The organism is Arthrobacter sp. CAN_C5, assembly GCF_017875735.1.
In the GTDB taxonomy this organism is placed as follows: domain Bacteria; phylum Actinomycetota; class Actinomycetes; order Actinomycetales; family Micrococcaceae; genus Arthrobacter_D.
In genome coordinates this window covers 1089069-1146739 of the sequence record NZ_JAGGMZ010000001.1, presented here as the reverse complement: position 1 = coordinate 1146739, position 57671 = coordinate 1089069, and the positions used below count along the sequence as shown (strand labels likewise).

The window sequence follows — 57671 nt, the reverse complement described above, 5'->3', positions numbered from 1 at the left end:
ATCACCCGGAAGGCGAAGGTGATCCCTCCCATGTTGATCATGTCGTTGGCGATCACCGTCGAGATGATCTCCCGACGCAGCGGATGGGTGTCCAGCTGGCTACCGAAACGCTCCGCCAGCTGCTTCGGGAAGTACTCGCGCAGGGTCCTGCCGAACCAGGGATCGTCGGTCAGATCGCTGCTGGTCAGGGCCTTGGTCAACTCGATCTTGACGTACGCCGCAAGAACCGACAGCTCAGGCGAGGTGAGGCCCTGACCCGATTCCACCCGGGCCCTGAGCACCTCGGTGGTGGGCAATGCCTCCAGTTCGCGGTTCAGATCGGCGTTCGTCTCAAGCCAATCCATCAACCTCTCGAAGCTCGGGCTCCATTCCACGACCCGCTGCCGGTCGTTGAGGAGCAGAACGTTCTGGTCGACGTTGTCCTTCAGGACGAGTCGACCCACCTCATCGGTCATCGAGTGCAGGAATTCGGCGCGCTCCCCTGCCGGGAGGGCTCCGGTTCTCACCAGGCGGTCGACGAAGATCTTGATGTTGACCTCATGGTCAGAGCAGTCGACACCGGCCGAATTGTCGATCGCGTCAGTGTTCAGGACGACGCCGTGCAGCGCCGCCTCGATCCGGCCCAGTTGGGTCATCCCCAGGTTCCCACCCTCGCCCACCACGCGGGCGCGCAGCTGGTCGCCGTTCACCCGGATGGCATCGTTGGCCTTATCCCCCACCACGGCGTGGGTTTCACTCGATGCCTTCACATAGGTTCCGATGCCGCCGTTGTACAGCAGATCCACCGGAGCCGAGAGGATGGCACGGAGGAGTTCGGGCGGACTCAGGGTGGTGATCGACTCGTCGAGACCCAGGACTGAACGCACCTGGTCCGAGATGGGGACCGTCTTCGAATGGCGTGGGTAGATGCCGCCACCGGCGCTGATCAGCGATTCGTCGTAGTCTTCCCAGCTGGATCGCGGCAGGTCGAACAGCCTCGACCTCTCGGCGAAGGAAACCGCAGCATCGGGGGCCGGATCGAGGAAGATGTGGCGGTGGTCAAAAGCGGCCACGAGCCTGATGTGCTCGGAAAGGAGCATGCCGTTGCCGAACACGTCGCCACTCATGTCGCCGACGCCCACGACCGTGAACTCTTCGGACTGCGTGTCGATACCGAACTCGCTGAAGTGCCGTTTCACGGATTCCCAGGCCCCACGGGCGGTAATGCCCATCGCCTTGTGGTCGTATCCCACCGAGCCGCCGGAGGCGAACGCGTCGCCCAGCCAGAAGCCATACTCGGCCGACAGTTCGTTGGCGATGTCAGAGAACGCGGCGGTGCCCTTGTCAGCTGCGACCACCAGGTAGCTGTCGTCATTGTCGTGCCGGACCACACGGGGCGGGGGAACCACCGTCTCGCCGTCCTCGCCGGTCACCAGATTGTCGGTGATGTCCAACAGCGCCCTGATGAAGGTGCGATAGCTGGACTTGCCTTCTTCCATCCACGCTGCACGGTCGACAGCAGGGTTGGGGAGTTGCTTTGCGAAGAAACCACCCTTCGCGCCGGTTGGAACAATCACCGCGTTCTTCACCGTCTGGGCTTTGACCAGTCCGAGTACTTCGGTCCGGAAATCCTCCCTGCGGTCCGACCAGCGCAGGCCGCCGCGGGCAACCTTGCCGAAGCGCAGGTGGACACCTTCCACCTGCGGCGAGTAGACCCAGATCTCGAACTTCGGCCGCGGGTAGGGTGCTCCGTCGATGGCGGACGTGTCGAGCTTGAAGCTCACGTGGCGCTTGTCCTGGAAATAGTTTGTTCGCAGGGTTGCGTCGATCAGGTTGTCGAAGGTGCGCAGTACCTTGTCGGCGTCAAGGGTAGGGACCTGCTCGAGTCCCGCCTCGACGGCTTCGCGTGCGCTCTCAGTGGTGGCGGTCCGGTCCTCGGCGTCAAGGTCAGGGTCGAACCTCGCCTCGAACAGGGTCACCAGGGCGCGGGCTACTGCCCCGTTGGCGAGAAGCGTATCGGCGACGAAACCGTACGAATTGGTGTTGCCCATCTGCCGCATGTACTTCGCGTAGCTGCGCAGGATCACGACTTGGCGCCAGCGCAGGTTCTCCTTCAGCACCAACCGGTCAAAGGGATCGGATTCCGAGGACCCAGCCACAGCCGCGGCGAAGGATTGCTCAAGCAGACGCCCCGTGCTCAGCGGATCGATGCCGGCCGGGTATTTCAGGCCAAGGTCGTACAGGAAAAACTCTCGACCGTCGGAGCGCTCGATCTCGAACGGCCGTTCGTCGAGCACTTCCAATCCGAGGTTGTGCAGGAACGGGAGGATCTGGCTCAGGCTTTTCGGCTCAGTGAGGTAGAGCTTCAGCCGTGCGTCCTCCTCCAGGTTGTCCCCGGCACCCTCAGGGACGTAGACGTGCATGACCGGCGCGGCGGGCGAGTTCGCGTCGCAGCGTTCAAACCGTTCGATGTCCTTGAGCGCGTCCTCGACCTCGTAGTCCACGCGGTAGCTCGCTGGGAAGGCTTCGGCCCACAGCCCTGACACTTCCTCGGCGGTCCGCCGGTCAAACCGGCCGCGCACCACTTCATCGATTCCCTCGGACCATGACCGGGCCGCTCCGACCAGGCGCTGTTCCAGCTCAGCTGGTTCGACCTGGGCCACCTCGGCACCTCGTGGGAGCCTGATCCGGAAGAACAGGCGCGCGAGGGCGGACTCGCTGATCCGCGCCTCGTAGTCGATGGACTCCGCCTTGAACGTCTGACGCAGCTCCTGTTCGATCCTCAGCCGCACACCCGTGGTGTAGCGGTCGCGGGGCAAAAACACGAGTGCGGACATGAAACGCCCGTATATGTCGGGGCGCAGGAACAGACGCGTCCGGCGCCGCTCCTGCAGTCGCAATATCCCCATTGCCGTGCTGATGAGGCCCTGCACCTCGATCTGGAACAGCTCATCGCGGGGGTAGGTTTCGAGAATGGAGAGCAGGTCCTTGCCGGAATGGGAGTCCCGCGGGAATCCGCACTGCCGCAGGACGGCGTCCACCTTGTCGCGCACGATGGGAACCCCGCGCACCGAACCGGTGTACGCGCTGGTCGCGAACAGGCCGATGAAGCGGCGTTCGCCGTTCACGTTGCCCTGCGCATCGAAGCGCTTCACGCCGATGTAGTCGAGGTAGGCGGCACGGTGCACCGTGGACCGCGAGTTCGCCTTGGTGATCACCAGGGCGCGCTTCTCGCGGGCCTTTGCTTTTCCTGCGCTGGTCAGCTGTTGGATCCGTCGCCCACCCACGGGGTGCCGCAACAACCCCAGCCCGTCTCCCTCAGCGATCCGGAGGACGTCCTGACCGTCGTCGTCGGTGACCAGATCATATTCCTTGAAGCCCAGGAAGGTGAAGTTTCCACCATCAAGCCAGGTGAGCAGCTCCTTCGCCTGGTCAAGGTCGGGAATGTCCTCCCCGCCCGGCACGGTGTCCAGAGAGGCGGCGATCTCGCGGACCTTGCCCCGCATGGCTGGCCAGTCCTCGACGGCGGCGCGCACATCCCTGAGGACACTGAGCAGGCCTGAGATGATTTGCTTGCGACGATCATCATCGAGGATGCGCCCCACTTCGACGGCGATCCACGACTCGATGTGCGCGGCGACGTCGCCGTCGGCAATCAGGTGGGAGACATTTGGCAGCGCGGCGGTGTCACCGCTGGAGACGCCGGCCGTGGATGGCACACGCTGCAGCCGGCGCAGCGTGGCGTCCTGGCGGTCGCGGGTGGCGATGAAGGTGGGGTGCATGACGAGCCGGATCGCTACCTGATGGCGGACCAGTTCGGCGGTGACCGAGTCGACCAGGAAGGGCATATCGTCCGTGACGATCATGACGACGCTGGCGTCCGACTGGTCGAAAATGTCTACAGCGGCTTCACCCGACGTGCGGTTCTCGGCCAATCCGCGGTGCCGGAGGGCGCGCTCCTTGAGCGCTTCAGCTGTCAGTGCCTTGGCGTCCTCCTCGGCGAGATGTTCATAGTAGTGATCGATGAACTCTCCGGTAGAAGTGTCAGAACTTGACTGGTCCGTGATGCTGGATCCAGACGACATGAAAACGCCTCCATAAACGAAATTAAAGGCCGCTCCTTTGCGGCCCCTTACCCAAGAGCCTAACGCCGTTGAGGGAAAACTTCACTTCGTTGTGGCCTGCTCCAACGCGGCTGCGCCGCAGTTGTTCAATCGGTACACCGGCCAGCCCGGCGATCGCGGTACGAAGGGGTGAACGGGGCGCTGATTCGAGCAGCACCGACCCTCCCAACAGCGCGGAATCGACGGCGGGGAAGTCCGCCGGCAGGAACGCATCCACCGACTGCGACGGACCGAATCGGTCCCACGCCTCCCGGAGTTGCCGTTCAGGGCCACGGCCGACCGCTGCAGCCCGCACCTTGTTCAGGACCACCCGTGGTTTCGCGGTGGGCACCGAAGCTTCGAGGTCAGCCAGCGCACGAATTAACCTCGGTAGGCCGACGGCGTCCGCCGCGCCCACCGCAAGAACGGTGTCCGCTTCGCTGAGGCAGCACAGCGTGGCCGCGTTCCGGCGCGGTGCGACCGTGTCGAAGCTCAGTTCCTCATCGGTTTCCAGACAGAATCCGCAGTCGATTATTGTCACATCGGCGATCGACCGCGCCAGTTCGAGCACTCTGGTCAGCGCCGCCGGCCGCAACTCGGTCCAGCGGTCGGCGCGGGTGATTCCGGTCAGGACGCCGAGGTGTGCCCCTCTCACAGCTAGGCGGGTGATAGCCCGGTTGAGTCCCGTCAGGTCCAATGATCCCTGGTCGGCCAACCGGCAGGCCTGCGCGAGACCTGCCGATTCGTCGAGCAATCCCAAGGACGCCGCGACGCTCGCTCCATAGGTATCGGCATCGATGAGCAGTACCGCCCGCCCACCCGCCGCGAGCTCGGCTGCCAGATTAACGGCGACGGTGGTCCGCCCCGGGGACCCGGCGGGACCCCAAACCGCCATCACCTCCCCCACCTCGGCAGGTGCCGACTCGTTGCCACCGGGCCCTGGTCCGGGCGCTGCCCGCTCCAGGGCAACGGCGGGATCAGCATAGGAAACACTCCCGGCGCCGGGAGCGGGCCCCTCCGCTGCCAGCTGGACTGCGGCTTCCACCATCGTGGCGAGGGCCGCCGCGCCAACGTTGGCCCTCGTGTGGGCGACCCCGAGCGCGTCGAGACGGTGCCGATCGCCCTCATCCGTCGCCAGGACCACCACCGCCACCTCGGCGTTCCGGAGCCGTTCGATCAGTGAAGCTGTCAGCTCACCGGCGTCGGTGGACAGGATCACGGCGCGGGCCAGGCCCGTCTGGCATACCGCGATCACTTCGGGCAGATCCGCGCACCACCGCACGACGGTGACAGGACCCCGAAGCTGCTCCAAACCGGTGACACACTCGCGGGCGGTCCGCCCGCAGGTCACCACCGGGATGCTCATGGTGCGCCGGACGGGTTGAGGACCAGTGCGATCCGCGCCTCATTGAGGAGAGCATTCAGGAGATCCGGGAGAGCATCTTCGGCGACCAATATATGGACCAGAGTCGATCCGTTGCCCCCGCCGAGCGCCGACTCGGACACGGTGAGCTCCGATATTTCGGCTGCCTCGAGCAGCTGCGTTGGAGGCTCGACGGTACCGCCCGCGCCTTCGAACGCAACCCACACATCGACCCGGGAACCCGTCACCGTGCCGGCCGGCAGCGGGTCGTCGATGGTGAGCCCAATGGGTTTGCGGTCCAGATCATCGGCACGACCCAAGGATGCACGGGCCACCAACTCCCCCTCCCGCAGCACGCCCATCGCGACCGCTGCCTCCGGGATCCGCTCGTCCACGCGGAGATAGGCAGGTTCGAGTTCGCCCAGCCGGACGGCGACCACCGACAGGTCCTTGGCGGTGACTGGCCCACCGACGGGTATCTCGGTTCGGACGACATAAACATCGGTAGTGCGGTCAGCATTTCCGACCAATGCTGTCACCGCTGCAACCGAGGCAAGGACCAGCAGCAATCCGACGAGAAGGCGTGGGTCCCGCCACGACGGTTTCCTGAGCCGGACCGGGGACTCATCGCGATCCGGGGTAGTTGTCACCATGCTCAACACGGCCTCCTACAGTTTCCGGCCGCCCCATTCTCCAGCCGCGACTAGTTTTGACGTGCCCTGCAATTCTCGTGCACTGCCGAGTCAAAATACATCCTCCCGAGCCAACTGATTCCAAACTGTGGATAATCCCCGTAAACCGTTCCGCGTGATGGCAAGATTGGAGTCAAATGGTTCGTCAGGCGTAACGGTTCCCTGACAGATGGAACGAAAGGCGGTCAATCGTGGCTGAGAAGCGATTCCTGACGCTCGCCGATGTGGGCGAGGTGCTGAATATCTCGTCGTCGCAAACCTATGCGCTGGTCCGCTCCGGCGACCTACCGGCCATTCAGATTGGCGGAAGGGGGCAGTGGCGGGTGGAGTCCCAGGTCCTGGAAGAATTCATTGCCCGGGCGTACGAGAGGTCGGCGGCCGCTGTCAGGGACGGCGCGGCGGGACCTGTGCGCGACAGTAGCCCCCGGTAGCCCACCCGAATCGGTGATGCCCGGTCATGAGCGCGACAATACCGCCTCGACGCTGCTGAAGGGGATCAGCACCACTGACGCAACGCTATCTGGACGCCGCAGCTCCCCTGACGGCACCGACGCGAGTTCAAAGAAATCCCGTCCCACCCGGTCAATGGTCCCATTGATGCGGGTGCCGTCCGCCGCCAGTTGAATGGTGAGCGACGTCCGGTCCCTCGCAAATGCCCTGAAAACGGAACCCAGCCCCAGCCGGGCCGTCACGGCTGAGCGCTCGGGAGCCGTGTGCCGTCCCAGCCCTTCCACCGATCCGATGGCTGCCGCGGGGATCATTGCTGGGCCGGATCCTGTCCCGAGGACCACCCACTCCGCTCCGACATGATGCACTTCACCGCCAAAGACGGTGCCGCACCGGGTGCGTATCCGCACCACTGATCCTGTTTGTCCGCGGAGTCGCCCCATCAGGGGGACGGACACCTGCTCCCGGCGTGTCCGCTCGGCGATCTCGTTTTCGACGGCGATCAGGTCGGCCGCGGCGAACTGCGATTCCAGGTCCAGAAACAGCGCATCCCATCGCACCGGGTCAGCCTAGGGGACAACAAAAGCACGGTCAAGGATAGACAGGCTAGACGACCAGGGTGTACAAATTACTTATATCTCATTAAAACGACACAAACTGCATCAAACTTCTACGTTCTTCTGAGATCAGATCAGAAGAATGGATCAGTCGAACGCGAGAAACGCCTGAACCTTCATGGACTGGACACCCTTTGAGGAGTCGAGATGGACACAGTGAAGACGTACCGACGGGACATCATCCCGGTAATCATGATCGCTTTCCTCGCCCTGGGGCTTTACCTGTCAGGGGAGGCAATCCGCGGCAACGCCAGCCGGTTCACTAGCTACCAGCGGTTGGAAGGATTGCTGGGGGTAGCGGCGTCGACGGCAGGCATGGTTCTGGTCGGGTGGTGGGCGGCGGCCCTCGCGCTTGCCCTGCTCAGTGAAGGCCTCCGCCGCGGCGGGCTCGAGCGGGCTGCCCTCGTGACAGGAGCCCTCTCGCCGCAGTTTATGAAGCGACTCGCGTCAGCTGTGCTGGGGTTACAGCTGGTGATAGGCGGTTCCGCACCAGCCTTCGCCCTTCCCCTCACCGCTGGCCCCGACGCCTCCAGCCCGATGGTGCTGGCCGGGGACCAGGTGGCCACCTCCGCGGCCGACCTCCCGGCAATCGAACCTCAGTGGAAACCACGTCCCGGACCGGTGGAAAACGGGCCCCTGCTGCGTGGGGAGCTGCGCCGATCCCTCCCATCAAGCCGTCCGGTGCCGGTTGTCATCGAGGTGGGACCCGGGGACTCGCTGTGGACGATCGCGGCCCGCCAGCTCGGGCCCTTCGCCACCGACGTCGAGATAGCACAGGCGTGGCCGCGATGGCATCACGAGAACCGTCAGGTGATCGGCGACAACCCTGATCTGCTCCTGCCAGGGCAGCTCCTACGGGTGCCACAGGAGCCCCGGTAGCAACCGAAGGATTATGATGACCGTCCAGGCCCAACTCTCCCGCCCTCGCAGCGCCGGATCCATCGCGACCGCCGCTGATCGAGGCAGCCCGCTACCCGCGGGTTCCGCACCCCAGGCAACACCCGAGGAGGTTGCTGCGGCAGCGCAGGTGCAGCGGATTGCCCGCTCGGTGGTGCAGGCAGCGCTCGAGGTCCTGGGTGGTTCCCGCCCCCTGCAGCAGCTTGCCGACTGGCTGGATCCGCCCAGCTACGAGCGTCTCCAGCTCCGCGCCAACCTGGTGCGGACCCTCAACCGGGCCGCAGCGGCCAGCGGTCAGCCCGATCAACTCCTGCACCGCAACGTGTCGGTTCGCACGGTTCGCACCTGTCGCGTCAATGCCTACGTCTACGAGGCTGCCGCCGTAACCTACGAGAACCACAGAGCCCGCGCCGTCGCCCTTCGGTTGGAGCGTCGACGCGGGCACTGGAAGGTGACTGCGCTGGAAATCGGGTGAGCTACTTCTTCCTACGCTTGGCTGCCGCCCTGATTTCAGCCCGAGTCGTTCCGTTGGACTCGGCCTTGGCTGAAGAGTTCCGCTCCACGCGGGTTTCCACCTCGCCCTGCGCATTCGGGGCGGAGAAGTTCAGGGTTGCCGGCTTCTCGGGAGCATCGAGGCCCGCGGCCTTGATGGTCGGTGCCTGGACGAGGCCACGCCCATCGGTCACCCCGGGGAGACCGGTGGGCGCAGGAGCGCCCACTTCGACCTCAAGGTTGAAGAGGAAACCGATGCTTTCCTCGCGGATGGCTTCCATCATCGCCTGGAACAGGATGAACCCTTCACGCTGGTACTCGACCAGCGGGTCGCGCTGGGCCATGGCCCGCAGCCCGATCCCTTCCTTGAGGTAGTCCATCTCGTACAGGTGTTCCTGCCATTTGCGGCCGATCACTGAGAGCACCACCCGACGCTCAAGTTCGCGCATGGTCTGCTCGCCGAGCGCTTCCTCACGGGTCTGGTAGGCGAGCTTCGCGTCGGAGAGAATTTCGGCGTGCAGGAAGTCGCGGGTCACCTTCGACGGGCCGCCGGCCTCGTCCAGGACCTCGTCGATCGTGAGACTGATCGGGTACAGGGTTCGAAGGTTGGTCCAGAGCTGCTCGTAGTCCCAATCATCGCCGTGGCCCTGGGCGGTGGCTTCGTCAACCATTGCCGTCACCACGTCTTCGAGGAAGAAGGCCACCTTTTCGTGCAGGTCACCACCCTCGAGGATACGACGCCGGTCTCCGTAGATCGCCTCGCGCTGACGGTTCAGCACATCGTCGTACTTCAGGACGTTCTTGCGCTGTTCGGCGTTGCGGCCCTCCACCTGGCCCTGTGCGCTTTCAATCGCCTTGGACACGAGCTTCGATTCCAGTGCCACGTCGTCGGGCATGGTGGAGCTGTTCATGATGCGTTCAGCTGCCCCGGAGTTGAACAGGCGCATCAGGTCATCCGTCAGGGAAAGGTAGAAGCGCGACCGTCCCGGATCCCCCTGGCGGCCGGAACGCCCGCGGAGCTGGTTATCAATTCGTCGTGACTCGTGCCGTTCGGTGCCCAGCACATAGAGGCCGCCAAGATCGCGGACCTCGTTGTGTTCGGACTCAACCGCGTTCCTTGCGGCATCCAGCGCTGAAGGCCACTGGTCTTCATAGTCCTCGGGGCTGTCGACAGGGCTCAGGCCCCGCTTTTCCAGTTCCGCGATCGCGTTGAACTCGGCGTTGCCGCCGAGCATAATGTCGGTGCCACGACCGGCCATGTTGGTGGCGACGGTGACGGCGCCCTTCCTCCCCGCCTGGGCGACGATGGCTGCTTCGCGGGAGTGGTTCTTGGCATTCAGCACCTCGTGGCGGATGCCGGCCTTCGCCAGCTGCTTCGAGAGGTACTCGCTCTTCTCCACGCTGGTGGTACCAACCAAAACCGGCTGCCCGCTCTCGTGCCGTTCAACAATGTCCTTCACGACGGCGTCGAACTTGGCAATTTCATTCTTGTAGATGAGATCGGACAGGTCGGCGCGCACCATGGGGCGGTTGGTGGGGATGGGAACCACGCCGAGCTTGTAGGTGGCCATGAACTCGGCGGCCTCGGTTTCGGCCGTACCGGTCATGCCGGAGAGCTTTTCGTAGAGGCGGAAGTAGTTCTGCAGGGTCACGGTCGCGAGGGTCTGGTTCTCGGCCTTGATCTCCACCCCCTCCTTGGCCTCGATGGCCTGGTGCATGCCTTCGTTGTAGCGGCGGCCAGCCAGGATACGGCCGGTGTGCTCGTCGACAATCATGACCTCACCATTGAGGACCACGTAATCCTTGTCCTTCTTGAACAGCTCCTTGGCCTTGATCGCGTTGTTCAGGAAGCCGATCAGGGGGGTGTTGGCTGATTCGTAGAGGTTCTGGATTCCGAGGTAGTCCTCAACCTTTTCGATGCCGTCCTCCAGGACGCCAACCGTGCGCTTTTTCTCGTCGACCTCGTAGTCGGTGTCCTTCTCCAATTTTCTGACCACCTTGGAGAACTCCGTGTACCACCGGTTGACGTCGCCGGAGGCCTGACCGGAGATGATCAGCGGGGTGCGTGCCTCGTCGATCAGGATGGAGTCAACCTCGTCAACGATCGCAAAGTTGTGGCCGCGCTGCACCAGTTCGGAAGCACTCCACGCCATGTTGTCGCGGAGATAGTCGAACCCGAACTCGTTGTTGGTGCCGTAGGTGACGTCGGAATTGTACTGCTCGCGGCGGGTTGCCGGATCCTGCTTGGACAGAATGCAGCCGCAGGTCATGCCCAGGAACCGGAACACCCGTCCCATCAGCTCCGACTGGTACTCCGCCAGATAGTCGTTCGTGGTGACAATGTGGACTCCTTTGCCCGAAAGCGCGTTGAGGAACGCGGGGGCCACCGCCACCAGGGTCTTGCCCTCGCCGGTCTTCATTTCGGAGATGTTGCCCAGGTGCAGGTTGGCGCCGCCCATCAACTGGACGTCGAACTGCCGCAGCTTCAGGGTGCGGCTGGAGGCCTCCCTGACGGCCGCGAACGCCTCGGGTAGCAGATCGTCGAGGGTCTCACCATCGGCGAAACGCTGCTTCAGCTTGTCGGCCTCGCCCCTGAGGTCGTCGTCGCTCATCTCGCGGAACTCGTCCTCCAGGACGTTGATGGCGTCAGCATAGTTCCGGAGTTTCTTCAGTGTCTTCTTATCGCCGGTGCGGAGGACTCGTTCAAGAAGTGATGGCACTGGTATTTGCTCCCAATCTAGGTGCGCCGAAATCTGGCGTGTTCAGTCTACGGGAGAGACGACTTGTCCTGTCGAGTCGGTACCCGCCCGGCCCGCTATTCGTGGGAAACTGCCAGCTTCAGGGCCGCCGCGATGTTCCCGTTCTGTTCAACCACCACCTCATGCAACCCCAGCCATGCTGCCATCAGCCTCAGTTCGGCCGCTAGTTCCGCAGCGGTGTCCGACGGCGCATCGGGCTCGGCGTGGCTTCCACGCACCAGGAGCCGCCCGGTCGCCCGGTCGGCCTTCAGATCGATCCGCGCGGCCATCGTCTCCCGCAGCAGAAACGGCAGCACATAGTAGCCGTACCGCCGTTTTTCAGCAGGGGTGTAGATCTCCAGGCGGTAGTCGAACCCGAACAGTGCCGACAACCGGCGTCGTTCGAAGACCATCGAATCAAAGGGGCTGAGCAGCGCCCTTCCCTCGGCTCTTCGTGGGAGCACCGATCCGACATGGCGGAAAGCTGGTTTACCCCACCCCGAAATCGTGACCCGGCTGAGCGTCCCGCGGGCAACCAGCGTCTCGACCGCCGTCTCGCTCGCCGTCAGCGGCAGCCGGAAATAGTCGGCCAAGCACCTCAGCGTCCCCACCCCCTGAGCGCGGGCCGCACGCTCGATGAGCACCAGCTGAGCCTCGGCGGGATCCACCTCCATCACCGCCGCCTGTGGATCCGGCAACACCCGTGACGAAAGCCCGTAACGTCGTTCAAAGGACGGGGTTCGCCCGGCCGAGGATACCTGCCCCCGCTCGAACATGTCCTCCAGCACCCGCTTCACCGAATTCCAGTTCCACCCCCACTGGTCAGCGCTGCGGATCTCTTCGTGACCAAGCCTTAGCTGTAGCTGCCCGGCGGTAAGGGGGCGACTGACGGCGAGCACCTCAAGGATCCGCTCCCGCAGGGATTCCCTGAGCCCCTCAGGCACTGAGCTCGCCCCCACCCAACGCCGCTCCTGGAGCGGCCGCAGATAGGGGAATAGCTCGGGGCGAATGAAACTGGCTTCGTGTGCCCAGTACTCGACCATCCGACGGGGATGCTTGCCAGCCAGGCGGTCCAGCTGGTCGCGGTCATAGTTGCCCAGCCGGGAGAAATGCGGAAGATAGTGGCTGCGGGCGAGCACATTGACAGAATCGATCTGGAGCAACTGCAGGCGGTCAAAGGTAAGGCCCACCTGCCGCGCCGTAGCGGGGCCGGTGGGCCTTACGTTAGCCAGTCCCTGGGCGCCGAGTGCTATGCGCCGGGCCTGCGACTGGGTGAGAACACTGGTCATACCCTGACACTAACCGTGTCCTCCCCCGCTGGCTAAGCGGAAGCGGCTGCTTCCCTCGCCCGGTAGGCGAGCAGCTCCTCGCGCGGATCCTCTGTCCCCTCAGCGCACTTGGCGTCCAGGGTGATGACACCGTAGGTCCAGCCCTGCCGGCGGTACGCCACCGACGGCGCGCCCGTCGCCGAATCGATGAAGAGGTAAAAGTCGTGTCCCACCAGCTCCATGTTGTCGACGGCGTCCTCGAGCGCCATGGGGGTCCCCGAGAAGACCTTTCGGCGAATCAGTACCGGCGAGTCTCCCGCGGGTATGTCATTCTCGGTTTCGTAGCCATCGACCACTGTCTTCTCAATGTCAGGCTCGGCATCGGCGGACTGCACCTCAAGGTACAGCGGCGCGGTGGTGCTGGCGGGTTCAAGATCAGCTGTGGCCTCACGGACAGCCAGGGGGGTGTGGCGTCCGTGGTGCACTTTCCGGCGGTCTCTGGCCCGGCGGAGTCGCTCCAGCAGTTTGCTGTATGCGAGGTCGAAGGCTGCAAATTTGTCTGCCGCTGATGCCTCAGCTCGGATCACCGGGCCCTTACAGAGGACGGTGAGTTCGACGGTGAGCGCGCTGTCCGCGTTCCGGGCATTGGGCTCCTTGGTGACTTTCGCCTCAAGCCGCTGCACCTTATCGCCGAGCTGCTCGATCTTATCGATCTTCTCTTCGGCGTACTCACGAAAACGGTCCGAAACTGACAGATTTCGACCACTGATCAAAAACTCCATGGTGCCCTCCAAAATCGCTTAGGTGACACAACAGCGGCCGGGGAGTCGTGCTTCCAGCCGCTGTCGACGGGTACCTGTCTTCGTCAAGATACCCATACCTCACGTTAGTTCACCCAGCCCCGATATTCCTACCTTCAGAGGGGTTTATTTCGACTACGTTTCACCGGGAGCGGGACGGCGCCGGTGTGGCAGCGACGACGGCCGCCCCAGCCACGATTGCTCCGGCGTGTCGCAGGACCCGCGTCACTTCGGCGATGGTGGCCCCCGTGGTCAGGACGTCGTCGATTACCAGGCAGACGGCTCCGGGCGGTAGACAGCGGCCCGGCCTCAACGCCATGCTGGCATGGACATTGATCCGCCGTTGGGAGCCGCCCAGACCCTTCTGGCTGACCGGCCTGGCGCGGCTGGCGAGAACGGACGGTTCCCCGGTCAAAGCACCACGGTAGACCACCAGGGCAGCGACATGACACCCTGCCGGCAGCTCACCCCTCCGGTCCAGGCCTGCAAGCAGGAGGCCAAGCGGATCGTAGCCGCGACGACGCATCGACGCGCCCCTCGATGGCACAGGCACCAACAAAATCATGCCCTGTTCACCACGCTTCCGGATCCCCTGGACAGCTGTTTGCAGGGCGCCCGCGAGCGCTGCCTGCAGGGGCCGCCCGACGTCGGTGCGGCGGCGATTCTTGTAGGACAGGAGCAACCGGGACACGGTGCCCCGGTAGTGCCCCGCTGCGGTCACCGGCAGGACGTCAATATCAGTGGGATCACCCGGGCCACCCTCGTAGCCTTCAGCTGCAGGCAGGGCGTCCGCTCCCCCGTCGGCACGGAAGGGGCGGACCGTCGCCGCCCGGACCCTCGCTAGACACTCGGGGCACAGTGTCACCGCAGGCGAGGTGCAGGCGGCACATTCGGTGGGAAGGACCAGAGACCAGAAGTCCCGGCCGGCACCGAGCAGCCGAACCGTCGTCGGACGCTGCAGGACACCATCGAGCCAGACGGCGACGGCGGCCAGCCGTGTCACTCTCCGCTCGTGCCAATGCATAACCTCTACTGTGGCGATGCACCACGGCCGGCGGTCCTACCGGGCGGCGGATGTGGATAACCCCAGCGCCCGTCGGGAGCAGCCGGCTGGCCCGATGGCTGAAGGTTAGCCAGGAAACGCCGGGTCGGCGACACCTTCCACCGGCTGGTCGGACCAGGTATCGCCGACCCGGTTCCGGACCCCCTCGGGAGTGCCAGCAAAGATGGCCGTCGTGCCGGTGCCGGCGCTGATGTGGATGATCCCGTCCAGGGGAGCCAGGGCCTCGGAGCTCCCATCGAGGCCGAGGAACTCCGGGACCACCTTAGCCTCGGCTTGCGTTTCCGCGACGATTACTGTGTCCTCGTTGACCCACTTGGCGGTATTGACCGGCCCACTGGCAAAGAGTTCCTGCGGGGTGGCCAGTGACTGCGGCGTTCGGTCGTTGTTGCGGATGATTCCGGCCAGCAGCACCCGGCTGACCCCGTCCTGCTCGGTCACGACCAGCGCCCGTGAGCCGTCCCGGGAGACCCTGAGTTCGAGGACTGCGACATCGGCCAGCCACGGCGCAATCACGGTGACTGCGCTGTCCTGGGTACCGCCGGGGGGCACTGCGGTGACGGTGCCGCCCTGCCCGTCTCCGTCGGTACTGGCTGTCCAGACCCAGTTGTCGGGGTCGAAGCTCGGAGCGGTCAACGACCGGCCGGTGGCAACGATGACGACTTCCCGTTCGGGCCCCGTGGTGTAAAGGCGGGTGCGGTTCCCGTTAAGAAACGCAAAGTCCGTTCCGGTCAACGACATCGCCGGATCCTGCGGGTCCAGTGCAGCCACGGACGGCATCGCATCGATGACTACCGTCTGGTCCGCCTGGTACAGCAAGAGCTCATCGCCGGACACCACGACCTGTTCGTTGCCCACTGGCGGGTCACCAACCGGGACGATGAGGTTTGGGTGTGGAAGGTTTTCCCCGTCGCCCAGAAACACCGGCTGCCCGGAGACAGTCATCTCCACCGCATTCACGGTGTTCAGGCCAGCGAGGTTCGCGCGCAGTTGCTGTTGCATTTGCTGGCGGACCAGGTCGCTGGTCTCCTGCAGCACATCGGCTGATAGCTCCACCGTCGCTGTGCCCGAGACAATCGGGACCGACTCAACGCCCAGAGTGGTGCTCTCAGGGAAGGCGCTGGTCACCGACCCCTGCAGATAAGGCGCCGGGCCCTCAAGCATCGCCTCCACAATGTTGGCGGCAATGGCTGTGCGGTTTACGAACCACCTGACGTCCGGCACCCAGCGCTCGAAGGAGCTGCTGTAGAAGTACAGGCTGTAGGTTCGCAGCAACAACTCAGCGTCGATCGAGGAGATCATGATGCCGTTGGGAATAGAGGTGATCCTCCACTGCCCATCGGCATCCTGAACCATTTCGGCGGTGACTGACTCGGTGGTGGTGGCCGCCGCGCTCCTCCGGATACCCTCGGCATCGATCGTCCCTTCGACCTCAAGCTGGATCTGGAAAACCCCCTCCACGGGGGTCGCTGAAATCTGCGGGCTGGCGTTATAGACAATGATGCGTTCCTCAGGCTGCCACTGATCGGCAAACTCCTCGGTGAGGTAGTCCCTGGCTATTTCGTAATCCCCCGCTGCCCCCCTGCCAGCGGTGATGAAGGATGCCAGCAGCGACTCCGGGTCGGCGTCCTCGGTGGGGCCGAGCGGGTTGAAGATGAGCGGCTCCGTGGCATCGGACCCGTCGTCGGCGGTGATGACTCCCACCGGACCGGAGGTGGGGATCGATGAGCAGCCGGTGATGACCAGCAGGAGGGGCAGCAACGCCAGCATCAGGGACCGGGTCAGGGTTCGTCTCTCAGCGGGCATCGAAAGATCCCTTCACCATCGTGTGCAGTTGGGGCAGCGACTCGGGGGTGGTTCCGACCGGTGGCCGTTCCGGCACCCCGCCCTTGCGTGGGGGAAGCGGGAGGGGCGAAACCTTGAGCACCGAGTCGCGCAGCTTGGGCAGGGTCAGACGGAAACAGGCGCCCTTGCCCGGCGAGCCCCATGCCTGCAGCCAGGCGCCATGCAGGTGGGCGTCCTCGGTGGCGATGGACAGTCCCAGCCCGCTGCCCCCGGTGGTCCGGGCGCGTGCCGGGTCAGCCCGCCAGAACCGGTCGAAGACCCGGGAGGCCTCCAGCGGGGTCATCCCAATGCCGTAATCCCGGACCGCCACAGCGACGGCGTCGGGGTTGGAAGCGATATAGATGACGACCGGCTTCCCGTCGCCGTGCTCCAACGCGTTGACTACGAGGTTCCGCAGGATCCGGTCGATCCGTCGCGGGTCCACTTCGACGACGCACTCGGTCTCGCGCGAGATGATAGTCAGTTCGGAGCCACAGGCATCAGCGAGCGGCTGAGCTCCGTCAATGACGTACCGGACTATCTGGAAGATATCGATAGATTCCGGCTCAAGCACCGCGGCGCCAGCGTCGAACCTCGAGATTTCCAGCAGGTCGGCGAGCAGGGCCTGGAACCGCTCCACCTGGTTGTACAGGATCTCCGCCGACCGCCGGTTGATGGGGTCGAAATTGGCACGGGCATCATGGAGCACCTCCGCGGCCATGCGGACGGTGGTCAGCGGGGTGCGCAGCTCATGCGAAACATCCGAGACGAAGCGCTGCTGCATCTGGGACAGCTGGGCGAGCTGGGTGATCTGGTCCTGCAGGCTCTCGGCCATGTGATTGAACGAAGCCCCCAGCCGTGCCACCTCGTCCTCCCCCTTGACGTCCATCCGTTCCTGCAGGTGTCCGGACGCGAGCTTCTCGGACACCACTGCCGCGTGGCTGACCGGTCCCACGACGCTGCGGGTGACAAACCAGGCGATGGCCCCGATGGTAACCAGCAGCAGCGTGCCGGCAATCCAGATCACCCCGTGGATGTAATCCAGGGTTGCCTGCATCGACGACAGATCGTAGATCAGGTAGAGGGCGTACTCGGTTTGCGCGGGCGGCAGGGTTACCTTGGTGCCGAATGCCAGACCTGGCACACGTTCCCCGGTGTCGGACTTGATGGAGGTGGCGGACCAGTACTGGTCATCACCGTTTCTGACGGCGTCAACCATCGTCTGCGGGATGACACTGGATTCCAGCAGGCCGTCGCTGCCGAACGGTGCCATGTACAGGTCAGTGGTCTGGTCGGGGATGATTGCGAGAAGGTAGCGGCGGGGTGCGTCCGCGCCACCACCCTCCAGACTGGGGAGGGTGTCCCGCACCAGTTGGGTGGTGGATTCCTGGTCGGTGGTGGAGGCGCTGCTGAAGATCGCTTCCACTTCGGTCAGCCCGTTGCTGGACTCGGCACGGAACTGCTCGAACCGCTCCTCGTACAGCCCGGAGGCAATCTGGTTGGAGAGGAACGCACCGACCGCGGCGAAGGCCAGCGCGGTGAGCAGCAGGGTGGAGACCACGGTGCGGAACTGCAGCGATCGGCGCCACTGCAGGGCCGTCCGCGACAGCCCTCGCCGGATCAGGGCCCAGGTCTGGGAGGCCAGCTCCGACAGCCGGTCCCGAACCGTGGCTGAAGCGCGCTCCAACTTACCCCTGTCCTGCCTTGTATCCGACGCCGCGGACCGTCAGCACAATCTCAGGTGCCTCGGGGTCGCGCTCGATCTTCGACCGCAGCCGTTGCACATGAACGTTAACGAGCCGGGTATCAGCAGCGTGCCGGTAGCCCCAGACCTGCTCCAGCAACAGTTCACGGGTGAACACCTGCCACGGTTTGCGTGCCAGCGCCACGAGCAGATCGAACTCCAGCGGTGTCAGCGAGATACGGTCGCCCGCACGGACCACCGAGTGGCCTGCGACGTCGATGGTGACCTCGCCGATCCGCAGTGTTTCCGGGGCCTTCTGATCCCCTGGCCGGAGCCGGGCCCGGACCCGGGCCACCAGTTCGGCCGGCTTGAAGGGCTTGGGAACGTAGTCATCAGCCCCGGATTCGAGGCCCCGCACAATGTCGGACGTGTCGGATTTTGCCGTCAGCATGACAATAGGCAGATCCGACTCGTTGCGGATCTGCCGGCAGACCTCAATCCCGTCGATCCCGGGCAGCATCAGATCGAGCAGCACCAGGTCCGGTTTGGAGCTCCTGAAGATTTCCAACGCCTGGGAACCGTCGGCGCAGAACACCGGGTCGAACCCGTCGTTGCGCAGTACGATGCCGATCATCTCAGCCAGAGCTTCGTCGTCGTCGACGACCAGAATGCGTGCCTTCATATCTCCATAGTCCCCCATTGCGGCGGCAATGTTGTACTGGCGGGGACTCTCCGCGCGCCCCACAGTGAGGAGAGTTCCCTCAACCCCCCTCCTTTGTAACTATAGTTTTAGGAAACGGGTTCACGAGTGGAACGATCGTTCCGGGGGGACAGGATGAGCAACAATCCGCACGACAGTGAACCAGGCGACCAGGCGCGGGACAACGCGCCCGACGGCCAGCTGCCGCCGACCTCTGGCCCACAGCCCCAATGGGGACAGAACACTCAATGGGGCGGACAGCCCCAGTGGGGCCAGCAACCCGGTACCGGGCAGGGTGAACAGCCCCAGTGGGGCGCGTCAGCGCCCTGGCAGGGCGTTCCGCATGGCCAGTTCCGCGGCTATCAGGCTCCGCCGAAGCCGGGAATCATCCCACTACGTCCCCTGGGCCTGGGAGAAATCCTCGATGGAGCGTTCCAGGCATGCCGCAAGAACCCCCTAGCGACCTTCGGCACGGCGATCCTCTTCCAGGTCGTCATTTCCGTGCTGACCCTGCTGCTCACGGTCGGGCTGGTCGGGTCACTTGCCCAGCTGGATCCAAACAACCCCTCAGTGGATCAGGTGACCGGCCTTGCGGTATCGGCAATTTCGGTGGGTACCGCGCTCGTGGTCCTGAGCAGCGTGGGGGTGCTCATCCTCCAGGGGGTCCTGGTCATCCCTATCGCGCGGGCAGTGCTGAACGAGCGAACCAGCTTCGTACAGCTGTGGAAGCTGGCTGCCCGGCGTATCCTCCCGCTGCTCGGACTCGGGTTCCTGCTGCTGCTGATCATTGTCGTCGGCCTGGGTCTCCTGGTGGTGATCGCCGTCCTGCTGGCCACAGCCCTGGGCCAGGATTCCATCTGGCTCATCGTGCTCGGGTTCCTGGCCTCGCTGGCCGCAATCGTGTGGCTCAGCATCAAGTTCGTGCTCGCCCCGGCCGTGCTGATGCTGGAAGGGGCCGGACCAATCACCTCGCTGCGCCGGTCCTGGACCCTGACCGGCCGTAACTGGTGGCGCACGTTCGGGATCCTGATCCTCACCAGCATCATCGTCTCGATCATCACGTCGGTGATTTCCACCCCGCTGAGCCTGCTCGCCACCCAGTTCGTGTCCTTCAGCGACTCCCCCACGGAACTTGGCGAGGAACTGATGAGTTCGCTGCCCGTCCTGATTCTGGCCCAGCTGATCACCGCGGTGTTCGGCGCCATCGGCTACGCCTTCCAGGCTGGCGTGACCGCCCTCCTTTACGTGGACCTACGCATCAGGCGTGAGGGATTCGACGTCGTCCTGCTGCGCGAACACGAAGAAGCCACCGCGGGCAGATTCACCTCCATCCCGGGCCAGTCCGCCAACCCCGGCGGCCAGCAGTTCGGCCACCAGCCGGGCAACCCGCCCGCCAATGGCGCCTAAGCCAGGGCACCCCCACGATGCCAACCCCACCAGTGCCCGCTGTCCTGCCCCTCACCGGTCATCGCCCGGTGGTGCCTGACGACGACGAGGCGCGCCGGTGGCTGGTCGACGAACTGGCCAAAGGGCCCTATCAGGAGGCTGAGCCGAACATCATTGAGCGGCTCATCGCCGCCATCCTCGAGTGGTTGGGCTCGCTTCTCGCGGGACTACGGCCGCTGGAGGCTGGTCCAGGCACACTGCTGCTCGCCCTGGGTGCGGCGATTGTCATTGCGGCGGCCGTCTGGTTGGTCCGTCCGCGCCTCAATGCCCGGCGCAAGGTGGACGGGGTCGGGGTGTTCGCCGGTGATACCGTGCGCACCGCGCTCGAACACCGACAACTCGCAGACAGCGCTGCCTCCTCGAAGAATTGGGACACCGCGCTGACCGAGCGGCTCCGCGCCGTGATCCGATCGGCTGAGGAACGGGGAATCGTCGACAGCCAGCCCGGTCGCACTGCAGGCGAAACCGCTGTGCAACTCCGGGCTGCGTTCGGCCCGACAGCTGAGGAAACCAGCTGGCTCGCCAACCGGTTCAACGAGGTCCACTACGGCAGCCAGGCTGCCGATGCGTCGGACTACCAGCGCGCCACCGCCATCGATGATCTGCTGACCGCCACCCCTCCCGCCCTGCAACGGCACACACCCGAACTGATGGCGCCCCGCTGATGATTGAGCAGGAAACTCACGACGTCGCGCCCGAGGTTCTGGGCGACGGCGGCAGCGCCGCCCGGACCGCTGGCACCCGGTTCCGTCGGCTCGCCCCCTGGCTGGCCCTCGGGCTCCTCCTGGTCCTGGTTGTGGTGCTCGGATTCTTCGGCCGGTCGGGGCAGGACGGAGCCGCCCTCTCGCCGGTCAACCCTGCACCGTCCGGTGCGATGGCACTCGCCGAGGTCCTCGCCGACCGCGGCGTCGAGGTAGTACAGGCCGAATCCCTGCAAGCCGCCGAGGACGCTCTCAGCAACGAAGCCACCCTCTTACTCCACGACCCCGACTCCTGGTTGAGCGCCGACCAGCTGGGACAGCTCAGCGGAGTCGCCGACCGGCTGGTCCTCATCGAACCCACCACCATCATGCTGTCCGAGCTTGCCCCCACCATTCGTCAGGCAGGCTTGATCCCCGCGGCCGAGGCGGACGGGGCGCTTCCGGCGGCCTGCCAGGTGACGGATGCCACCGCTGCCGCTGCCATCACGGCCGGAGGCTTCGCCTACCGGGGGGACCTGATCTGTTTCCCACCGGCCTCGGCCCAGGGTGGTCCGCCGTCGGGATCCTATGCCGCAACGGCAGGGCAGGACATCGTGGCGCTGGGCAACGGCGCCATCCTCAGCAACGAGTCAATCGACCGGGAAGGGAATGCGGCGCTGGCGCTACGTACCCTGGGCAATAACCCGGTGCTCGTCTGGTACCAGCCCACCCCCGCGGACCTCGCCCCGGCCGATGCACTGGTCGACCCGCTGAACCTGTTGCCCGAATGGGTGAACCCGGTGATGCTCTGGCTCCTCGCCACGGGGCTGCTGGCAGTGCTGTGGCGTGGGCGGAGGCTGGGTCCGCTGGTGACCGAGCCCCTGCCCGTGGTGGTTCGTGCCGCCGAGACCGCCGAAGGACGGGCCCGCCTTTACCAGGATTCCTCCTCACTGGATCGCGCAGCCGCAAATCTGCGTGCCGCTACCCTCCTCCGTCTTGCCTCACGGCTCCGCCTGCCAGCGACCAGTTCGGTGGCCGAGGTGGTGGACGCGGCCGCGCGGCACTCGGGCCGGACTCCCGCGGATCTTGACAGGCTGCTCCGCACCGATGCACCCGCCTCCAACGCGCACCTGGTGCGTTGGAGCCAAGACCTTGACTCCCTAGAGAAAGAGATCGACGCGAGATGAGCCACCAGTTCCCCAACCACCACGACTCACCGGTTGCAACCGACGGGCGGGCCCCGGAGCGCCAGGCCCTGCTGAATGTGCGTGCCGAGGTGGCCAAGGTGATCGTCGGCCAGGACGCCGCAGTGACCGGGATGCTGATTGCCCTCCTGGCCAACGGTCACGTCCTGCTGGAGGGGGTACCCGGTGTCGCAAAAACCCTGCTGGTCCGGACCCTTTCGGCGGCCCTCAGCCTGGACACGAAGCGCGTACAGTTCACCCCCGACCTCATGCCCGGTGACGTTACCGGCTCCCTGATCTACGAGGCCCAGAACTCGAAGTTCACCTTCCGCGAGGGACCAGTGTTCACGAATATCCTGCTGGCCGACGAAATCAACCGGACGCCTCCCAAAACCCAGGCATCGCTGCTCGAAGCCATGGAGGAACGCCAGGTGTCGGTGGACGGGGTGTCGCGTGCCCTGCCCGATCCGTTCATCGTCGCCGCTACCCAGAACCCGGTGGAATACGAGGGAACCTATCCGCTGCCGGAGGCCCAGCTGGACCGTTTTCTGTTGAAGCTCACCCTGTCGGTGCCAGACCGGGACGACGAGATCGAGGTGATCCGCCGTCACAGCATAGGATTCGACCCCCGGCAGCTCGCGGCAGCACGGGTCAGCGCCGTCGCCTCCGCAACGGACCTGGCGAGTGCCCGCCGGTCGGTGGCAGCCGTGGCGATCGCCCCCGAGGTGATCGCCTACATTGTGGACGTGGTGCGGGCCACCCGCACCGCCCCATCCTTCCAGCTGGGGGTGTCTCCCCGGGGTGCCACTGCCCTGCTGAACACCGCCCGGGCGTGGGCCTGGCTTTCGGGACGGACATTCGTCACCCCCGACGACGTCAAGGCGCTCACCCTCCCTGCGTTGCGGCACCGTGTGTCGATGCGCCCCGAGGCACTGATGGACGGCGTCGAAGTGGACGACGTCCTGATGAGTATCCTCGCTACCGTTCCCGTCCCCCGCTAAGGTTCCGGCCCGCATGAGCATTACTGGACGTTTCGTCCTCCTGGCGTTCCTCGGAACGCTTCCCGTCGCGCTGTACCCCGGCGCGACCTCGATCCTGCTCTGGACGGCCTGCCTCCTGGGCGCCGCGGCCCTTGACCTGGCGCTCGCAGCATCACCCCGGCGGCAAGGGCTCAGCCGGTCGCTGCCGGACACGGTCCGCCTCACCGAGGCCTGCACCAGTGTCCTCACGGTCCGCAACTACTCACGCCGTCCGCTGCACGCGCAAGTCCGCGAGGGATGGCAGCCGTCGGCCGGCGCCATCAACCCTGTACAGCGGATATCGGTACCCGTGGGAGAGTCACGGCAGGTACAGGTCCGGATGCTTCCGGAACGCCGGGGCCACCTGCGGGTGGAGCAGGTGACGATTCGCAGCTTCGGTCCGCTGGGACTCACGGCCAGGCAGCTCAGCATCCCAGCCCCTGGGTTGCTCCGTGTCCTCCCCCCGTTCCACTCCAAACGCCACCTACCCTCCAAACTGCGCCGGCTCCGGGAACTCGACGGCCGCGCCGCGGTCCAGATCCGCGGTGCCGGAACCGAATTCGACTCGCTGCGGGACTATGTGAGGGGCGACGACGTCCGCTCCATCGACTGGCGCGCCACCGCCCGCCGCCGTGAGACGGTGGTGCGCACCTGGCGCCCTGAACGTGACCGGCGGGTGGTGATTGTTCTTGATACGTCCCGCACGTCCGCCGCCCGGATCAACGACGAGCCCCGGTTGGACACGTCGATGGAGGCCGCGCTGCTCCTGGCCGTGCTGGCCCAGCGTGGAGGTGACCGGGTAGATTTCCTCGCGTTTGACCGTCGTCCCCGCGCCCGGGTGGCCTCGGCGGCGAAGGGGAACCTCCTGAACTCCCTGGTCAAGGCCATGGCCCCCCTGGAAGCCGAACTGATCGAAGCGGACTGGTCACGGATTCCCTCCCATGTGCGCGCTATTTCGTCCCACCGCTCCCTGGTTGTCTTGCTGACCTCCCTCGATTCCGGGTCGGTGGAGGAGGGACTTCTCCCCGTCCTGGCGGAGCTCACGTCCCAGCACGTGGTGGTGGTTGCCTCGGTCCGCGACCCGCGGCTGGACGAAATGCGAGCGGAGCGCCAGTCAGCCTCCGATGTGTACCGGGCGGCCGCCGCGGAGCGCGCCCTGCTGGACCGGGCAGCGGTGAAATCACAGTTCCGCCAGCTCGGGACCGAGGTCGTCGACGCTCCCCCGCACGAGTTGCCTCCCCAACTGGCCGACATGTACATCCGGCTCAAGGCGGCGGGCCGGCTGTGACGACGCCACCCGTCGGCGTCGACTATTCCCAGACGGCCCGCCGCCAGCCATGGTCTGCCCTGCCTGCTGCTGTCCAGCACCGTTTCGCAGCCGGGCTCGGCGCTCCAGTGGATTCAGCGCCACTGGCCGGTGGCGGTTTCACCAACGGTTTTGCGGCGGTGCTTACCGGCGGGAACCGACGGGTTTTCGCCAAGGCAGCCCCTGCTACCGATCACCTCATTTTCGCTGCCTATGTCCGGGAGGCTGAGGTCCTCGCCGCACTCCCGGCCAATTTGCCGTTCCCGTTACTGCACTTTGCGGAACTGATCCCCGCTGCCGGAACCCAGTGGCAACTGCTCTGCTTTGAGGCTATTGACGGCTCTATGCCGGGGCAGCCCTGGACCGCCACCGATCTGGGGGCCGTCCACCGGTCATTGCTGACGGTTCAGTCCGGTCTTCAGGAGTTACCGGCCGAGTTCTCCGGTGGTTCGATGGTCGACGACTTCTTTGGCGCTGACTCCCCGACCGGCGTGTCCGACTGTTGGCTGGTCAATGATCGGCTCCCCTCCTATCTGTCCCCCCTTACCCCTCAGCAGATGGGGGAGCTTCAGGACCTGACCCTGCTCGGCCGCGACGCACTGGTGGGCGACGCAGTGCTGCACAATGATCTCCGGGCTGACAACATTCTGATCCGTTCCAACCCCAGGAGCACCACCGAACCCGTTGCGCTCTTTTGTGACTGGAACTTCCTGTCCACCGGCCCGGCGTGGGCGGACTGGGTGGCGCTGCTGGTGTATCCGCGCCACGCCGGGATCGACGTCGGTCCCTGGGTCACCGAGTCACCGCTGAGTGCAGACGCCGACCCCGACCATATTGATGCCTGGCTGGCGGTCCTTGCCGCCTACATGGTGACCAGTGGATCCCAACCGGACCTGGCCACCAGTCCCTTCCTGCGCACCCACCAACGATTTACCGCACGCATCCTGATCGACTGGATCAGCGAACGACGACACTGGGAGTTCTAACATGCAATCCATCTACCAGCGCGCTTTGGGCACTGACTTTGACCGGCTCCAGCCGGAACTGCAGGCATATTTCAGCCTCCACTCCGACGCGGGAAAGGCCGGCGTGGGCAGCGGCACCTTTGAGGTGGCGGGCTGCCCGGCCTGGTTCGCTCGACCCGTTTTCCGGCTGGCGGCTGCGGAGAACTCGTTCTTCCCCGAATACGGGACCGATGTACCGTTCACGATCGTCAATTACCCGCATACGGATCCATTCGGCAGGTCTTCGCTGACCGCCCGGCGTGTGCTGCACTTTCCCGGGGTCGACCGCGTTTTCGAGGACACCACCTCCGAGGAGGACGGTCAGTTGCTCGACTACGTGGGGGCACACCGGCTGACGCTCACCGACCTCACCTGCTCCGTCACCGCTGAGGGTCGGATGCGGATGGTCTCCAACCGGACCCGCGTGTTTGCCGGCCCGGCGCGGTTGGCTGTACCCGATGTTGTCGGCGCCGTGGCCTACATGGAGCAGTGGTGGGATGAGGCGACGGGCAGGTTCAGGATCCAGACCCGGGTGGTGCAGCGGCAACTGGGTACCCTCCTGGTCTACGCGGGGGCCTTCGACTACCACCTGATCGACTTTGACGGGGTGCTGCCCGCCGAGGCCGAACCGAGGCGCTGGGAACGGCGCAGCTAGTTCCCCGCCATCTCCTGGTTCAGGGCGTCGGCGGTCTGGGTCAGCCGGCTCAGGATGGTCCCGGCCGCCGACGGGGAAACGCTCTCGAGCCCCGCATCAGGCGTCAGCCGCAACTGCGCCAACCGGCTGACGGGCAGGCCAAGTTGACGCCACGGGGTGAGGACGGAAGCGGCGAGCGTCGCGACTCTCCGCGGTCGGCGGGGATCCGGAACAATGCCCGCCCACAATTCGCCGTCGGCTTCGAGATGTCCCGCGAGCTGCTCCCACTGCGCCATGGTCAGCCCCGCCAGCGGGACCGCCACCGCACTGAGGGTGCTCATGCCGAGAACGTCCAGGGGCGCACGGTCGGCTGGGAAGGACACGGTCACGGTGGCTGCCCCGGCGGCGCGCACCGCCTCCGCGATCGCATCCCAGGCGTCCGACACTTCCTGGTCCGGCACCGCGCGCAGGGTTCGGTACCCGCTCGCCGTCGGGATCCCGCCCGCGAGGATGTCGGCGATCTCGGGTTCGTCCAGTTGCAGGTGAACCCTGGTCCCCGGGGCCAGGGTTTGGACCCTGCTGATCGTCTCCGCCGCCCCAAGGGTCAGGGAGTCCCTGATCTCCCGGCGGGCACCATGGTCGAGCAGCGCACGTTCGCCGCTGTGCAGGTGGAGGTTGGCAGCCACGGACAGCGGACCCCGGAGGTGGATCTTCAGCGCCGGTGCCGGGTGGGACTCGGCGCCGATCAGATCACCGAGCACGTTCAGGTCGGTCGAGAGTGCGGACACCGCGCGTCGGTGGTCCTTCCCGGGCCGGTCAACGAGTCGCCAGCCGTGGGGCTGCAGATCGACCGGCAGCTCCACCAGGATGGCGGCGGTGCGTCCGACCGCGTCGCTACCGACTCCGCGGTGGGGCAGGGAGACCAGGTGGGGTAGATGGGGGTCGCCCAGTTCGCCTCGGACCACGCGGGTCGCCTCCAGCGGGTCGGTTCCCGGCCAGTCGCCGAGCGCCGTTGCGGTGACCTGTGGGGCGTCAGGCGCCACTGGTGCCCTCCGCTGGCCGACGGTTCTCGGACAGCGCCTGATGGTGCCGGATCACCTCGGAAATGATGAAGTTGAGGAACTTCTCGGCGAAGGCCGGGTCGAGGTTGGCCTCCTCAGCGAGCGCCCGGAGCCGCGTGATCTGGGACGCTTCCCGGTCCGGGTCACCGGCTGGCAGCTGGTGTTCGGCTTTGAGGACCCCGACCCGCTGGGTGGCCTTGAACCGTTCGGCGAGGAGATAAACGAGTGTCGCATCAATGTTGTCGATGCTGCTCCGCACCGACAACAGTTCCGCCATTACCTCTGGTTGTACCTGCCCGGCCAGCGAGCTCGCCGCCGGGTCGTAGCTGCTGGTCGATTCAGTCATGACCCAAGTCAAGCACCAGGTGCGGACCACCGACTAATCCGGCGACGACACAATCAGTGGGCGGATTGCAGCTCCGGGCGTTCCAGGGACCGGGCGGAGTCGAGGGTCGCCTGGCCCAGGACCCGGGTGCCCTGGTACAGCACCACCGTCTGGCCGGGTGCCACGCCTCGCATCGGTTCGTTCAGGCGGACCACGAGTTCGGCCTGCCCGTCGGCGTCGTCCTCCATCCAGGCCACCGCGTCCACAGGGTCGCCGTGAGCACGGACCTGCGCCATGCAGTCGAACTCTCCGCCGTTCACGACGGCGTCGATTGGCAGCCCTGCCCAGGAGACCTTGATCCCCCGGAGCTGATCGACGGCCAGCATCCGTTCAGGACCGACCACCACCTTGTTCTCCTTGGGCCGGATCTCCAGCACGAAGCGCGGCTTGCCGTCGTCCGCGGGGGTTCCGAGCTTCAGGCCACGGCGCTGTCCCACGGTGAAAGCGTTGGCGCCCGGGTGGGTTCCCACCTGCTCACCGTCGGTGTCCACGATGGCTCCCTCGGTCATCTCAATCCGCTCGGCGAGCCAGCCTCTGGTGTCGCCGTCGGGGATGAAACAGATGTCGTGACTGTCGGGCTTGTTCGCCACCGACAGCCCGCGGCGTTCCGCCTCGGCCCTGACCTCGGCCTTGGACGGCGTTTCGGCGAGCGGAAACATCGAGTGCTTCAGCTGCTCGTGCGTGAGGACACCCAGCACGTAGGACTGGTCCTTGGCCCAATCAGCTGCCCGGTGCAGCTCGCGGTTGCCGTCGCCGTCCTCGATCACCTTCGCGTAGTGGCCGGTGCAGACGGCGTCGAAGCCCAGCGCCAGCGCCTTCTCCAGCAGCGCGGCGAACTTGATTCGTTCGTTGCAGCGCATGCAGGGGTTGGGGGTGCGGCCCGCCGCGTATTCGGCAATGAAGTCGTCAACAACGTCTTCCTTGAACCGCTCGGAGAAGTCCCACACGTAGTAGGGGATCCCGAGGATGTCACAGGCACGCCAGGCATCCCGGGAATCCTCGATGGTGCAGCATCCCCGGCTGCCGGTGCGGAGGGTTCCGGGCATCCGGGACAGCGCCAGGTGGACCCCGACGACGTCGTGCCCCGCCTCAACGGCGCGTGCTGCGGCGACGGCGGAGTCCACTCCGCCGCTCATTGCTGCGAGTACCTTCATGAATATTCCTTCACAATCGAAATCCTGTGCCAGCTGTCTGGATGCTTGACGCGTGGGATGCCATCCCGGCCTGGCGGGCCCGTTGGTAGGCCTCGGGTAAGGCCGTACCAAGAGCATCAACGTCCGCGGCGGTCGAGGTATGCCCCAGGGAGAAACGTTGGGCTCCCCTGGCCTCCGCTTCGGAGAGCCCCATTGCCAGCAAAACGTGCGACGGTCGGGGGACACCGGCGGTGCAGGCCGACCCGGTGGAGCTCTCCACCCCTGCCAGGTCCAGGAGGAACAAGAGCGAGTCCCCCTCGCAGCCGGGGAAGGTGAAATGGGCGTTGCCGGGGAGTCTTTGGGTGCGATGCCCCCTTAGTACGGCGTCAGGCACCGCTGCCTCGACAACGCTGATCAGCCGATCCCGGAGGGCGGCGATGCGGTCGGATTCCCCGGTGAGGTCGGCGGTCACATAGGAGGCTGCGGCCGCGAACGCCGAGATGCCAGCGGCGTCGAGGGTCCCTGACCGGATGTCCCGCTCCTGCCCGCCGCCGTGCTGCACCGGGGTGAGCTTCACTGCCCGCCCGACGTATAGGGCGCCGACGCCGACCGGACCACCAATCTTGTGGGCGCTGACAGCCATTGTGGCCAGACCAGACTCGGCGAACGACACCGGGAGGGAGCCGAAGGCCTGGACGGCATCGGAGTGGACGGGGATGCCGTGCGCAGCCGCCGCCTCGGTGATGAGCCGGATCGGCTGGACTGCACCAACCTCGTTGTTCGCCCACATGACGGTAATCAGGGCGATCGACGCTGGGTCGTCGTCGAGCTCGCCCTGCAGAGCGTCAAGCGAAACGATCCCGTCGGCACCCACGGGCAGCCAGGTGACGACGGCGCCCTCGTGCCGGGCCAGCCACTCGACGGTGTCCTGGACAGCCGGGTGTTCGATTGTCGAGCACAGGATCCTGCGTCGGCGCGGGTCGGCTGACCTGCGGGCCCAGTACAGGCCCTTCACTGCAAGGTTGTCCGCCTCGGTGCCGCCCGAGGTGAAGATGACCTCCGACGGGTGCGCTCCGGCCGCGGCAGCGAGGGTTTCGCGGGAGTCCTCAACGACCCTGCGGGCACGGCGGCCTGAGCCGTGCAGCGACGAGGGGTTGCCGCTACGGCTAAGTTCTGTGGTGAGTGCGGCGAGCGCGGGCGCCGAGAGGGGCGTGGTCGCCGCGTGGTCAAGATACACGGGCATCGGTCAATTCTAGCCGTTTCGGCCCCACACTTCACGTCGGGTCCGGGAACCGGCAATCGCCTGTGCCACCGGGTGACCGCGCTACCGGATCACCAGCCCCAGCGCCTCGGCAATCGTCATGGCCTGCGCGACGTCGATCACCGCACCCCGGAACTGCACATTTTCCATTGACAGCTCACCCAGCTCGCTGCCCCGAAGATCCGTGTCCCGCAGCCGGGCTCCGGACCACTCCACGTTGGATAACCGGCAATTCCGCAGGACGGCCCGGTTGAGGTTGGCTCCGGTAAAGTCGGCCTCGGTCAGTGCCACCTCGTTGAATTCGGCCGAGGAGAGGTCGGCCCTCACCAGCGAGACATAGGACCAGTTGCCGCCGGTGACCTTCAGCGGCACCAGTGAGGAGTTGCTGAAGATGCTGCCGGTCAGCCGGCAGCCAACAAAGGTGGAATCGAAGAAGCTGCAGGATTCGAAGCGGCAGCCATCGAACGCTCCCTCCGTGTGAGTCGAGACATTGAATTTGACGTTGCGAAACACGCAATTACTGAAAGTTGACCCTGCGGTGCGTACCTCGGTGAAGTCGCAGTCAATGAACGTCGCCCCGGCATAGTCTTCCCGGTCGAGTACTTTCCCATACCAATCCTCGCCACTGATCACCATCCCTACGATGCTACCGAACCCATCGGCCTCCTCCGCCGTTGAGAGAGGAGCAGGCATTTGGTTGGTGGCTACGGATACGTCTACAGTCTTGCCCTGATGCGCAAGCCGCACCGAAGATGAAAGGCACCCATGGCGACACCGTCCGACCGGTCCTACTACGCCGTGCTCGGGCTGTCACGGGACGCCACCGCCAAACAGGTGAAGGACGCCTACCGCCGGGCGGCCCGGTCGACGCACCCGGATGCGGGAGGCAGCGCAGAGCAGTTCCACGACGTGGCTGTCGCCTACGAGACCCTCGCGGACCCCGAACGACGCCGTCGCTACGATCAGGGGCTCGGCGGCAGCGCCGCAGGCCGGGACAAGCCGGCTCCGCGCCCGCCCTCCCGGGCATCATCCACCACGCCCAGCGCCCAGGCGGCCGACGACGAGGCCTACCAGCGACCGGCCGTCTACGAGCCCCCCTTCTCCCCCCAACAGCCACCGGTGATCCCCCTCACCCTTGCGGGCCGCCAGGTGCATGGCACCGCCCGGCAACCCGGATTCCTGGCGCGGCTCGGGTCCAACAGCGGCTCACGGTACGACGGCGAACGCCGCACCTCGGCATTGCTGGAGCACCGTTTCCTTGACAGCTTCCCCGCGGCGCGATTGGTCAACGGGCTGCGTTTTGGGGATGATGCTGGCACCGAAGCTTCTCACGCGGTGCTGGCCGGCTACCGGCTGGCGGTCATCGACTCACTGCTCGCCCCTCCGGGCAACTACCGGTGGGACGGCGCGGCCCTGCGCCGCAACGGCAAGATCGCTGGAGATGTGCGCATCATCGAATCCGTCCGGCGCGTGCAGGATCTCTTCCCCGAGTGCAACGTCCAGGCGTGGCTCGTGCTGCACGGCGGGGACGGCAACCCGTTCGAGCCGATCGTTGATTACCCACCGTCGTTGGACAAGTCAGCGCTGACAGCAGTCCATGTGGCCAACCCTGGAACGCTCCTGCGGGAGCTCCGGAAGTTTCTGGGCGGCGGGCCCCAGCCGTATGTGGTGCAGCTACCGGCGCTGGGCCGGTTGTTGAAGTACGCCGAGCGCTAGGATTGAGACGTGTTCCGTATCCTTTTCTATACTCCCGAGATCCCCGGCAATACGGGCAACGCCATCCGCCTCGCTGCGGTGACGGGCGCCGAGTTGCACCTGGTGGAACCCCTTGGCTTCACCTTTGAGGATGCGAAGCTCCGCCGCGCGGGCCTCGACTACCACGATCTCGCGGTGCTCCGCGTGCATCGGGACCTGGAGACTGCCTGGCAGGAACTCGCCCCTGAGCGGGTGTTCGCCTTCACCGCGGAGGGTGAAATCTCCTACGCCGATATTACCTATCAGGCGTCCGACGTCCTGTTGTTCGGGCCCGAGTCGGTGGGCCTACCCGCGGACGTCAAACACGATCCCCGGGTCACGGCCCGGGTCAGGTTGCCCATGCTCCCCACCCGTCGGTCACTCAACCTCGCCAATTCGGCGTCAATTGTTCTCTATGAGGCCTGGCGGCAGCACAGCTTTAGCGGCGCTGGCAGCTGATCCTCACACCCACAAGGAGCCACCATGCCACCACGCCATGCCGAAGATGTGTCTGAGACCGGCGCCGAGGACTTTGAACGTCTCGCCCCCGCCCTGTGGAACCCCATGGGGAACGCCGTTGCGGCGGCAGCAGACATTGACCTCGGTGACCGGGTGCTCGACGTCTACTGCGGTAGTGGTGCAAGCACCATCCCGGCCGCCCAGTTCGCCGGTCCGGATTCAGTGGTTGACGCCCTCGACCCATCGTCGTCCCTGCTGGACCTGGCGCGGGCAAAGGCCGAGGCAATGAACCTCACGCAGATCAGGTTCGACACCGCCGAACTCGCCGGGTGGACCGCTGAAACCCCCTACGATGTGGTGCTGTGCTGCTACGGACTGCCCCGCTTTCCCGACATGGCTGTCGCCACCACCGAGCTGGCCGGCGTGCTGCGCCCCGGCGGACGGATTGCGCTGAGCACCTGGGACACGGGCGCCCACTCCGAGTTCCGCCAGATTCTGCAGGAAGCCTGCTCAGCCGAGGTCCCCGCCGAGGGTGAAGCCCTACTGGAGCGGGAGCTGGCCAACATGGAACAGTTGGCCTCCACCGAGCGGCTGGGCGAGTGGTTGCTCGCCCATGGGTTCAGCACCGCAGGGGTGGACTCGGTGCCCCTCGAGGTGCCCCTCGACGCGGACTCGGCCTGGTCGCTCGTGAATGGCTCGCTGTTCCGCCACCTCCTCCCACAGGATCCCACGGCAACTCAGCGGATCCGGAGCGGATTCCTTGACCGGTTGGGAACCAGTTATGTGCTCGATGCACGTTCCCTCGTGGCCGTCGCCGAAACCGCCGAATAGCACGGCGGCAGATCTGCTGCTGGGCCCTCCCATCCCCCGCGGCGTCAGCTCCGAATAATTGATGACAGCAAATGCTGATCCGCCTGGGCGGGGTAGTTAACGTCCCGGGCGATGACAGCGACTGTCCTCGGACACAGGATCAGGACGGTGGGACGGATGAGCAGGTACGCGGGGGGCACGATCGAGTTGCACCGCACCAGGCCGTCGCCTGTTCGGAATCGTAGACCGGGCGCTTTATGCTTGGAGAATATGGAAACTCCACGAGCCAGCAGAACCACCTCAGCAGGTTCATCAGCGAGTGGATTCGCCGCTGAACCCACCATGGCCACCCTCACCGATCTTCTGCTGCGGGTGGCTGCCAAAGATCAGCAGGCGTTCGCCGCGTTCTATGCGCAGACCTCGCGCCGTGTGTATGGTCTGGCCCGCCGGGTTCTGATCGACCCGGAACTTAGCGAGGACACCACCCAGGAGGTGTACCTCCAGGTCTGGAACATCGCCGACCAGTTCCGGCCTGAGATGGGATCACCCATGGCGTGGCTGATGACCCTCACCCACCGGCGGGCCGTGGACAAGGTCCGGTCGGAGCAGAGCTCAACCGACCGGGAGGCCCGCTACGGTGCGGCAATGCAGGAGATCGATCACGACAATGTCGTGGACACGGTCACCCAGCGTCTCGAAGCGGAGACCGTCGTGAAATGCCTTGAGACGCTCACCGACACCCAGCAGGAGTCAGTGAAACTCGCCTACTACGGGGGCCTGACCTACCGTGAAGTCGCCGAAAAACTTGGCGTTGCCGTACCAACCATCAAATCGAGGATCCGTGACGGATTGCTTCGACTGAGAACCTGTTTGGGGGTGAACTGAGATGCAGGACAACTCAATGTGTGACGAATCAACCGCGGACCTTCGGCAAGATCTGGAGGGCGGCCGCGCACTCGAATGGGCTGAACTGTACGCCCTGGACGCGCTCAGCGATCCCGAACGGACGGTCCTTGAGGCGCACGTGTCAGCTGCCGCCGACGCGCAGCGCAAAGCTTTCAACGACCGTGTCAGCTCGACCAGGGAAACCCTGGCCCGGGCTTACGTGGTGGACGACGTCGAGCCGCCCGCCGCATTGTTCGACCGTATCCTTGCCCAGCTGCCCGCCAGCATGGCCACCCCGGGAGCATCCGATGCCCCACGGGCCGCAGCGAAAACCTCAGGCACCACCGATGACCTGGCCTCCCGCCGGGAGTCGAGGCAGCGCCGATCCCGGCCCATGGGACGCTGGCTGGTTGCTGCTGCGGCAGCCGTGGTGATCGCGGTCGGTGGAGTCAGCGTCGTGCAGAACCTTCAGCAGACCTCCGTGGAGCAGGAGGTGCTGCAGGCACAGGACCTCCAGTCGGGGACGTTCACCATTCCCGCCGGGGGCACCGCCGAGCTCAGGCTGTCCCGCGCCGAGGACGCAGCAGTGATCACGCTGAAAAAGGTCCCCGCTCCCCCGGCAGGAAAGGTGTACCAGATGTGGCGGGTACCCACCGATGGCTCTGCCCCGGTGTCTATCAGCACCATGACCGGCGAGGACGTCGAGGATTCGTTGGTGACCACCGTCGAGGGGATCGGCTCGTCAATGGGGTTCGCGATCACGGTCGAACCTGATGGCGGGTCCGAACAGCCCACCCTTCCGCTGGTCGCTGAGATTCCGTTCGAAGCCTGAGTCGAGCCTGTTCCGCGCCGGTGGCTAGAAGCCGGCGATGGTCTGGTCTGAGTTAACCGGAACCACGTGGAAGACCTCGGCGCTGCGTCCCGCGGCCAATCCTCCGCGCGCAGCGTTGGCTTGGAGCATTCCGCGGACCACTTCGTCCATCCGCCCAGCGTCCGGGTGCTGGCTGCTGTGGAAATGCAGGGCGCGCAGCTTGTCCTCCACCTTTTCGGTGATGTCCACAAAGTGGTTTTCCAACTGTGTCGGGCCTGCGTAGAACCATAGCCAGGACACCCGGTGGCTTGCCAGGCCTGCCGCCTCCAGCTCGGGGAAGGCATAGGGATTCTCTGCGGCGGGATACACCGCCCGGGTCACCGCTTCGCCGCAGGCGAGGTGGTCCGGGTGACTCTTCTGGATCCGGTCCCAGTTTCGTTCAGGGTGCATGGACAGGACGACGTCGGGACGAACCCGTCGAATGACCTCAACCACCCGCCTGATGACGTCGGTCGTTGGTTCGAGGTATCCGTCCCGTTCCCCCAGGTAATGGATGTCTTGGACACCAACCTCCCGGGCCGCAGCAATCTGCTCGCTGCGGCGCAGTTCGACCATGGTGTCCCGCTGTGCCGCGTCGAAACCACCGGCGTCGCCGTCGGTCATGATGCAGTAGTGGACCTGCACTCCCGCAGCCGTCCATTGCGCCACCGTGCCGGCAGCACCGAAGTCGATGTCGTCGGGGTGGGCCGCGAAACACAGGACGCTGGTGATCAGGTGGCGGTCCGGGTCGAAGATGGCTGACACGACGATCAGGACCTACGTTTGATAATCTCAGCCGTGGCCTGCGGCAGCACAGTGAAAAGGTCGCCGACGACCCCGAAGTCAGCAATCTCGAACACCGGGGAATCTGCGTCCTTGTTGACGGCGATGATTACCTTCGCGGTCTGCATGCCCGCCTTCTGCTGAATAGCACCCGAAATACCCGCCGAAATGTAGAGCTGCGGCGACACCGTCTTCCCCGTCTGGCCAATCTGCGCCGAATGTTCGATCCAGCCCGCATCGGTGGCCGCACGGGAGGCTCCGACGGCCCCGCCGAGTGCGTCGGCGAGTTCCTCCACCGGGGTGAAGTCCCCGTCCACTCCACGCCCACCGGCCACGATGACCCGGGCCTCGGTCAGCTCGGGGCGCCCGCTGGCGGCCTTCGCGGTGCGCCCTGTGATCCGTGCTGCGCGGGCTGGAATGACCGAGTCGACGGTGACCATCTCGGGGGCCCCGCCGTCGCCCGCGGGTGCGACCTCCACGATGTTCGCCTTGACCGTGATCAGCGGCGTTCCAGTGGTGACTTTCGCCTCGACCGCGTACGAACCGGCCAGCACCGACTTGGTAACGGTCAGGTCCGCACCGATCGCGACAGCATCGGTGATCACGCCTGACGTCAGCTGGACACCGGCACGCGCGGCGATCTCCTTGGCTTCGGAGCTGTTGCCCAGGAGGACGGCCGACGGTGAACTCGCCCGGACAGTCGCCGTCAGGAACGCGGCCTTCCCTGCAACGAGGAACTCCGCGACATCGGGCGAAGCGGGCCGGTAAATGGTTTCCACACCCCGCGCGCCCAGTTCCTGCGAGATCTCGTCATTGAGGTCACCGAGGAAGGCGACTGCTGCGCCGCCAAGACGCGCAGCGATGGTGAGGAGTTCCCGATGGCTCTTGTGCAGGGCTTCGCCGGGCTGGTCAATCAGTACTAGAACGGTGGCCATTACACTGGCTCCTTTGCGCTATTAGGGAACGAAATTCGGTGGATTGCCACAGCAGTTGTGGCTTGCTACAGCAGTTTCTGCGCCGCAAGGAAATCCACGATCCGGATTCCGGCGTCACCCTCGTCGCTAATAATGGTTCCCTGACTCCGTGGCGGCCTGGGATCGGCAGTCAGCACACTCGTCCAGGAACCCGCGAGCCCCACCTCGCTCGCATCGACGCCGACGTCCTGCAGCGAGAGGGTGGTCAGGGGTTTCTTTTTCGCTGCCATGATGCCCTTGAAGTTCGGGTACCGTGGCTCGTTGATCTGGTCGGTCACCGAGACCACGGCCGGCAGGGTGGCCTCAACGGTTTCCGAGTAGACGTCACCGTCCCGGCGTGCCGTCAGCGACCAGGTACTTCCGTGCTGCTCTAACTCCAGGGACGAGGCGAAGGTGACCTGCGGCAGGTCCAGGCGTTCGGCGAGCTGCGCCGGCACCAGCGAGGTTTCGCCATCGGTCGATGCCATCCCGGTGAGCACCAGGTCCACGGGTCCGAGGTGGCTGACGACGGCGGCGAGCGCCCGGGAGGTACCGGCCGCATCCGAGCCTGCAAGGGCCTCGTCGCTCAGGTGAACTCCCGCGTGGGCGCCGATCTGGAGCGCCTTCTTGACCGCGCTGGCGGCTGCGGGCGGGCCCATGGTGACAGCTGTGACCCGGTGACCGGCAGCCTCCCCGCCGTGCGCCTCGACAATCTGCAGTGCTGCTTCCAGCGCGTACTCGTCCAACTCCGAGAGGATGCTCTCCTCGCGGACGGTGGTCCGGTCTTCGCCGCCGATGTGCCGGTCGAACTGCGCGTCTGGCACATGCTTCACCAGGACCACAATGTCCAGGCCTGCCTGCGATGCGTCTTCCATTGCTGCCTTTCCTCTGACGGGGATCTCCCGTGACCTAGCTAAGCATATCGGGGCGCTCCGACACCCGGGGCCAGTCGTTGGCGATGGCTGGTTAGCCCTCGGCCTGACCCACGGTGACCTCGATGGTCTGGCTTTCACCGTTGCGCTCAAATTCGACGCTTACGGTGTCCCCCTCGGCCTGCATCCGCACTGCCGCAGTGAGGTCCCGTGGATCGGTGATCTGCCGTCCGGCCACGTTGGTGATGACATCGCCCTCCTGGAATCCGGCGTTGGCTGCGGGTGATCCCGGCTCGACTCCGGCAACCTCTGCACCCACGGAGAAGGAGGTTTCCGCACTGGAGTTCTCCGAGGCCGATGGTGAGACCGATACCCCCAGGAATCCGTGGGAAGCGCTGCCTTCCTCGATGATCTCGCGGGCTACCCGCTCCGCATAGTTGATCGGAATGGAGAAACCGACACCGATGTTTCCGGTGCTGTCCGCCGAACCCGCCGAGGCGATGGCGACGTTCACCCCGATCACGCTGCCCTGGCCGTCCACCAGTGCTCCACCGGAGTTGCCCTGGTTGATGGCCGCGTCAGTCTGGATAACGTTCAGGTAGATCGACCCCTGTGCCTGGTTCTGTGGTACCTCGGCACCTTCGGGCGGCAGGAAGTTGAAGCCGTCTCCTTCCTGCTCAGGAGCAGCATCGGCCGATTCCTCGGGCACCGCCGAGGAGGCGACACTGATGGTCCGGTTCAGGGTGGAAATGATGCCGTCAGTCACCGTTCCGCTGAGTCCCAGCGGAGCGCCGATCGCGATGGCGGTATCGCCGACATTGAGCGCATCCGAGTCCGCGAGGGTTGCTGGTTGCAGATCCGGGGCATCCACCTTGATCACTGCGAGGTCGGAAAGCGGGTCGGTCCCGACGATCTCCGCAGGGAACACCCGCCCGTCACTGGTACGGACCTCCACCGCCGCATCGCTGACCTGGCCACCAAGAGTGACCACATGCGTATTGGTGAGGATGTGTCCTTCCCCGTCGAGCACGATCCCAGAACCGGAGCCACCGGAGCCCGCGCCGCTCACGGCAATCGTGACCACACTCGGGGAAGCCTTTACCGCCGCCCCGGTGACCTCATTGACGCTTTCGGTGTCGTTGACCACGACTGACTGTGACTGGCCGGTGGTGGCGGCCGGTGTGACTGCCTGTCCGCCGAGCAGCTGATCTGCCCCCGCCACCACGCCACCGCCAAGCAGGCCGGCGATCAACACCCCGCTGACAAAGGTGGCGGTACCGAAGCGTTTCTTGTCCCGCTGCGAGGGAAGCGCCGCAGGGGGCAGCGCAGATCTATAAAAACCACCGCTGGAGTAGGAGCCATCGTCATAGGCGGCGCGGTGGTGCTGCCCGGTGTTCTCAGGATCACTGTTTTCACCGTCTGGACGAGAGGAATCCGCCCACACATGGGATGGGGGTGTCTGAGGGCGTGGTGGAATATTCCGTTCGAACCCGTGCAGGTTGTCGTCAGTCATCGGAAAGCCTTTCGTCTCGATGCATCGAACTATGCCAAACCATTCTGGGCCTTTGGCTGATGTTCGCTGGGTGAATACTGTGAGCCAACCGGACGTTGTGGCGCTCCTGACAGATATTCTCCCCGGGTCCACCCCCCACCGCAAAGATCGGGGCTGTGGTGGTTCAGATTTCGCTAGGGGCAGATGGGGTTAGGTGGACTGCCCCACCGGTGCACCCTAGAATTCACAAAGGGCGTGTGACAGCGTGGGGGCATCTGCCATCGACCGCTGGCCCGCCGTTCACTGGGATTCCGGGGACACTCATCGAAGGGTATTGAATGCGATCGAGCACCAGGCGCCTCGCGGCAACAGTAGGCGTCACCGCTGCACTAATGCTGCCCCTGACCACGCTTCCCGGCGCGTATGCCGCGCCACCGGTCGACTTCGGCGCAGAGAACGTGATCGACGACGCCGGAGTGCTCGACGCTGCAGGTCTGGCTGAGGTGGAAGAAGCAATTGCCCAGCTCGAAGAGACTGAGGGCTACCGGCTCCGCGTCGTCTATGTTGACTCCTTCACTGATCCGGCCGACCCCGATGAATGGTCGCAAGAGACTGCAGAAATCAGTCAGCTGAATGACGCTGACGTTCTCCTCACGGTGGCGGTAGAGGACGGGCAGGCCCGCTTCTTTGCCAGCAACTCCAGTCCCGTGCAGTCCGGCACGGAACCCCGGTTCAATTCAGACATCCTCCCCGAACTGAGGGATGACGATTGGGCCGGTGCTGGGGTTGCCGCAGCCGGGTCCGTCTCAAGTATTCTCTCCGGCGAGTCAGGCGGCTCAGGGGACAGCGACGCCGACGAATCCAACGGCGGCGGTAGCGGTTTGGGCGCCGTGATTCTGGTCGGTGCCCTGGTGGCGCTCGCCGGTATCGGCGGCTTCTTCTTCCTGAGGTCGCGCAGCCAGAAATCTCTTACCAGCGGCCCCTCCACCACCCAGGACTTCGGTCCAGGACGCGGACCGGACGGCGAAGTCCTCGACCCGTTGGCAGCCTTCAGCGTCGAGGACCTGCGGAAGAAGGCGGGCAGTCTCCTCATTGCCGCCGATGATGCAATCAAGTCCAGCGAGCAGGAAGTCGGGTTCGCCCAGGCCCAGTACGGGGATGCTGCGGTGCAGCCCTTCGTTGACGACATCGCTGCTGCCAAGGCGCATATGAGCGAATCCTTCAAACTCCAACAGCAGCTCGACGACCATATTCCTGACACCAAGGAACAACAGCGCACCTGGCTCGGCGACATCATCCGCCGCTGCGAGTCGGTCAACAGCTCACTTCAGGAGCACAAGGCAGACTTCGACGCCCTCAGGGAGCTCGAACGCAACGCCCCCGCAGCCCTGGCTGCGGCGCAGGGCTCAGCAGAGGACGTCAGGACCCGTGTGTCAACCGCCGAGCAGACCCTGCAGCAGTTGCAGCAGAAGTACGCGGATTCGGCCACGTCCCAGGTGCGCGACAACGTCGAACAGGCCAACGAACGGTTGGAGTTCGTCGACAGCGCCGCCGCATCCGCCCAGCAGCATCTGGACACCGGTGACACCGGATCGGCGGTCATCGCCGTCCGGGCGGCAGAGGAGAGCGTCCACCAGACGACAGTCCTTCTTGAGGCGATCAGCAAGAGGGCTACCGAGCTGGATGCCGCGAAGGAGGAGTTGGACCGCTCCGTGTCCGACACCGCCCAGGATTTGGCACAGGCGCAGGCGATGCTCGCGACGGGGCAGCACCAGGAGTTGGCTGGCCCAGTGGCCTCAGCAGAAGCCGCACTGAACACTGTCCGTAACGAATCATCGGCGAACCGGGTGGACCCGGTGTCGCTCCTGCAACGCACCGAGGCTGCCCATGCACAGCTGGACGCTGCTTTGGGGGGCATCAAGAATCAGACCGAGCAGACGCAACGAGCCCGTGAGGCGCTGCAGCATGCCATCATGGCGGCCCAGTCCCGTATCTCAGGAACCTCCGACTACATCCGCGCCCGGCGGGGCGGAGTCGGCAGTGAAGCACGCACCCGGCTCGCGGAGGCGGAACGAAACCTTGACTACGCGGTCCAGATCCAGTCGGACGACCCCGTTGCCGCGCTGTCCCATGCACAACAGGCCACGGCCCTGGCAGAGCAGGCGGCTCAGATAGCCCAGCAGGACGTGGACGGCTTCGGCGGCGGCATGGGCGGCTTCGGCGGCGGCGGCATGTTCGGTGGCCGGGGCAACCAGGGCGGCGGCGGAATGGGTGGAGCCCTTCTCGGCGGCATCCTGCTCGGTGGCATCCTCAACGGCGGCGGCGGAGGCGGAGGCCTTTTCGGGGGCGGCGGCGACAGCGGCGGAGGATTCGGCGGGGGTGGCGGCGACATGTTCGGTGGCGGCGGCTTCGGAGGCTTCGGTGGCGGCGGCGGAGGCTTCGGAGGCTTCGGTGGCGGCGGCGGCGATTTCTAGCCCGCACCTCGGCTCCAAACCTCACCGCAGTGGTGAAAATTTATCCAGTACAGACGCGAATTGAAAGGCAAACCCATGGTAAAACAGTCAATCTTCGGACGTATCGCCCAGCTAGCCAAGGCAAACATCAACTCCCTCCTCGACCAGGCGGAGGACCCCCAGAAGATGCTGGACCAGATGGTCCGTGATTACACCAACAGCATTGCCGAAGCCGAGAGCGCCGTGGCCCAGACCATCGGCAACCTGCGGATGCTGCAGGAGGATTACAAGGAAGATCTGGATAATGCCCGGAACTGGGGCAACAAGGCACTTGCCGCGTCGAAGAAGGCCGACGACTACCGCAACGCCGGGGATACGGTCGACGCCGAGAAGTTCGACAACCTGGCGAAGGTTGCCATCCAGCGCCAGATGACCGCTGAGAACGAGGCACGCGGTGCCGAGCCGACCATCGGTTCGCAGGAAGAGATCGTCGAGAAGCTGAAGACCGGGCTCAACCAGATGAAGGGCAAGCTCAACGAGCTCACCAGCAAGCGGGACGAGCTGATCGCCCGCTCCCGCACCGCACAGGCCCAGCAGCAGGTGCACGATGCGGTGAAGAGCATCGACTTCATGGATCCCACGAGCGAGGTGGGACGGTTCGAAGAGAAGATCCGACGCGAGGAAGCCCGCGTCCTCGGCCAGGCTGAACTGGCCAACTCAAGCCTCGACTCACAATTCGAGAGCCTCGAAGACCTGGGTGAGCAGACCGAGGTCGAAGCACGCCTCGCCGCCCTGAAGTCCGGCGGGTCCGGCGGTCGCACTCCGTCGGCCATCGGGCAGGGCAGCGAATCCGAGGAATACCGGCCCGGCCAGTAACCCTCAGCGAACCCGGGCGAGCAGCCCCGGAGGAATCACAGCACAAAGCCGGCGTCCGGCGTTGAGCGACAGGCGCCGGCTTTTTGCTGCCCCTCTCTTGTCCCCCGCTGCGGGTAGATTGGCACCATGTCTCCACTACTTGTCTGGCTCCGCGACGACCTCCGGCTCAGCGACAACCCGGCCCTCTCCGCTGCCCTGGCTGCTGACGCCACCAACACCATTGTCTGCTTCGTGTTCGACGAGGAAAGCGAGGGGATCCGCCCCCTCGGTGGTGCCACCCGCTGGTGGCTCCACCATTCACTCGCCAAACTCGGCCAGGCCATCGAGCAGCTCGGCGGCCAGCTGGTGCTGCGCTCCGGTCCGGCCGAGAACGTCATTCGCGCCCTGGTGGCCGAAACCGGCGCCGAACATGTGCTGTGGAACCGTCGGTACGGTCAGCCCGAGCGGACCATCGATGCCGCGCTGAAAACGTGGTGTGGTGATAACGGGATCGAAGCAACCAGCTATCAAGCCAACCTCCTGTTCGAGCCCTGGCAGATCACTACCGGCTCCGGAGGACCATACAAGGTGTTCACGCCATTCTGGCGGGCCTGCAGGGATCAGCCCGAGCCACGGACACCCCTACCCGCCCCTGAGCGGCTGGAGGGCCCATCCCTGCCGTCGGAGGACCTCGCCAGCTGGGGTCTGCTCCCCACCCGGCCGGATTGGTCTGCCGGGCTGCAGGAACAGTGGAGCCCTGGTGAGGACGGAGCCGGGGAACGGCTGGATGAGTTTCTCGGTGGATCCGTCGACGGGTACGCCGGGAACAGGGATCTGCCCGGCGTCGAGGGCACCAGCAGGCTCTCACCCCATCTGCGGTTCGGCGAGATCAGTCCGTTCCAGATCTGGCACGCGTCCAGAGCCGCGACCAACCCCTCGATCGCGAAGGACATCCAGGTCTTCGGCTCCGAGGTTGGCTGGCGCGAGTTCTGTTGGCAGTTGCTCTACCACAACCCCGATCTTGCGACCGAGAATTATCGGCGGGACTTCGACGGGTTCGCGTGGCAGACGCCAACCCCCGGCGAGCTGGGTGCTTGGCAGCGCGGACGCACCGGCTACCCGCTGATCGACGCGGGGATGCGCCAGCTGTGGGACACCGGTTGGATGCATAACCGGGTGCGGATGGCCGCGGCTTCCTTCCTGATCAAAAATCTGATGGTGGACTGGCGGGTGGGCGAGCAATGGTTCTGGGACACCCTGGTCGACGCCGACCCAGCCAACAATCCAGCGAACTGGCAGTGGGTTGCGGGCTCCGGTGTCGACGCCTCCCCCTATTTCAGGATCTTCAATCCGGTCACCCAGAGCAAAAAGTTCGACCGGGACGGCACGTACCTCAAGCACTTCGTTCCGGAACTGAGGGCTGCGGGGAACGTCCACGAACCGTGGAAGGATACGGAGGCGCCCACCGGCTACCCCTCCCCCGTGGTTGACCTGGCCGAAACCAGGGAACGTGCACTTTCCGCTTACCAGGATCTCCGCGGCGGCTGATAACAAGAAATAGGTCACCCAGGCCCTGGGGCCACTGAACCCGTGGGCGGCTGCGCCAGATGAAAGCCCTGTGCGCAGCCTCCTGAGGGAGTGGACTGGGCACAAAAAAAGATCCCGGCCAGTCTGTGACTGGCCGGGATCTTTCTCTCGTTGCGGGGACAGGATTTGAACCTGTGACCTCTGGGTTATGAGCCCAGCGAGCTACCGAACTGCTCCACCCCGCGGCGTAGACTCAACGTTACGGCCCCGGGGTGGATAGTGCAAATCGGCGGGAAATGGGCGGCTATTTGCTGCCCTACTCCCCTGCTGGTGCGGCTCCTGACTGCCGCTCTTCGGCTTCAAGGGCCCGTGCCAGAGCGTCGCTCAGCCGATCCTGGGCTTCACCGTAGGCGGCGAAGTCGCCGTCTGCAAGGGCTTCCTGACCGTCCTGGATAGCAGTGTTGGCATCCTCCAGCGCCGCCCGAAGGTCCGCTGCCGGATCATCGGTTCCGCCGGTCGCTGGCTCGGAAGGTGCCTCAGTGGGCTCGCCCTCGGTGGGCTCACCCTCGACAGGTGGAGCAGCAGGATCAGCAGGCGTCTCGCCGACGTTCTCGCTGTCACCAGTCACCGCACCCGAATCTCCGCCGAAGACCTGGTCCAGGGCTTCCGCGAGGGTCGGTGCGAAACCAACCTCTTCACCGAAGCTCACCAGGACACGTCGCAGGACAGGGAAGGATGAGTCGCCGGACGACTGGACATAGACCGGCTGTACGTACGCCACGCCGCCGCCGATGGGCAGAGTAAGCAGGTTACCGCTGATCACCTCGGAAGCGCCCTGACGCAGCAGGTTCAGCTCCTGCGACACGGTGGTGTCCGAGTTGAAGAGGTTGGCTGCCTGACCGGGTCCAACCGCCGAGTCCTGGCCGGACGAATCCAACAGCCGCAACGTGCCGTAGGTGTCGGCTTTCACGCCGTCCTCGCCGGTGCCGGCGTCGCCGTCGGCGGCAAGGAAACCGTAGAGCACGTTCCGGGCCTCCTGGCCCGCAGGGACGAACGGGATGAACGGGGTGGTCAGCGAGAAGCTGGCCCCCTCCTGCTCGGGCATCTGCAGTGACAGGTAGTACGGCGGCTGGGGGACGCTGACGGCCTCCCCCTCAAGCGTTGGATCGTTCGGGACGCTCCAAGCCTCGTTGTTGCTGTAGAACGGCTCGGTCTCGGTCACGTGGTACCGGGCGAGCAGTTCACGCTGCACCTTGAAGAGATCCTCCGGGTACCTCACGTGGGCCATCAGGTCGGCCGACATGGCGCTGTAGGGCTGCATCGATGCGGGGTAGATGTTCTGCCACGCCTTCAGAATCGGATCTTCCTCGTCCCAGGCGTACAGATCCACGGACCCGTCATAGGCATCGACAGTCGCCTTGACAGCGTTGCGGATGTAGTTGACCTGCTCCGGCGGAAGCGCCGTCGCAAGGCCCTCTGCGGTCAGTGAATCCTGGGTTGCGGACTGCAGCTCCTGCTGCGTCGAGTACGGGTAGTCAGCGGTGGTTGTATAGCCATCGATGATCCACTTGACCCGGCCGTCGACAATGGCCGGGTAGCTGTTGCCGTCAAGGGTCAGGTACGGGGCAACCTTCTCGACCCGCTCCACCGGATCCCGGTCATAGAAGATCTGGGATTCGCTATTGACCTGATCGGACAGCAGGAGGTCGGTCGACTGGAATTTCAGTGCATATACCAACCGGTTGAAGATGTTACCCACGTCCGGGCCGCCGCTGCCCTGGAAGGTGCTGCGCGACTGCTGATCTGATTCTTCGCTCTGGGGGCGATCGATCTCAATGGGGTTCGCTCCCTCAGGAGCACCCACCACCGAGTACAGCGGTGACTCTTCGCCGAAGTAGATCCGGGGCTCGTAGTTGGACTCGTCGCCCAGCACCCCGGTTGACGGGATACCCGACTGGATGAAGGTGGGCCGGCCGTCGGGTTCGGTGGTCGAACCTGCCGCGGCGACAATCCCGTAACCGTGCGTGTAGAGGACGTGTTCGTTGATCCAGCCGTCAGGTACGCCTGCAGTGTTCAGTTCACGAACAGCGATCACTGTGTCCTCGACTTCGCCGTCAATCTCGTACCGGTCGACGTTGAGGGTTTCCGGGAACTGGTAGTACTGCCGGAACTGCTGGAGCTGGCTGAAGGCATCGCTGACCAGGTTCGGGTCGAGCAGCCTGATGTTCGCGGTGGTTTCGCCGTCCTCGTCGAGGGCGCCGGGCTCGGGGATGTCCGTTGGGTTGTAGGCACTGACCTCGACCTCGTCCAGCCCGTAGGCCGCACGCGTCTGGTCGATGTTGCGTTCGATGAACGGCTCTTCACGGCTGAACTCCGACGGCACCACCTGGAAGCGCTGGATGACCCACGGGTATACGCCGCCGGCCAGAATGGCGACGATGATCAGCATTGCCGTCCCGATGATCGGGAGGCGCCAGCGGCCGATGACAGCGGAGACGATGAACAGCACAGCGACGATGATCGCGGCCGCGGCGAGGATCGCCTTGGTGGGAATCACCGCGTTGACGTCGGTGTAGAGAGCTCCGTCCCAGCGTCCCCCGGTGCCGGTGAGGGTAGCGTAGCGGTCCAGCCAGTAGTTGACGCCCTGCAGCAGCAGGAACAGGGCTGCGAGGATGGCAATGTGGATGCGGGCTGCCTTCGACGTGAAAAGGCCCTTTTCCTCGAGGCGGATGCCGCCGTAGAGGTAGTGGGTCAGGATGCCGGCGATGGCGCTGATAATGACGACACTGATCAGGAAGCCGATCAGGAAGTTCAGGAACGGCAGGGTGAACACGTAGAACGCAATGTCCAGACCAAACTCCGGGTCCACCTCGCCAAACGGCACCTGGTTGAAGAACAGGAGGACGGGCTGCCACTGGGAAGCGGCAGCGGTGCCGGCGAAGGCCGCGAGCACCACGGGAATGCCGAGCATCAGCAGGCGGCGGATTGGTTCCAGCTGGGCCTGGTACCGGTTCAGGTTGTCCTGGACCGCATTGTCCGGAGCATAGATCGGCCGGGACCGGTACGCTACCCGGAGGCTGAAGTATACGCAGATTCCCATGATGAGGAATGCCGCTGCGAACAGGCCGATCCTGGACAGGTTCTCCGTGACGAAGACCTCCACAAAACCGAGCTGGCTGTACCAGAGCACATCGGCGTAAATCTGAGAGACCCAGACGAAGGCGATGACCAGCACGGCCAGCACCACCAGGGTCGGGATGAGCGGGCTGCGTCTTTTCGCGCTGCTGGAATTGGTCTGGCTCGGCCTGCTGCCGAACGGCCGGTCTTCTCCGGAAGTCACATTTACCTCATCGTTGGATCCGTTGGATCACGGAAACCGTGTTCCAACCACCCAGATCGGCAGCGCAACACAGTAGTTCCATGCATTTACATTCTGCCCTGAACACGTCTAAGCAGCCCAATTTCGTTCCGGTCCGAGCCCCTGGACCCAGGATCGAAATGAAATCGTGTCCAAACCCGCCCGGAACCTGTCCGACCCCGCCCGCAGAAAGCATCGCGGAGTCACCGATTTGCTCGATCAGCTGGCTTCGCAGGTGGGAAGGTCGGCGCCGTCGTCCCCGGCACCGAGAGTGCTGACAGCCTCCACGGCGTCGTCAAGGGTTTCGACCCGGACCACCTGCAGCCCGTCGGGCACATGGCCCACCACTTCGTCGCAGTTGGCGGCAGGGGCCAGGAATACTTCGGCCCCTGCTTCACGGGCCCCCGCCAGTTTCTGCCTGATCCCGCCGATGGGTCCCACACTGCCGGCCGAGTCGATGGTTCCCGTCCCGGCGAAGTGCTTGCCGCCCGTCAGCTCACCCTCGGTGAGCAGGTCGACGATCCCGAGGGCGAACATCGACCCTGCCGACGGTCCCCCCACGTTGTCCAGGGCGATGGTGATGTCGAACGGGAAGGTGAAGTTGGCGACCAGCCCCACCCCGAGCTGGAAATCTCCCTCCGGTGACTCCTTGGGGATGACGGACTCGGTGAGCTCCCCGCCGTCGCGCAATAGCCCGATATCGACCGCTGAGCCGTTCGCTGCATTCAATGAATCCCTGAGCACCCCGATATTGGTCACGTCGGTCCCGTCGACAGAGGTGATGACGTCGCCCTCCTCCAGGATTCCTGCCGCTGCCGCGTCTTCGACCAGACCAGCGACGGAGAGCTCCTCTTCGAACTCGATATTCAGGTGGGCGAGGGCTGCGGCGATTGCCGATTCCTGGGAGGACGTCATCGCGACGGCGTTCTGCTCCTGGATGTCTTCCTGGGTGACCTCGGGCGGGTACCTCAGTTCGCGTGGCACGACCGACTCGGTGGGGTCGAGCCACGCCCTGAAGACTTCAAAAATACCGAGCTGGGTTCCCGGCCCACCGGTCACATACACGGTGGTGAGATCAAGGTCGCCGGAGGTCGGGAAGGTTTCCCTACCGTCCACCTCAATGAGTGGCTGGGAATCGATTTCCCCGATGGTGTTGAAGGTTGGGCCGGGAGACTCCACCACGTAGGGTGCTGGCAACAGAATCGCCGCCGCACCCAGCAGGAGCGCCAGGAATCCCGACACCACCATCACCGTAAAGCGGGGGTCCCTCGTTGCCTTGCTGGGCGGTGCCGGGACGTCGACGTGGGTGGGCTGGGTCAACAGGGAACCTTCTCTTGAATTCAGGCACTGCCCTTCTTCAGACACTGCCACGACGATCAGACACGGCGCTCTTGGCTGGTGGTGCGTGATTGAACAACTTGTCTTTGCCAGACTTTGCCGGTTCACCGGACCCCACTCGTGAGCCTCTCCAGCGTACTTCGTGCACCGACCAGGGGCACCTACCGCTGGCCAGGTGTCTGCTTTGCCCTCAGCGAACGGTTCAGCGCGCCCGGGACAACGCCCGGCGGCGGCGGGTAACGTGGGCGCCAGAACAAGTTGTTCACCGGCTGCAGCTGAGCCACTTTCTGCTCTAGCCGCAGCCACATCCAACAGCAGTCAATTCCAGGACCGGTGGTAGCAGTGACCTCCAACCCGTCAGATCCGTCGAACGACGACGGCGACACTCCCAAGGACCCCCTCGCCGAAATGCTGGCGCGCCTGATGGGTGGTAACGCGCAGGGTATGGACCCGCAGGAGCTCGCCAAGGCCGCGGGGCTGCCTTCGGATCCCCAGGCGATGGCGATGATGATGCAGCAGGTGCAGGCGATGTTCGCTGCGCAGAGCGACGGTCCGGTGAACTGGCAGCTCGCCCATGAGCATGCCCGACGTGTCGCGGCCGCCGATAGTGACCCTTCGGTCACACCACAGCAGCGCCGCGACGTCGACGAGGCCCTGAAGCTCGCCGAAATGTGGCTGGATCCGGTGACAGACTTCCCGTCCACCAGCACCCTCGGCCGTGCGTGGTCGCGTGCCGAATGGGTCGAGGCGACCATGGACACCTGGAAACGGTTGACCGAACCGGTAGCTGTCAGCATCGCGAAGGCGTTGTCCGATGCAATCTCGGAGCAGCTGCCCGAGGAAATGAAAACCATGATGGGCGGGGCGTCCTCGATGCTCCAGAATCTGGGCGGTGCCATGTTCGGCATGCAGCTGGGCCAGGCGGTCGGTGGCCTGTCCAAGGACGTGGTGAGTTCCACAGACATCGGCGTGCCGCTGGCCGAGGGGCAAATGGCACTCCTCCCTGCGAATGTCAGCGCGTTCGGGGAGGGTCTGGACATTCCGGAGCAGGAAGTCAGGCTGTTCCTCGCGGTGCGCGAAGCCGCCCATACCCGTCTGTTCACCAGGGTGCCGTGGCTCTCCGGCCACCTGCTGAGCGCAATTGAAAGTTACGCCCGCGGGATCCACATCGACATGTCCAAGATCGAAGAGGTCGCACGGGACATTGACCCGTCCAACCCCGAGTCGATGCAGGCTGCCCTGTCCGAGGGTGTTTTCATGCCAGGACGCACCCCACAGCAGGACGCCGCGTTGGTCCGGTTGGAAACCGCCCTTGCCCTGGTGGAGGGGTGGGTCGACGAACTGACCGCCACCGCCACCGCCAACCTGCCATCCTCCGCTGCCCTGCGGGAAATGGTGCGGCGCCGCCGCGCCACCGGCGGGCCCGCCGAGCAGGCGTTCGCTTCGCTCGTGGGACTTGAGCTACGCCCCCGGCGGCTCCGCGACGCGGCCGCGCTGTGGGCTCACCTGACCGAAGAGCGCGGTATCGATGGCCGGGACGCAGTTTGGGACCACCCCGATCTGTTGCCGACAGCAGAGGACCTCGATGACCCCCAGGGGTTCAGTCAGCGTCGGCAGCTCGCTGAGTCCTCGGACTCCGAGGTCGATGCGGCCCTGCAGCGTTTGCTGGACGGCGGTTTTGACGAGGCCCCCGAAGCGGCTGAGGCTGACCCGACCGACGAGCCCGAGAAGAACGACAACGACGACGACAGTTCCGAAAGCGGGAAAGCCTAGTGTCTGAGCACACCACGACCCAGCCCACGACCCAGCTCGGCAGGACCGGCGTGGAGGTTAGCCGCCTCTGCCTCGGCACCATGATGTTCGGCGACTGGGGCAACAAGGACCACCAGGATTCGGTGCGGATCATCCGGCGCGCCATCGATTCGGGAATCAACTTCATTGACAGCGCCGACATCTACGCGTACGGCGAGTCGGAGGAAATTCTCGGCAAGGCGATTGCCGAGCACGGCAACCGCGAAGACCTGGTGATCGCTACCAAATTCTTCAATGGGATGAAGCAGCAACCGAACTATCGCGGCGGGTCCCGCCACTGGATCATGCGCGCGGTCGAGGACTCGCTGCGCCGGTTGGGCACCGACTACATCGACCTGTACCAAATGCACCGGCCCGATGAGCACACCGACATCGACGAAACCCTCGGTGCACTCGATGACCTCGTCCGTCAGGGCAAGGTCCGTTACATTGGCTCGTCAACGTTCCAGCCCTCGCAGGTGGTTGAAGCCCAGTGGACCGCCCGGGAGCATCGCACCTCCCGCTTTGTCACCGAGCAGCCGCCCTACTCCCTGCTGGCGCGGGGCGTTGAAGCTGATCTTCTGCCGACCACTCACCGCCACTCGATGGGGACGCTGGTGTGGAGCCCGCTCGCTGGTGGCTGGTTGAGCGGGAAGTACCGCAAGGGCCAGGACCTCCCAGCGACGAGGCGTGGCTCCGAAAAGGATCCCTTCGACCTGACCAACCCCGTCACCGCTGCGAAGTTCGAGGCGGCCGACGCCCTGGGCGGACTGGCTGACGATCTGGGGGTGCCCCTGACGCACCTCGCATTGGCCTTCGTCCTCCGCCATCCGGGGGTCACCAGCGCGATCATCGGGCCCCGCACTATGGAGCAGCTCGAATCGTTGCTCGACGCGGCGGCCCTGGAACTCGACGACGCGGCCCTTGACCGGATCGACGGGATTGTTCCCCCCGGTACCAACATCGACCCGGCCGATGCTGGCTTCAGCAACTACTGGCTCGACGCCGCGCGGCGTCGTCGCTGACGACTCACCCTGACAGAGCTCTGGCAGGGCCTCGGCCGGGCACCCGGGTCGCTGCCTAGCGGCCAACCAACGCGTGGTTGGCCGCGAAGGCCGCACCGGCAAGAAAGGCCTTCGCTGTTTCCGTCTGCGGGTAGGCCTCCAGCAGCCGCCAGAAGGCCCTGTTGTGGGACGGTTCGATCAGGTGTGCCATCTCATGCAGGATCACATAGTCAACCACCCAGTCGGGCATGCCCTGCAGTTTGTGGGACAGCCTGATCCTCCTGCGTGACGGAGTGGCCGAGGCCCACCGGGAGTTCTGGTTTCTCACCCACCCGATCTTCAGGGGCTGCCCCCTACCCTGCAGGTAGTCCCGCGACAGACCGGCCGCCCGCTGCAGAAGCTCATCCGCGCACCCGGAGGCCCCGTCGCCATCCTCCGGCCGGGGCGCCTGCTGGTATTTGGACTGGAGCTTGGTGACCATCCGGTGCACCCACTCCCTCTCCTGCGCGGCGCTGAAGTGGGCGGGGATAGAGACGACGACGACGCCGTCGCGCAGGTCCGCGCTCACAGTGCGCCGCCGGCGCGCCGAGCGTCGGACTTCAACGGGTGGGTTGCCGGTCCCCGGCGACCAGCCATCGGCAGGCGCGGCGGTCATGAGGAGTTGCTGTCCGCGATAATACCCAGGACTGACTCGCCGTACTTCTCCAGCTTTGACGGCCCAATCCCGGCGAGACCGCCGAGGGACTCGATGGTTTCCGGTCGTGCCTCGGCGATGGCGACCAGCGTGGCATCCGTAAACACCACAAACGCTGGCACGTCGTTCTCACGCGCCTGTTCCAGGCGCCAGGCTCGCAGCGCCTCGAACGTGGCTTCCTGGTAGGTTGCCGGACAGTCAGCGCAGCGGCCGATCTTCCGCTCGGACCCGGAGCCCAACACCTTCCCGCACACCCGGCAGGTGGACGGGGCCGATACCTTGCGTGGCTGCCTGGCCTTCGGAGTGCGGTAGACCCGTTCGCCATCGGCGGTGGGGCGCAGCCCGTCGAGGAAGCGGGTAGGTTTCCGGCTGGCGCGCCCGCCCGGGGTGCGCGCGGTCGACCAGGACAGAGCCAGGTGCTCCCGCGCCCGGGTGATACCAACGTAAAGGAGCCTGCGCTCCTCGTCGACCGCTTCGGGCGTATCAGCGAAAGAGATCGGCATCAGGCCCTCGCTGAGTCCCACCAGGAAGACCGCGTCCCATTCAAGGCCCTTTGCGGCGTGGAGGGAGGCCAGGGTGACCCCCTGCACGGTGGGAGCGTGCTGGGCTGCGGCCCGCTCCTCAAGTTCGGCAACGAAGTCCTGCAGGGTGAACCCGTCCGCCGCCCGTGACTCGCTAAGCTCGTCAGCCAGTGCAACCAGCGCGGCGAGCGATTCCCACTTTTCCCGGACGGCACCCGAGCTGCCCGGCGCTACGGCTGTGTACCCAAGGCTGGCCAGGATGTCGCGGACCAGCTGGGGGACGTCGTCGGACCCGGCAGTCCGTGCACCGGCGCGCAGTTGCAGCAGCGAGTCCCGGACTTCCCGGCGCGCGAAGAACCGTTCACCGCCGCGCAACTGGTACCCGATCCCGGCGCTGGCGAGCGCCTGTTCATAAGCTGCGGATTGCCCGTTGGTGCGGTAGAGGATGGCGATTTCACTGGCCAGCACCCCGCTGTCCAGCAGCGCGGCGATCCGGCGTGCTGCCTCGGCCGCTTCGGCTTCATCATCACTGCACTCGGTGAAGAAGGGCTCAGGACCGGCTGGCCGCTGCGCGATCAGTTCCAGCGGGGTCGACCAGCTGGACGAACCGGGATGCCTACCGGTTTCCGCGGTCCGGGCCGCAAGTAGGTTGTTGGCGAGCCGGACCACCTGGGGCGTGGACCGGTAGTCCCGGACCAGCCGTACCACCTGGGCTCCCTCGTACCGACCGGTGAAGTCGAGCAGGTGACGCGATGTCGCCCCGGTGAACGAGTAGATCGTCTGGCTCGCATCACCGACGACACAGAGTTCACGCCGGTCACCGAGCCACAGGTCGAGCAGACGCTGCTGGAGCGGGGAAACGTCCTGGTATTCGTCAACCACGAAGTGGCGGTACTGGGCACGCACGGTGGCCGCGACCTTCTCGTCCTCCTGCAGGATGCCCACTGTGATGAGCAGGACGTCCTCAAAGTCGATCACATTGCGGTCGATCTTCAGGTCCTCGTAGCCCGCAAAGATTCGGGCCACGGTGGTGAGGTCCATGCCAGCGGGTTCCACCCGGCCGGCGGCCGCCGCTGTGTACCGCTCAGGGGTGAGCATCGAGACCTTGGCCCATTCAATTTCTGCCGCTACGTCCCGGATCGCCGCACGGTCGGTGGAAAGCCGCAACCGTCGGGCGGCCTCCGCGATCAGCTGGGCCTTGTGGTCGAGGAGGGCCGGGAGCGGGCCGCCCACCGCAGTGGGCCAGAAGTACTGGAGTTGGCGAAGTGCGGCGGCGTGAAACGTCCGCGCCTGCACCCCCTGGGCGGATAGGTCGCGAAGCCGGGTGCGCATCTCCGCAGCGGCACGTGCCGTGAAGGTGACGGCGAGCACCTGCTGTGGTTTGTAGACCCCGGTATGGACGCCGTAGGCGATCCGGTGGGTGATGGCCCTGGTCTTGCCCGTACCTGCACCGGCCAGAACACACAGTGGCCCGGTGAGGGTGGACGCGACTGTGCGCTGTTCGTCATCGAGGCCGGCCAGGATCCTCTCTTCGAGAGTTGTTTCCATGCCTATGGTTGACCCTCCGCGACGGACTCATCGAGGGGACCGCCGTACCAGTGCTCAATCAGTGCCCGGGAGACCGACGCCCCCGTGGGGACGCTGATGTCGCCGTCGCGCACCGCTGTCGCGAGTTCTGAGCGGGTGAACCACCTGACGTCCATGATCTCCACGCCGTCGGGCACCTGATTGGTATTCACGGCCGTAGCGATGAAGCCCAGCATCAGGGAGGCAGGGAAGGGCCATGGTTGTGAACCGAGGTACTGCGGCGAATGCACTTCGATTCCCGACTCTTCGGCGACCTCACGAATCACCGCGCCCTCGAGTGATTCACCCGGTTCAACAAACCCGGCGAGGGTGGAGAACCTTCCCTCCGGCCAGGCAGCAGCCGATCCCAGCAGGAGCCGATCGTCGTCGTCGACAACTGCGACGATGATAGCCGGGTCGGTCCGGGGGTAGTGGCCTGTGCCGTCGGTCGGGCAGCGACGCACCCACCCGCCCTCAACAACCTCGGTCAGCGTGCCACAGCGGGGGCAGTGGGTGTGTTTGGCATGCCAGTTGGCAATGGCGGCCGCCTGGACGAAAATACCTGCGTCCCGACCAGACAGGAGAGTCGCGGCCTCGCGCAGGCCCACCCAGCCGCCGTCGTCAAGGATGTCCGGGTCCACCGCGTCCAGAACCGCCAAAAGAATATGGGTGCCTTCGGTGACACCGCCATGGTCGGGCTCATCCGTGAGTGTCCTGCCGAGATAAATGGGCGTGTCCGGACGCTCCACCTGAGCCGAATCCTTCAGCATCAGCTGGCCGCCAACCACCGGTGACCGGCCCCCCGCAATGAACATCACCCGGGTGCCGGGTGCTCCCCACAGCTCATCCAGGAGCGCAGGGTCGGACCGGAGGGCACCGCCCCGGTCCAGGGACACCCGTGCCAGGGGGAGATTTCCGAAGGATGGCAGTGCAGGGATCCGGAGGGTTTCACTCATGGTTCTACGGTACGTTCTTGCTCCCCCAAAACACATTTCACAGGGCTTTTCGGCGGACGGTGGACGAGGTTCTGACGACTCGCCGCCCGTTACCACCCCATTATGGGGGTGTCAGCCCTACCGTTGAGGATGTGAAACGGACACCCATGGAACTCGCCGCGATTGCCAGCGCCGCCGTACCCGGGCTTACCCCCACCGGGGTGGCGGGCGTCCCGGACGATGCAGCAGACTTCGAGTCGGCGCTGTTGGTCGATGACTCGGGGAAGCAGTGGCGGGTGCGGTCACCGAAGCACCCGGACGCCTCCATGAGGCTCGAGACCGAACTTCAGGCGCTGAAGGCCTTCACCCCCGCAATGCGGGCAGAACTGCCGTTCCAGGTGCCCCACATCGCCGGAACCCTGCGGCACGGCGAGCTGTGTACGTTCGTGTACGCCCATCTGGAGGGGTCCCCCCGCGAGCTCGATGGCCTCGCCGCCGGAGGCCCCGAGATGGTCCGCGAGCTGGGACGGACCCTCGCCGCCATTCATGATCTTCCGCCGCTGCTGGTCCACAACGCTGATCTGCCCAGCTACGAGGCAAACGAGTTCCGTCAGCGAAAGCTGAACGAACTCGACCAGGCAGCCATCACCGGCCGGATCCCCGCCCACCTCCTGCGGCGCTGGGAACACGCGTTGGAGGACGTCACGTTGTGGCGGTTCCACCCAACTGTGGTCCATGGGGACCTGCATGAGGACAACCTGCTGATTTCGGCGGGCCGGGTGAGCGCCGTGACGGGTTGGACCGATCTTCGGGTGGGTGACCCCGCGGACGATTTCGCCTGGCTCCTGGCCGCCACGAACCCGCGTTTCGCCGTCGACGTCCACGACGCTTATCTCTCGGCCCGTGCCGACCCCGCCGACCCGCACCTGATGCGGCGTGCCGCGTTGGCTGCAGAGTTCGCCCTGGCGCAGTGGCTCGTGCGCGGCGTGGCCATGGACAACGCCGAGATGATCGCCGAGGCGGAGGACATGATGGCCACGCTCGACCGCGACCTCCAGGCGGAGGAAGCATCGGCCGCCGCCTACCTGGCAGCCCAGGAAGCCAACCGGGCAGCGGCAGACCAGGACCCTACCGGCGGCACCGACGATAGTGACCGTTACGACACTGACGGTTTCGACGACAGCGAGGATTACAACGACGGGGAAACATCCGACGACGGCGTTGACGGGCGGGATCCCCGGGACGGCGAACTCTCGGACGAGGACCACCTCGCCGGCACCACCCCCGAGGAACTCGTTGCCGAGGTGCACCCCGGGCAGGATCTCGCTGAGGAGAATCCACGGAATACAGTCTCCGCGTCCCGGGTTCCCGCCGAGGACACCGAAACCTCAGCGCTTCCCATCATCAAGTCCGACTAGCCTCGTGTGGCCCGCCGGGCCGGCCCCTTGTGGGGAGCCCGGGGTTCGGCCGTCGCCCGCTGAATGATGTCCTCCAGTCCCGCCTCGTCAGCCAGGTCGTAGGGACGAATGACGGTGTCCGTGCTCGCATAGTAGAACGCTGCCTGGACCGATTCCAGGGGAACCTCCTTCAGCCGTGCCCAGGCCAGCCGGTAGAGCGCTAGCTGCACCGATCGGACAGCGAGTTTCTCCCGCGACGGAGGGTTACCGGTTTTCCAATCGACCAATTCCCAGGTGCCATCGCCGTCGCTGAACACTGCGTCGATCCGGCCCCGGACCACCAGGGAACCCACCTTCGTTTCAATCGGCACTTCAAGCTCCACCGGCACCCGCTGCGCCCAGCTGGAGTCCTTGAACGTCTTGATCATCTCCTCCAGATCGAGCGCCTCGTCAATGTGCGAGTCCGCGCCCGGGGTCTCGCCGAGGTCCAGCATGCCGCTCTTACCGTAGTACTCCTCGATCCAGGAGTGGAAGGCAGTGCCACGACGCGCGGCCATTCCGGGACGCCGCGGTACCGGCCGCCGAAGCTGGCGTGCGACGGCGGCTGGATCGTCGGAGAGTTCCACCAGCAACGACGCCGATATATGCGCGGGCAGTTCCACGGCAGAACTCACCGCGTGGCGCGAATGCCGGGCGAGTGCCAGCCGGGTTTCCTCGGCCCAGCGGCCGCCTGGGGTCTGCGATGGGGCGTCAGTACCGGCGGCGTCCGGACCCGTACCTGCCATCTGCTCGGCAGCTGCGGCGAGAACCGCTGACGCAGCTGTCTCGACTCCCTGCCGCCGCGAACGCAGGGGATCCGCGGGCCACGCAGCCCGCGCCAGCACTGAGTTCGCTGGATTCGTGTCCCCCTCATCCTCCTCGGGCAGCCAGTTCAGGAGAGTGAAGCCAGGCTCACGCTGCTCGGCGAGTTCCCGCAGCTCGGTGAGATACGGCGACGGCGGCGTGGGTTTGGTCCGACCCCCACCCCATGCCGCCGAGGTGCAGACCAGGACGTACTTCGCTCGGGTGAAGGCCACATAGGCGAGCCGGCGTTCTTCCCTCTCGGCGTGGTAGCGGGCCTCCCCGGTGAAGTCTTTCTCACTGGCGATCCAGGACACCTGGTCAGGCTGTTCCCAATCCCACTGTGGAAGCTCGGCAGCGTCTCCACGGAGATTCCAGGGGATCGCCGAATCGCCGCTGCTCCACCGGGAGTCCGACCCACTGGGGAAGGACCCTTCGTTGAGGCCCGGGACGAGCACGACGTCCCATTCCAGCCCCTTCGCTGCGTGCACCGTCAAGAGTTGCACGGCGTCCCGGTTGGTCTCCAACTGGGTGACGGGCAGGCCGTCCTCTTCGGCGTCAGCCGCCTCAAGCCATGCCAGGAAGGCCGCGAGGTCAACCCGTTCGGCGGTCGAGCTGAACCCGGCCACCGCTTCGACAAATGCATCAAGATTCCGCCGGGCCTCGTGGATACCGACCTCGGGCTTTGCGGCCACCTCGATGTCGAGGAGGATCCGGCGTTCCACCTCGTTGATCAGGGTGGTGAGGTCATCACCGACGAAATCCCTGAGAACCCGC

47 protein-coding genes and 1 tRNA gene (2 of these 48 cut by a window edge) are annotated in these 57671 nt (G+C 65.3%); 21 read left to right on the top strand and 27 right to left on the bottom strand.

The features are described 5' to 3' along the window. The 3 genes in view from H4V95_RS05475 to H4V95_RS05465 are tightly spaced (at most 22 nt apart) and all read right to left on the bottom strand, a layout consistent with a single transcriptional unit that may run on beyond the window. Positions 1-4064, bottom strand: the 5' portion of a protein-coding gene (locus tag H4V95_RS05475; RefSeq protein ID WP_209729191.1) for an NAD-glutamate dehydrogenase. The gene continues 781 nt to the left of window position 1, outside the view; 4064 of the gene's 4845 nt are visible here — the first part of the coding sequence; the start codon lies at positions 4062-4064; the stop codon falls past the left edge of the window. A gap of 22 nt (positions 4065-4086) precedes the next feature. Then, positions 4087-5448 (bottom strand): P-loop NTPase, encoded by a 1362-nt coding sequence (locus H4V95_RS05470; protein WP_209729189.1) that lies wholly within the window; start codon positions 5446-5448, stop codon positions 4087-4089. Next, on the bottom strand, positions 5445-6098 hold the full coding sequence (locus tag H4V95_RS05465; RefSeq protein ID WP_245345581.1) for a hypothetical protein: 654 nt from the start codon (positions 6096-6098) through the stop codon (positions 5445-5447). Before H4V95_RS05465 ends, H4V95_RS05470 begins: the two co-directional genes overlap by 4 nt. 230 nt (positions 6099-6328) lie before the next feature. Between H4V95_RS05465 and H4V95_RS05460 the strand changes: the two genes are divergently transcribed. Next, positions 6329-6568 carry a helix-turn-helix domain-containing protein gene (locus H4V95_RS05460; RefSeq protein ID WP_209729185.1) on the top strand — a complete coding sequence of 80 codons (240 nt, stop codon included), beginning with the start codon at positions 6329-6331 and terminating at the stop codon, positions 6566-6568. Between the two features lie 24 nt (positions 6569-6592). On the opposite strand, the gene H4V95_RS05455 is transcribed toward H4V95_RS05460, so the two are convergent. Further along, on the bottom strand, positions 6593-7144 hold the full coding sequence (locus H4V95_RS05455) for a hypothetical protein (protein ID WP_209729183.1): 552 nt from the start codon (positions 7142-7144) through the stop codon (positions 6593-6595). 204 nt (positions 7145-7348) lie between these two features. Here H4V95_RS05455 and H4V95_RS05450 point away from each other — a divergent pair, with 204 nt between their 5' ends. After that, positions 7349-8080, top strand: a complete 732-nt coding sequence (locus H4V95_RS05450) for a LysM peptidoglycan-binding domain-containing protein (RefSeq protein ID WP_209729180.1) — start codon at positions 7349-7351, stop codon at positions 8078-8080. Positions 8081-8093: 13 nt separating this feature from the next. Further along, positions 8094-8573 (top strand): Rv3235 family protein, encoded by a 480-nt coding sequence (locus tag H4V95_RS05445; protein ID WP_245345580.1) that lies wholly within the window; start codon positions 8094-8096, stop codon positions 8571-8573. 1 nt (position 8574) lies between these two features. Here the strand turns inward: H4V95_RS05445 and secA are convergent, their stop codons facing one another. The 7 genes from secA to mtrA form a co-directional block, all read right to left on the bottom strand. After that, on the bottom strand, positions 8575-11310 hold the full coding sequence (gene secA, locus H4V95_RS05440) for a preprotein translocase subunit SecA (protein ID WP_196865681.1): 2736 nt from the start codon (positions 11308-11310) through the stop codon (positions 8575-8577). Between the two features lie 95 nt (positions 11311-11405). Then, the gene (locus H4V95_RS05435; protein ID WP_209729179.1) at positions 11406-12617 is read right to left on the bottom strand and encodes a winged helix-turn-helix domain-containing protein; all 1212 of its coding nucleotides are present in this window, start codon (positions 12615-12617) and stop codon (positions 11406-11408) included. Positions 12618-12649: 32 nt separating this feature from the next. Further along, entirely contained in the window at positions 12650-13378 is a 729-nt protein-coding gene (gene hpf, locus H4V95_RS05430; RefSeq protein ID WP_209729177.1) for a ribosome hibernation-promoting factor, HPF/YfiA family, read from the bottom strand. A 160-nt stretch (positions 13379-13538) separates the two neighbouring features. After that, positions 13539-14420, bottom strand: coding sequence for a ComF family protein (locus tag H4V95_RS05425; protein WP_209729175.1), 882 nt, complete (start codon positions 14418-14420; stop codon positions 13539-13541). Between the two features lie 105 nt (positions 14421-14525). Then, positions 14526-16262, bottom strand: coding sequence for an LpqB family beta-propeller domain-containing protein (locus tag H4V95_RS05420; protein ID WP_209729173.1), 1737 nt, complete (start codon positions 16260-16262; stop codon positions 14526-14528). After that, a complete protein-coding gene (gene mtrB, locus H4V95_RS05415) occupies positions 16252-17967 on the bottom strand; it encodes an MtrAB system histidine kinase MtrB (protein WP_395939805.1) in 1716 nt (571 codons plus the stop codon). The genes H4V95_RS05420 and mtrB overlap by 11 nt, the downstream gene beginning before the upstream one ends. 1 nt (position 17968) lies before the next feature. Further along, entirely contained in the window at positions 17969-18646 is a 678-nt protein-coding gene (mtrA, locus tag H4V95_RS05410) for an MtrAB system response regulator MtrA (protein ID WP_171584106.1), read from the bottom strand. Between the two features lie 153 nt (positions 18647-18799). On the opposite strand from mtrA, the gene H4V95_RS05405 reads away from it, so the two are divergent. From H4V95_RS05405 to H4V95_RS05375, 7 genes are read left to right on the top strand one after another with little or no spacing between them, the layout of a single operon-like run. After that, on the top strand, positions 18800-20071 hold the full coding sequence (locus tag H4V95_RS05405; RefSeq protein WP_209729171.1) for a hypothetical protein: 1272 nt from the start codon (positions 18800-18802) through the stop codon (positions 20069-20071). A 17-nt stretch (positions 20072-20088) separates the two neighbouring features. Continuing rightward, on the top strand, positions 20089-20775 hold the full coding sequence (locus tag H4V95_RS05400) for a DUF4129 domain-containing protein (RefSeq protein ID WP_209729169.1): 687 nt from the start codon (positions 20089-20091) through the stop codon (positions 20773-20775). Beyond that, positions 20775-21977, top strand: coding sequence for a DUF4350 domain-containing protein (locus tag H4V95_RS05395; RefSeq protein WP_209729167.1), 1203 nt, complete (start codon positions 20775-20777; stop codon positions 21975-21977). The genes H4V95_RS05400 and H4V95_RS05395 overlap by 1 nt, the downstream gene beginning before the upstream one ends. Then, positions 21974-22975, top strand: coding sequence for a MoxR family ATPase (locus H4V95_RS05390; protein ID WP_209729165.1), 1002 nt, complete (start codon positions 21974-21976; stop codon positions 22973-22975). Before H4V95_RS05395 ends, H4V95_RS05390 begins: the two co-directional genes overlap by 4 nt. A gap of 13 nt (positions 22976-22988) precedes the next feature. Next, complete coding sequence (locus H4V95_RS05385) at positions 22989-24281, top strand: DUF58 domain-containing protein (protein WP_209729163.1); 1293 nt, start codon at positions 22989-22991, stop codon at positions 24279-24281. After that, entirely contained in the window at positions 24278-25285 is a 1008-nt protein-coding gene (locus H4V95_RS05380; protein ID WP_209729160.1) for a phosphotransferase, read from the top strand. Before H4V95_RS05385 ends, H4V95_RS05380 begins: the two co-directional genes overlap by 4 nt. Position 25286: 1 nt before the next feature. Then, positions 25287-25958: a DUF4166 domain-containing protein gene (locus H4V95_RS05375; RefSeq protein WP_196865669.1), complete on the top strand. Its 672-nt coding sequence runs from the start codon at positions 25287-25289 to the stop codon at positions 25956-25958. Here the strand turns inward: H4V95_RS05375 and H4V95_RS05370 are convergent. The 5 genes from H4V95_RS05370 to H4V95_RS05350 all read right to left on the bottom strand — a co-directional run bounded on the left by H4V95_RS05370 (position 25955) and on the right by H4V95_RS05350 (position 30470). Further along, complete coding sequence (locus tag H4V95_RS05370; protein ID WP_209729158.1) at positions 25955-26980, bottom strand: hypothetical protein; 1026 nt, start codon at positions 26978-26980, stop codon at positions 25955-25957. The two genes, H4V95_RS05375 and H4V95_RS05370, sit on opposite strands and share 4 nt — an antisense overlap. After that, positions 26970-27344, bottom strand: a complete 375-nt coding sequence (locus H4V95_RS05365; RefSeq protein ID WP_196865667.1) for a chorismate mutase — start codon at positions 27342-27344, stop codon at positions 26970-26972. Before H4V95_RS05365 ends, H4V95_RS05370 begins: the two co-directional genes overlap by 11 nt. Before the next feature lie 53 nt (positions 27345-27397). Further along, entirely contained in the window at positions 27398-28537 is a 1140-nt protein-coding gene (gene mnmA / locus H4V95_RS05360) for a tRNA 2-thiouridine(34) synthase MnmA (RefSeq protein WP_196865666.1), read from the bottom strand. Between the two features lie 10 nt (positions 28538-28547). After that, positions 28548-29759, bottom strand: a complete 1212-nt coding sequence (locus H4V95_RS05355; RefSeq protein ID WP_209729156.1) for a cysteine desulfurase family protein — start codon at positions 29757-29759, stop codon at positions 28548-28550. 81 nt (positions 29760-29840) lie between these two features. After that, positions 29841-30470 (bottom strand): pentapeptide repeat-containing protein, encoded by a 630-nt coding sequence (locus H4V95_RS05350; protein ID WP_209729154.1) that lies wholly within the window; start codon positions 30468-30470, stop codon positions 29841-29843. Between the two features lie 72 nt (positions 30471-30542). Here H4V95_RS05350 and H4V95_RS05345 point away from each other — a divergent pair, with 72 nt between their 5' ends. From H4V95_RS05345 to H4V95_RS05325, 5 genes are all read left to right on the top strand, one after another. Further along, the gene (locus tag H4V95_RS05345) at positions 30543-31493 is read left to right on the top strand and encodes a J domain-containing protein (protein ID WP_209729152.1); all 951 of its coding nucleotides are present in this window, start codon (positions 30543-30545) and stop codon (positions 31491-31493) included. A gap of 9 nt (positions 31494-31502) precedes the next feature. Next, the gene (locus tag H4V95_RS05340) at positions 31503-31970 is read left to right on the top strand and encodes a tRNA (cytidine(34)-2'-O)-methyltransferase (RefSeq protein ID WP_209729150.1); all 468 of its coding nucleotides are present in this window, start codon (positions 31503-31505) and stop codon (positions 31968-31970) included. A gap of 24 nt (positions 31971-31994) precedes the next feature. Further along, complete coding sequence (locus H4V95_RS05335) at positions 31995-32801, top strand: class I SAM-dependent methyltransferase (RefSeq protein WP_209729148.1); 807 nt, start codon at positions 31995-31997, stop codon at positions 32799-32801. Positions 32802-33050: 249 nt separating this feature from the next. Further along, on the top strand, positions 33051-33665 hold the full coding sequence (gene sigK / locus H4V95_RS05330) for an ECF RNA polymerase sigma factor SigK (RefSeq protein ID WP_281064516.1): 615 nt from the start codon (positions 33051-33053) through the stop codon (positions 33663-33665). A 16-nt stretch (positions 33666-33681) separates the two neighbouring features. Next, entirely contained in the window at positions 33682-34497 is an 816-nt protein-coding gene (locus H4V95_RS05325; protein WP_245345579.1) for an anti-sigma factor, read from the top strand. Positions 34498-34521: 24 nt separating this feature from the next. Here the strand turns inward: H4V95_RS05325 and H4V95_RS05320 are convergent, their stop codons facing one another. The 4 genes from H4V95_RS05320 to H4V95_RS05305 form a co-directional block, all read right to left on the bottom strand. Next, on the bottom strand, positions 34522-35280 hold the full coding sequence (locus H4V95_RS05320; RefSeq protein WP_209729144.1) for a PIG-L deacetylase family protein: 759 nt from the start codon (positions 35278-35280) through the stop codon (positions 34522-34524). 5 nt (positions 35281-35285) lie between these two features. After that, positions 35286-36233, bottom strand: coding sequence for an electron transfer flavoprotein subunit alpha/FixB family protein (locus H4V95_RS05315; RefSeq protein WP_209729142.1), 948 nt, complete (start codon positions 36231-36233; stop codon positions 35286-35288). 65 nt (positions 36234-36298) lie between these two features. Beyond that, a complete protein-coding gene (locus H4V95_RS05310) occupies positions 36299-37126 on the bottom strand; it encodes an electron transfer flavoprotein subunit beta/FixA family protein (protein ID WP_209729140.1) in 828 nt (275 codons plus the stop codon). Between the two features lie 91 nt (positions 37127-37217). Then, entirely contained in the window at positions 37218-38636 is a 1419-nt protein-coding gene (locus tag H4V95_RS05305; RefSeq protein WP_209729138.1) for a S1C family serine protease, read from the bottom strand. Between the two features lie 317 nt (positions 38637-38953). Between H4V95_RS05305 and H4V95_RS05300 the strand changes: the two genes are divergently transcribed. The 3 genes from H4V95_RS05300 (at position 38954) to H4V95_RS05290 (ending at position 43471) form a co-directional block, all read left to right on the top strand. After that, the gene (locus tag H4V95_RS05300; RefSeq protein WP_209729136.1) at positions 38954-41089 is read left to right on the top strand and encodes a TPM domain-containing protein; all 2136 of its coding nucleotides are present in this window, start codon (positions 38954-38956) and stop codon (positions 41087-41089) included. Positions 41090-41164: 75 nt separating this feature from the next. After that, on the top strand, positions 41165-41944 hold the full coding sequence (locus H4V95_RS05295; protein WP_196865654.1) for a PspA/IM30 family protein: 780 nt from the start codon (positions 41165-41167) through the stop codon (positions 41942-41944). Between the two features lie 126 nt (positions 41945-42070). After that, positions 42071-43471, top strand: a complete 1401-nt coding sequence (locus tag H4V95_RS05290; RefSeq protein ID WP_209729135.1) for a deoxyribodipyrimidine photo-lyase — start codon at positions 42071-42073, stop codon at positions 43469-43471. A gap of 150 nt (positions 43472-43621) precedes the next feature. Here H4V95_RS05290 and H4V95_RS05285 read toward each other — a convergent pair. The 3 genes from H4V95_RS05285 to H4V95_RS05275 all read right to left on the bottom strand — a co-directional run bounded on the left by H4V95_RS05285 (position 43622) and on the right by H4V95_RS05275 (position 48128). Beyond that, positions 43622-43695, bottom strand: a tRNA-Met gene (locus tag H4V95_RS05285). A gap of 71 nt (positions 43696-43766) precedes the next feature. Continuing rightward, a complete protein-coding gene (locus tag H4V95_RS05280) occupies positions 43767-46790 on the bottom strand; it encodes a UPF0182 family protein (RefSeq protein ID WP_395939804.1) in 3024 nt (1007 codons plus the stop codon). A 237-nt stretch (positions 46791-47027) separates the two neighbouring features. Next, a complete protein-coding gene (locus H4V95_RS05275; protein WP_196865652.1) occupies positions 47028-48128 on the bottom strand; it encodes a PDZ domain-containing protein in 1101 nt (366 codons plus the stop codon). Positions 48129-48488: 360 nt separating this feature from the next. Between H4V95_RS05275 and H4V95_RS05270 the strand changes: the two genes are divergently transcribed. Together H4V95_RS05270 and H4V95_RS05265 are read left to right on the top strand one after the other, a co-directional pair. After that, positions 48489-49919, top strand: a complete 1431-nt coding sequence (locus H4V95_RS05270) for a zinc-dependent metalloprotease (RefSeq protein ID WP_209729133.1) — start codon at positions 48489-48491, stop codon at positions 49917-49919. Then, positions 49919-50962, top strand: a complete 1044-nt coding sequence (locus H4V95_RS05265) for an aldo/keto reductase (RefSeq protein WP_209729131.1) — start codon at positions 49919-49921, stop codon at positions 50960-50962. Before H4V95_RS05270 ends, H4V95_RS05265 begins: the two co-directional genes overlap by 1 nt. A 55-nt stretch (positions 50963-51017) precedes the next feature. Here the strand turns inward: H4V95_RS05265 and H4V95_RS05260 are convergent, their stop codons facing one another. Genes H4V95_RS05260 through nudC form a run of 3 tightly spaced genes read right to left on the bottom strand, consistent with a single transcriptional unit; the run spans position 51018 to position 54678 of the window. Continuing rightward, on the bottom strand, positions 51018-51596 hold the full coding sequence (locus H4V95_RS05260; protein ID WP_209729129.1) for a M48 family metallopeptidase: 579 nt from the start codon (positions 51594-51596) through the stop codon (positions 51018-51020). Then, on the bottom strand, positions 51593-53704 hold the full coding sequence (locus tag H4V95_RS05255; RefSeq protein WP_209729128.1) for an ATP-dependent DNA helicase UvrD2: 2112 nt from the start codon (positions 53702-53704) through the stop codon (positions 51593-51595). The genes H4V95_RS05260 and H4V95_RS05255 overlap by 4 nt, the downstream gene beginning before the upstream one ends. Positions 53705-53706: 2 nt before the next feature. Next, positions 53707-54678, bottom strand: coding sequence for an NAD(+) diphosphatase (gene nudC / locus H4V95_RS05250; protein WP_196865647.1), 972 nt, complete (start codon positions 54676-54678; stop codon positions 53707-53709). Between the two features lie 131 nt (positions 54679-54809). Here nudC and H4V95_RS05245 point away from each other — a divergent pair, with 131 nt between their 5' ends. Next, a complete protein-coding gene (locus tag H4V95_RS05245; protein WP_312883953.1) occupies positions 54810-56075 on the top strand; it encodes a macrolide 2'-phosphotransferase in 1266 nt (421 codons plus the stop codon). On the opposite strand, the gene H4V95_RS05240 is transcribed toward H4V95_RS05245, so the two are convergent. Beyond that, on the bottom strand, positions 56072-57671 hold the end of the coding sequence (locus tag H4V95_RS05240) for an ATP-dependent DNA helicase (RefSeq protein WP_209729125.1). The gene runs 1922 nt beyond the window's last position; only the last 1600 of its 3522 coding nucleotides appear in the window; its start codon lies beyond the right edge, outside the window; its stop codon occupies positions 56072-56074. The genes H4V95_RS05245 and H4V95_RS05240 overlap by 4 nt on opposite strands.

What these genes read in the sequence shown, in the direction of transcription:
- H4V95_RS05470 (WP_209729189.1), bottom strand. Translation starts at nt 5,448, where the DNA reads ATGAGCATCCCGGTGGTGACCTGCGGGCGGACCGCCCGCGAGTGTGTC.
- H4V95_RS05465 (WP_245345581.1), bottom strand. Translation starts at nt 6,098, where the DNA reads ATGGTGACAACTACCCCGGATCGCGATGAGTCCCCGGTCCGGCTCAGG.
- H4V95_RS05450 (WP_209729180.1), top strand. Translation starts at nt 7,349, where the DNA reads ATGGACACAGTGAAGACGTACCGACGGGACATCATCCCGGTAATCATG.
- H4V95_RS05445 (WP_245345580.1), top strand. Translation starts at nt 8,094, where the DNA reads ATGATGACCGTCCAGGCCCAACTCTCCCGCCCTCGCAGCGCCGGATCC.
- H4V95_RS05435 (WP_209729179.1), bottom strand. Translation starts at nt 12,617, where the DNA reads ATGACCAGTGTTCTCACCCAGTCGCAGGCCCGGCGCATAGCACTCGGC.
- hpf (WP_209729177.1), bottom strand. Translation starts at nt 13,378, where the DNA reads ATGGAGTTTTTGATCAGTGGTCGAAATCTGTCAGTTTCGGACCGTTTT.
- H4V95_RS05425 (WP_209729175.1), bottom strand. Translation starts at nt 14,420, where the DNA reads ATGCATTGGCACGAGCGGAGAGTGACACGGCTGGCCGCCGTCGCCGTC.
- H4V95_RS05420 (WP_209729173.1), bottom strand. Translation starts at nt 16,262, where the DNA reads ATGCCCGCTGAGAGACGAACCCTGACCCGGTCCCTGATGCTGGCGTTG.
- mtrA (WP_171584106.1), bottom strand. Translation starts at nt 18,646, where the DNA reads ATGAAGGCACGCATTCTGGTCGTCGACGACGACGAAGCTCTGGCTGAG.
- H4V95_RS05405 (WP_209729171.1), top strand. Translation starts at nt 18,800, where the DNA reads ATGAGCAACAATCCGCACGACAGTGAACCAGGCGACCAGGCGCGGGAC.
- H4V95_RS05400 (WP_209729169.1), top strand. Translation starts at nt 20,089, where the DNA reads ATGCCAACCCCACCAGTGCCCGCTGTCCTGCCCCTCACCGGTCATCGC.
- H4V95_RS05395 (WP_209729167.1), top strand. Translation starts at nt 20,775, where the DNA reads ATGATTGAGCAGGAAACTCACGACGTCGCGCCCGAGGTTCTGGGCGAC.
- H4V95_RS05390 (WP_209729165.1), top strand. Translation starts at nt 21,974, where the DNA reads ATGAGCCACCAGTTCCCCAACCACCACGACTCACCGGTTGCAACCGAC.
- H4V95_RS05385 (WP_209729163.1), top strand. Translation starts at nt 22,989, where the DNA reads ATGAGCATTACTGGACGTTTCGTCCTCCTGGCGTTCCTCGGAACGCTT.
- H4V95_RS05375 (WP_196865669.1), top strand. Translation starts at nt 25,287, where the DNA reads ATGCAATCCATCTACCAGCGCGCTTTGGGCACTGACTTTGACCGGCTC.
- H4V95_RS05365 (WP_196865667.1), bottom strand. Translation starts at nt 27,344, where the DNA reads ATGACTGAATCGACCAGCAGCTACGACCCGGCGGCGAGCTCGCTGGCC.
- mnmA (WP_196865666.1), bottom strand. Translation starts at nt 28,537, where the DNA reads ATGAAGGTACTCGCAGCAATGAGCGGCGGAGTGGACTCCGCCGTCGCC.
- H4V95_RS05355 (WP_209729156.1), bottom strand. Translation starts at nt 29,759, where the DNA reads ATGCCCGTGTATCTTGACCACGCGGCGACCACGCCCCTCTCGGCGCCC.
- H4V95_RS05350 (WP_209729154.1), bottom strand. Translation starts at nt 30,470, where the DNA reads ATGCCTGCTCCTCTCTCAACGGCGGAGGAGGCCGATGGGTTCGGTAGC.
- H4V95_RS05345 (WP_209729152.1), top strand. Translation starts at nt 30,543, where the DNA reads ATGGCGACACCGTCCGACCGGTCCTACTACGCCGTGCTCGGGCTGTCA.
- H4V95_RS05335 (WP_209729148.1), top strand. Translation starts at nt 31,995, where the DNA reads ATGCCACCACGCCATGCCGAAGATGTGTCTGAGACCGGCGCCGAGGAC.
- sigK (WP_281064516.1), top strand. Translation starts at nt 33,051, where the DNA reads ATGGAAACTCCACGAGCCAGCAGAACCACCTCAGCAGGTTCATCAGCG.
- H4V95_RS05325 (WP_245345579.1), top strand. Translation starts at nt 33,682, where the DNA reads ATGTGTGACGAATCAACCGCGGACCTTCGGCAAGATCTGGAGGGCGGC.
- H4V95_RS05315 (WP_209729142.1), bottom strand. Translation starts at nt 36,233, where the DNA reads ATGGCCACCGTTCTAGTACTGATTGACCAGCCCGGCGAAGCCCTGCAC.
- H4V95_RS05310 (WP_209729140.1), bottom strand. Translation starts at nt 37,126, where the DNA reads ATGGAAGACGCATCGCAGGCAGGCCTGGACATTGTGGTCCTGGTGAAG.
- H4V95_RS05305 (WP_209729138.1), bottom strand. Translation starts at nt 38,636, where the DNA reads ATGACTGACGACAACCTGCACGGGTTCGAACGGAATATTCCACCACGC.
- H4V95_RS05300 (WP_209729136.1), top strand. Translation starts at nt 38,954, where the DNA reads ATGCGATCGAGCACCAGGCGCCTCGCGGCAACAGTAGGCGTCACCGCT.
- H4V95_RS05295 (WP_196865654.1), top strand. Translation starts at nt 41,165, where the DNA reads ATGGTAAAACAGTCAATCTTCGGACGTATCGCCCAGCTAGCCAAGGCA.
- H4V95_RS05290 (WP_209729135.1), top strand. Translation starts at nt 42,071, where the DNA reads ATGTCTCCACTACTTGTCTGGCTCCGCGACGACCTCCGGCTCAGCGAC.
- H4V95_RS05260 (WP_209729129.1), bottom strand. Translation starts at nt 51,596, where the DNA reads ATGACCGCCGCGCCTGCCGATGGCTGGTCGCCGGGGACCGGCAACCCA.
- H4V95_RS05255 (WP_209729128.1), bottom strand. Translation starts at nt 53,704, where the DNA reads ATGGAAACAACTCTCGAAGAGAGGATCCTGGCCGGCCTCGATGACGAA.
- nudC (WP_196865647.1), bottom strand. Translation starts at nt 54,678, where the DNA reads ATGAGTGAAACCCTCCGGATCCCTGCACTGCCATCCTTCGGAAATCTC.